Origin of the sequence: Kitasatospora brasiliensis (assembly GCF_032654805.1) — a bacterium.
GTDB classification, from domain to species: Bacteria; Actinomycetota; Actinomycetes; order Streptomycetales; family Streptomycetaceae; genus Kitasatospora; species Kitasatospora brasiliensis.
This window is the reverse complement of sequence record NZ_JAUOOW010000011.1, coordinates 115,344-173,014: the sequence shown is the minus strand read 5'-3', so window position 1 is coordinate 173,014 and position 57,671 is coordinate 115,344. Positions and strand designations below refer to the sequence as shown.

Sequence of the window (57,671 nt, the reverse complement as noted above, 5' to 3'; positions counted from 1 at the left end):
GGCTCCGGCACGGTCCCCGGCCGCCTGGCGGATCTGGCCCAGGGTGAGGAGGGCTTCGGTGTGCCCCTTGGCGACAAGCGTGCGGAGAAGCAATTCGGCATTCTCCCGCCGCCCGTGCGCCGCTCGGACACAGGCGAGCGTTATCACGGTGTCGTACGAGAGATTCGCCAGGTCCTCGGCAGCAGGCCCCCGTCCGGTGAGTTCGAGGACGCGGGTCAGACCATGAGCCGCGTACGAGTGGCCTTCGCGGAGCGCGCGCCGGTACAGGCGCTCGGCGCGTCGGAGCTCACCCTGCTTCTCCCGGATGGCAGCAAGATCGAGCAGGATCAAGGTCATGCCCAGGTTGTACGCGTGCCAGTACAGTCCTGCGGCCGCTTGATGGTTGCCCTCCGCGGCATGCATCATCCCCAGGCCCCGCAATACGCCCGCCTCGCCTAGCTCAAGGGCGATCTTGGCGTACTCCTCGCTTCCCACGTGGTCACCGTCGTCGGCCAGGATCCAGGCCAGCTCCCGAGGCGCGTTCACGTCGCCTTCGACGTGATAGGCATGCTTGAGGACGGCGATAGCCCTCGGTTTCTCGTCCGGGTTCATGTACGTCCAGGCGAGTCCGGTGAATGCCTCGGTGTTGCCCGCTTGGAAGGCGCAACTGGTCAAGGCGAGGGCCAGCCGGTGTCGGCCCTTCGCGGCCAGCCAGCGGGCCTGGTACTCGATGCTGCGGGCACCGCCTGCGGCGAGGGCCTCCTCGTAGAGGTTCTGTGCTGCCTGTTGGTCGCCTTGCTCCCAGAGCACGGATGCGAGGCCCACGGTGGCGTCCACGTCGACGCCGGAGCCTACGGCCCGCCGGTACCACGCCTCAGCCGCGTCCAGATTCCCGTTCTGTTCGAGTCGCCAGGCCAATCGGACTTGAGCTTTCGAGTGACCGGCCTCGGCGGCGAGCGCGTAGTAGGGAGTGGCGTCGAGCTTGCCGTGGTGCTGTTCGACGTGCCAGGCCAGGGAATTCAGCGCGTTCCCATCGTCGGCTTTCGCGATTGAGAGGGCGAGTGACTTGGCGTCGGAGATCCGGTCGCGGGCCGCGGCGGCGCCAGCCAGGGCCGCTCGGTCGGAGGCGGTCGCATGCCGTTCAGCGGCGCGCCAGAAGGCGTCCCCGGGGCAGTGCAGCCCTCGCGTGAGGCGCGCGTGCTGTTCGAGGAAATCGGCGAGGCGAAGCCTGAGCCCGGCGCCTTCCGTCCCGCGGATGGGTGACAAGGGGCCGCGCACGCCTCGGCATGGTTCAGAGAGGTACTGGAGCGCCTCGGCGAACCATTCCTCCGGCGCGAGATCGAGCTCGAGTTCGGTGAGGTAGTCCGTGGCTGCGTCCTCCAGGAAGCCTGCGGCCAGTTCTGGACCGTGGCCGAAGCGGCGGGCGTCCATCGCGGCCTCAAGGACGGCGCGGGCGGTGGGGGAGGCGTTGGCATACCTCTCTTGCAGGGCGGGTCCGCCCGCCAGGTACTGGGTGATGTGCCGGCCCTCGGCCGACCGCGCGGCCTGGTGTAGCCGGACGTCGCTCAGGTCAGGCACAGTGAGGAGCGTGGCCACCTCGTCCTCGGTGAAGTGAGAGGGAACGCGGATCCATCGGTTCGCGAGCAGCGCGCGACGTTCCCGATTCTCGTCAGTGGTGCCCTCGGCCTTGGTCATCGGCCGCCGGTACGTGTGCCAGGACGTGCCGAGCACGAGTACAGGTGCCCTGTCCGGATCACGGATGAGTTCGGATAGTCCGGCGGCGACGGTCTCGTCCCGGTCGGCGTCGGTAGTGAGCAGGTACCGATGGATCTCGTTCAGCCATAGGACCGTCCGGGGTCCGACCGAGCGGAGGGAACTGAGCAAGGTGTCGGGTGACGGCGGGTGCCACAGCCGCCAATCGTCAGACAGCCGTTGGACGGCCTCCCAAAGTGCGCGGGTCTTGCCGGTTGAGGAGTCACCGAGCAGGACGGCCATGCCGCTTGTACCTTGCACTGCGTGATCCACGACCGTGTCGAGCGCCTCGTCGGAAGGCCTGCGCAGGTAAGGCGGGAGAGGATCATCGGCCAACGTTTCGTCCTCGACCCGGATCGCCCGGTGCACCTCGAGGGCGAACGGGTCGGCGCGAGCGACGGAGATACCCACGGCGTCCTCAGGCTTGTCGGCCCATCCGTCGGGACTGCCGTAATGCGCGGCCAAGGCATCCGCGTCGCAGAACCGTCGGGCGACCTGGTCGCCGAAGTAGCGTGCGACGATCCACGGCAGGGGGCGCAGCAGGCGGCCTAGGTATTCGGCGTCCCAGACTTCACCGAGCAGCAGATCGGGGAACTCGGCCTGGTACGCGAGCGCGAGTTCCCGTACCTGGGTGGAGATGCCCCGGCACGAGGTGACGATGACGAATCTGGTGGCGCGGTGGGGACGGCTGCCGTGGACGAATCGGTCGAAGGTCTCTCGGGCCGAGGCGACGGAGAACTCGGTGACATGCTTGGCTTGGAAGGCTGACCAGCGGCCGTCGACGGCGCGGCCGACCACGTCGATGCCGCCCTGCGCTTGGCCCGCGGTTCCGTAGCGGGCGACCTGGGTGAGTTCCTCGGCGGCCTCGACGAGTTCGCAGACCAGTCGCTCGAAGTCGGTCCAGCTCTGGGTGCCGAAGGGGAGTAGCTGGATCTTCGGGTCGGCCACCGGAGGTTGGGCGGGTGGGGTGCGGTGGGGCATAGGTGGCACCTTCGGGCTCGGCTTGATCATGCTCGTGAGCAGGTTATGCGGTGGTACCGACAGTTCGGCCGAGTCGGTTCTGAGGCTCGGCGCCGGGACGGGGTCGGACGACAAATCAGCACCCGTCACCAGTGGTGATGCGTCCGACTGAACATTCGATGGATACACAGTCGAACGAGGGAGAGCTTGTGTACTGAGTCGATACTCGGCCTGCCCCGGGTCTTGGAAGGCCGGTACGGCGTAATACTGTGACGCGATGATCCGGCCCGTGCCGGGCGAATCGCACCTTTGGGAAGGAAGCATGACAGAGCGCGACGAACCGGTGACCATTACGCTTGCCGGGATTGCACGGCTTGCCGGTGTCGGTCGGGCCGCGGTCAGTAACTGGCGTCGCCGCAACGCAGACTTCCCTGTGCCCGTCGGCGGCACCGACGCCAGCCCCCAGTTCTCGTTGGACGACATCGAGAGCTGGCTGCGTCTGCACGGAAAGGTCGATGAATCGGCCGGCGGCTGGGGGCGCCTGTGGCCCCGGATCGAGGACCTGGGCGACCGTGATCGAATGGGGCGCGTCGTTGCGGAGACCGGCCTGCTGCTGGCGGAGGCCGCCCAGGGGAGCGGGCAGCTCGCTGCCGAGTTGACGGATGCCGAGCGGGATCTCGTGGACGAGGCGCTGCGGCTGTCGCACCGCGACGGTAGCCGGACTGGGTTTCGGGTCCTGCTTGAGCGCTGGCTGTCCGCGCATGTGCGACAGGTGACCACGACACCACCCTCGCTCGCCGACACCATGGCCGAGATCGCTGCCGAACTGCGTGGCACGGCAGAGGTCCGCCACGTGGTGGACCCGGCTTGCGGTGTCGGCAATCTGCTCGAGTCTGCCGCACGGCGATGGGGAGGAGAGGAAGGGCTTCGTCTGACGGCTGTGGACTCAGACCCAGTGTCGGCCCGGTTGACCATGGCCAGACTCGCGCTGGAGCGGCCGGAAGCCCGCAGCACCGTGCTCACGGCCGACACACTTCGGGAGGACCCCGTTTTGAACGGGCCCGCCGACGTGGTCCTGTGCAACCCGCCGGCCAACGAACGGGACTGGGGCCATGCGGAACTCGCCACCGACCGCCGGTGGCAACACGGGCAGCCGCCGCGAACCGAGTCCGAGCTGGCCTGGATCCAGCACATCCTCTCCGTGCTCGGCGAGGACGGTGTGGCGGTCGTACTGCTGCCCCCCGCAGTGGCCTCCCGCAGGGCCGGCCGTAGGATCCGGGCCGCGCTGCTGCGGTCAGGCGTGGTCCGGGGGGTGGTCGCGCTGCCCACCGGCGCCGCCCCGCCGTATGGGGTGGGCCTGCACCTCTGGCTGCTGAGTGCTCCGGGGCGACGTCCCGCGGCGGCTTCGGTGCTGTTCGTGGACGCGGCCGACTGCCGGACCACGTCATCGGGCGGGAAGGGCACGGTCATCGACTGGGACTCTGTGCGCGACCGCACGGTGTCCGCGTTGCGCGGGGCTGCCGCGGAGCGCACGGCCGCAGTGCCGGTGGTCGACCTGATCGGGGACGAGACAGACCTGGCACCGGCTCGCCATGTTCCGGCCGAGGCGGCTGCGACCGCGGTTGACCTGGGCAGAGGCTGGGCCGGTCTGGACTCGGCGCTGCTGACACTGCGGGACAGCAGCGCCGTGCTCCGCCCCTTGGGCGTGGTGGCCGGGGCGACAGAGCCGCTCGACGTGAGCATCGCTGAACTCGAACAGAGCGGGGCGGTCGCCCTGTCGACCGGCGCGGCGGTCGCCTCCGAACATCTGCGTCGCGGAATGAGGCCCGAAGGCGCGGTCGAGGTGGTGGTGGCCGTCACCTCGGCCGAGCTGCCGGGGGAGACGCAGTGGGTGGATGCCGAGTCCGCCCAACTGTGGGAGGCGGCAGGCGAAGCCGTGCTGACCGCGTTCGGGGACGTTGTGGTGGTCGGCACGGCCTTCGGTTTCGATGCTTGGGTCGAGACCGAGGCACCACGTGTCCTCGGGCAGCACCTGTACCGCGTGCGGGTCGACCAGGACGTGCTCGACCCGTTCTTCCTTGCCGCCTGTCTGAGGGTGCGTGCGAACGCCCGTCGGGCGGGGACTCACGCGTCGAGCTCGTCGCGCGTCGATGTCCGGCGACTGCGGGTGTTGCGGCTCCCCGTGGAGGAGCAGCGCCAGATGGGTGAACTGCACAGACAGCTGGTGAAGTTCGAGCAGGCTGTGGAGGTAGCAGGGCTGGTGGGACGGCAGTTGGGCAGCACCCTGGCCGCCCTGTTGGCCGGCGGAAGACTGCGTCGCATGTGAGCCCGCGGCGGGGCGGGACGCCGACATCGGCTCAGCGCCGGGGCAGTCGACGGAGCAGGTCGTCCACGGCGTCGGCCTGCCCCTGTTCCGCAAGGTAGGCACCGACTTCCTGGCACATGTCGAGCAGTCGGGGTGGTGCCGAATCACCCTTGTCGAGGAGCACATCTGCCGCCCAGGACCAGAGGCGCAAGGCCTCACCATCCTGCTGGTCTTCGACCAGGCATTCGGCAGCCCCAAGGCGTGCCTCGACGAGAAGGTCCTGCAACGGCGCTTCCGTCGGCGTGGGCTCCAGCTGTCGGACCACCTTTCGGTAGCCGGTGCCCGCGGTGATCCAGTCTCCGGTGATCCGCGCCGCGTTGGCACAGACGAGCCGCCCGGCCAGGACATCGTGGTCGGCTTCGGTCCACTTCCGGCAGGCATCGGGAAGCAGCAGGGCGAGCCGCTCGACATGGGCCCCCGGGTTGCCCTGTGTCACCTCCTCGGCCGCCCGTCCGTTGAGTTCGCGGAGAGTCGAGCGGCTCGGGCCGTCCAGGGCGGCCCGCTGCACGCGTGGTCGGGCCCGCCGGACCGGCCTGGCGGGTACCGGGCCGGGGGCCCCGCCCGCGCGGAAGGGCAGGGTGGGATCGGGTCGGCAGGACGGGTTGGGGGCGGGGTCCCCGGGGCGGGGGAGCAGGGGCGCGAACACGGCCTCGATCTCCTCAGGGGAGGGCCTGAGTGATGGGTCCTTCGACAGCATCCGGGTGACGATCCCGACCACCTCGTCGGGAAGCCCGTCGACGAACTCGGAGACGGGTGGGGCGGGTGTCTCGCAGTGGTGGCGTTCGATGATGTAGTCGACATCGCTGCCCGCGAACACCAGGCGGCCGGTGATGAGTTGGAAGACGATGCAGCCCACTCCGTACACATCGGCGGTCGGCCCAGGTTGGCGTTCGCCGAGAATGATTTCCGGCGCCTGGTAGTGGATGCTCCCCGGCGTCCGTCCTTCGGTGTGGCGGGTCGCCAGCGGGTCGACGGGCAGGGCGATGCCGAAGTCGACGAGGTGGACCGTGCCGTCGTGGCCGAGTAGGACATTGTGCGGCTTGACGTCGCGGTGCACCACCTCGCAGGAGTGCACCCGCGCGAGGACGCGCAGTAGCTGTACCGCGATGGCCGCGGTCGCGGCCACAGGTGGGCGATTGGTCTGTAGGAACTGGTTCAGGTCGGCGCCGTCGATGAACTCGGTCACGAGGTAGGGCCGGGGGCGGGTCAGTTGGTGGGTGACGAGGGCCGGCACGCCCTGACCGCCCAGCAGCTCGTACATCGTGCACTCTCGCTGGAAGCGCTTGCGTTCGCTGACGGTCGGCCTGCGGCGGGTCAGTCCGGCATCGTCCTCGTTGATCGGCGCAAGGAACTTCACGGCGACGACCTTGCCTGTGTCACGGTCGACGGCCCGGTGGACCGCACCCATGCCGCCGCGGCGGGATGGGCCGCTGATCTCGAACCTGTTGTCCAATACCCACATGCCCCGCTCGGGTGCCCCATCCCTCGGCTCCACGCCGAACCCTCCGTCTTGTCCGCCGTCGTGTCCTTGGCACGGGCTCGCGTCCGCGTCGGGAGAGAGGCTACTGGAAATTCCAGGGGGCTCCATCGCGCGACTTGACTGTGTTTACAGCTTGGCCCAGTCTTGTGGCGTCAGATCACTGGTCGTCACGAGGAGTGCGGTCGTGTCGTCTTGGGAGAATCCCCCCGGCGTCGCCGGGAATCCCGGTCTTGTCCGTCTCGGACTGCCTCTGCTCAGGGACGAACCGGAGGCCTGCCCGGCTCAACGGGCGCTGCACGCACGTGTCTTGCTGTCGGAGTCCCCGCAGCCGCCTCGTTCGGCCGACCCGTTGCCGGATTTCCCGTTCCTGCCATGGCAGATCCTGGTGGACGCTGCGGAGTTCCGCGGTGGCGTCGAGCCGGGTGCGGACACCTACGAGGGGCGGAGGCTGGCATCCTGCCTGCCGGCTCACCGGGCTTGGGCGCGGGAGGCCGCTGCCACCTATGCGGTCGCCCACGAGAACGAGCAGCGGCGGCGCGATCCGACAACCTGTCCGCGAACGGTCCCGGTCGCCTCGCGCTGGATCGCGTTCAACGGTGGCGACGGCCCCGATGCCCGGGGTGTCGACCAGTACGAGCTCACGGCGTGGGGCCGGCAGTACGCCTCCGTTGACGGCACCGTCCGAGAGCTGTGGATCCCCTCCCTCGGCACGGCCAAGTCCTTCCGACCGTTGCCCGAACTCGCCGCTGCGGCAGGGATTCTGGCCATGGGTCACCCGGCGGACACCGAGTACTATCGTGCGCGGTGGAAGCCCCACCGGCCGGTTCCCGGGCCACCGAGTCGGGTGCGGGTGCTCGACGTGGGGCTGTCCGACGGAAGTGTGCGCCTCCTGCGCGACGAGGCCACCGGTGTCACCGCAGACTGGAGCGCCGACGAGGCCAGGAGACTGTTCGGGGCGCAGGTCGGTCCGCGCATCGCCGAGGTTCTCGACGGGCGGGGGCGCCGACCGAACCAGGACTGCGCGAAGTGCAAGTTGCTGAACTCCTGCCCGACTCTGCGGCGGGTGCCCGGTCTGTTGGGCGTGGGACCGCCGGCCCGCAAGCGACGGACGGTCTCGGTCTCCGACCTCAGGGCCCACCGCGACTGCCCGGCCCGTTACTACCTCACACGGGTGCTCAAGCTCCGTTCCGGCGCCCGTGAGAGCTTGGCGATCCGGCGTGGCCGGGCCGTCGATGCCTGGCTGAACGAGCGGCACGCCGACCCGGCAAGGGTGCCCTGTCGTCGGGTACCGCTGCCGATCTCGCTGCCGGGGCTCGACGAACACGAGCTGGACACGGCCCGTGAGATGATCCGCCAGCACCGGCGTCACTGCCCGTTCGACCGGATCGGCATGAGCGAGCGGTGTGTGCCGCAGAAGCGCGTGGCGGTGTACGACACTCAGGCTGATGTCGTCGTCGTCGCGGACTGCGACCTCCTTCACACCGAACGCGGTGGTGTGGTGTTGCGTGAGACCAAGACCTCCGCGCGACGCTACCGAGGGCGCCTGACGGAGCTGGAACGTTATCCCCAACTCGCCCTCGGCGTCCTGCTGATGGAATCGGGAGCCCTCGGCGGAGACCTGCGGCGCTCGCGCATCGAGCTGGAAGTCCTACGCCCCGACGGGGCCTCCGAGGAGGAGCTCAGCCCTGCGGACCCGGGGCACGTCGCGGCGGCGCGCGCGGTGTTGCAGTCGTACACAGAAGCCTGGGCCGCGGATACCGTCTACGCGGAGGCACCGCGTCCGGGCCTCGACTGCCGGGACTGCGAGGCGGTGCGCTGGTGCGCGACCGGCAGAGCCCGCACCGAGGGGGGCGCCGATGAGTGACCGCCTCGGCCAGGGCCTGCCGGAATCCCTGTGGTCGTGGGCCGCGTACGACGGTGTGCCGTTGCTGCGGACGCTGGCCCGCGCCATGTGCGAGCTGGAACGCCAAGGGGACCTGGACCACTTCACGCTGCCTTACCCTGCGGCCGCCCAGCACGCCCTGGACCGTACGGCTGCCGTCTGCCTGTTGCGAGGCGAGCGCCCGCCGGCCTCCCTCGCGGAACTGGTGGAGCGCTGCCGCTCGATCCCGCTAGAGGACTGGCCGCTTCGGCTTCCACCGGACACGGTGGGCCCGGGGGACCACCTGCTGGACGAATGGTCGGGGCGGCCCAACGAGCTCTGTCACGAGTGGGTCGACCGCGGACCCGACCCGGCGCTGCGCCATCGCGATCGCCAGGTGATCCGTACCGCGCTGGTCCTCTGCCGACAGTACGGAGAGGAGCAAACCTACAGTGCCTTTCGCAGTCTGCTCGTGCGGCAGCCGGTCCTGACCGCTGCCGGCATGTTCGAGGTACTCGGCAACATGGTTCTGGAGCCGGTCCACGAGCTCATCCGAATGGTCTATCTACCGGCCCCGGACGCGTACGTGCGGGACGGGGCCTACCGGGCCTGCGGGCGTTGCCTCACGCTGCTGGTGCCGTTGGGGCTCGACGAGTGGTGGTGTGAGCGGGACCGCTGTCGAGGGCTGGGTGCGCCACCACCCGGACAGGAACTAGAGGTCGCCGAGGTCGGCACCATGCTCCAACTGGAGCGTTCGTTGCGGCAGTTCGTCACCGGGCCGGGCAGGGCCGAGGTCGAGCTGGATCAGGACCTGCGCGCGCTCGGGCTCGACGTCGTGCTGTGGCCCGGGTACGACGCCTACGACCTGCTGATCAACTTCCCGGACGGACACCGCTGGGCTGTGGACGTGAAGGACCGGGCCAATCCGTACCTCCTCGGCGGGGAGGCCGAGCCGGTCCCGCAGGAGCCGCCCTATGACGAGGCGTACTGGGTGGTCCCCAGACACCGGGTCGATACGCGTCCCGACTACCTCGCGGCGTTCGAGCGCGGGCGCGCGGAGAGCGCCGCCGAACTGGTGCTGCTGACGGACACGGATCTGGTCGCGCGTGCCGCGCTGCGTCTCGGAGGAACGATAGGAGCAGGCGGTGCGTGACCGGAACACTTGGCACCGGCCGGTCAGCCGGGATCTGGCACGTGTGTGGGGCGGTCTGCCGGGTGTCCCCGACGGGGTGACCCCTGCCCACGTGTGCCAGGTCGAACTTGGACTCCGAGTGTTGGAACGAGTGGCTCCTGGAGAACGCGCCGAAGGGGCCTACACCCTGTTCGGGGGCTATCCGTTCGCGCGTGCCGCCGGATTCGCCACCACGGCCGCCGACGAGGCGCTGCTGGTCACGGCCCGCTACCTGCTGTGGACGTTCCGACGCGGTCACACCTGGCGGCAGGCGCTGGAGGCGTACCGGCAGGTACCGGAGCACGTGCGTGCCTACAGTCTGCCGGAACCGGTCGACATCGGGCCACCGCGTCCGCTGCTGCCAGTCGTGGCCCCAGGCCGGATCTCCTCCTATGACGACGCCCTCGCGCGGCTGCCCGACTTCGTCCGGCGCCCGTTGACCCTCGCGTCGGCGGGGCGCAGCACGTTCCGTGAGCAGCGTCGGGCGGCCTCCGTCGAGATTCCCGAGGAGCTGGTGTTCGAACGTCCCGACGGTCACGACCTGGCCGCTGACCGGGCGGGCGGGTCGGAACCCCGGACGGTGAGCAAAGCGGAACTGCTAGAGACCGCCCGGTGGATGGACGCGACCGAGCGGGACAAGGAGTCGGCCCTGCCTGGGAACTGGGAGAGCAGGACGGACGAGCTGACGATCGCCCTCCGAGACGCGGACGGACCCGGTTTCACCGACCGTGACAAGCTTCCGCTGGACGGGTTGCTCCACATGGTCGGCATGGTGGGTGCCGGGAAGAGCACCCTGATGACGGTTGCCGCGGTCTGGGCGGCGAGGTTGCCCACGCCGCTGCGCACGACGCTCGTCGTCGGTGACGCAGCCGAACAGCTCAGACTGTGCGAGGTCTTTGCCGGCCTCGGGGTGCCGGCGGTGCCGGTGCTGGGCTCCAGCACCCGGGAGACGCACGTGCAACGGCTGCACCGACGACTCGCGTCGCGCGGCCGCGACAACCTGCTGGACCACGATGACCGGGCCTTCGACGAGCTGAGCACCGTCTGTGTGGTGAGCGGCCTGCGAGGGATCGAGAGCGAGCAGCCTCTGCGCTTCGCGGATGCCCCCTGCACCGTTCTCTTTCCCGAGCAGGCCGTCGTCGAGACGCAGCCGACCGAGGTCGACCTCCTGGCCGCGCTGCGGGAGTCGGCGCCGACGACACCCGCTCCGCGGAAGAGCGACGACGAGCCTCACGGTACACCGAACGGTTGTCCGGTATGGGCGCGTTGCCCTCGTCACGGTGCCGCGCGGGCACAGGTCGACGCACTGGTCTGGGTGGCGAACCCGGCGAGTCTGGTACAGAGCCCGGTGGCCTCCCACCTCAACGACGAGCGCCTGCGGCAGCTGGAACTGGCCTGCCGGCGCAGCGACATCATCTTCGTCGACGAAGCGGACAGCGTGCAGATGCGGTTCGACCAGATCTTCGCTCCCTCGGCGACTCTGGTGCAGCCCGACCTTGAGTCCTGGCTCGATCGGCTGCACACCCACAAGATCGAGGAGCTGTGCCGAAAGGCCCGGCTGCCCCTGACCGACCGGCAGGTCCAGCAGTGGAACACGGCCCTCGGCGGAGTCACCCTGGCCGTCGACCCGCTCTGCCGGCAGTTGATCACTGACCCCGACATCCGTGAATGGGCGGACATCGAGTACTTCAGTCCCTGGACGCTCCAACAGAAACTACTGGACGAGTGGTTCGGCGTCGGAACGGTCGATGCCCAGGAAGACGAGACTGAGCTGTACGAGGGGTACGACGATGTCGATGGCGAGGTGGGCGGGACGGGCGACTCGCCCGAGTCCGGCACGGACCCGTGTCGCACCGAATTGACCGCGTTCCTCGACACCTTCCGTGACGACCCGTTCGGCGACCGTGGACCGTACGGCACCCTCGCCGACTTCCTGATCAACACTGTCCAGGACCTCCTGCACAGTCTCTTGCCCACCCGCACGCGGGACCGGCTGCGTGTCACCGTGAGTCGGCTCCTCACGTACACACCCGAGCCCTCCTCGCCGGATGAGCGCGACGAGCGGTGGTGGGACACCACCTGCCGCCGAGTCGGCTTCATGCTGCTGCTGAGCGCCCTGCACCAGCGTCTGGACCGGCTCACCATTCAGTGGCCGCAGGTGGAGGCAGCACTCCGACTTGACGCCCAGGGCAAGGAGCTCGCCCGCCGCGCCCCGCTGGACTACGCGCCGGTCGTCCCCGAGGCCCCGATGGGCAACGTGTTGGGGTTCCAGTACCTGCCCGACGACCAGGAGCAGGACCACGACGGAAGATCGGGCGGCACACTGCGGTTCTTCCGGTGCGCCGGGGTCGGGCGTGAACTCCTCCTGCGGCTCAACGACTTCGGGGCGGACCCTGCCGTCGGCCGGGGCGGACCACATGTGGTCCTGATGTCGGGTACCAGTTGGGCCGGTGAGTCGAGCCGTGCCCACGTCCTCGCGCCGGTGGGCGCCGTTCTCAAGCCCTCCCCGAAGTCGCTGGAAGCCGTGGCGGAAAGCCGCTTCAGTACCCACTTCCTGTACGACAAGGGCAAGCCTATGAGCCTCTCCGGCACCCGGCCGAAGGACCGTCTGGCACAGGCCCGGGCCATGGCGGCAAAACTCGCCTGCCATGTTCCCGGCTTGGGCAGTCCGCTGGACCAGGAACTTGCGCGGGTACCCGACAATTTCCGCAAGCGGGCGCTGCTCCTGGTCGGCAGCTACCGGGAGGCGTACGTGGTCGCGGGCACGATCGATGCCGAGGAACGCTGGCACGGCCGGGTGCGGGTACTCCTGCCCGACGACGCCGACCTCGCCCTTGCTCTGCACGGAACCGGCCTGGTTACGGAAGGCGAGGAGTCGGCGGTGTTGCGTAGGGGGGACTTGTCACTGTTCGCCGACGACCCGGAGGCGGAGGTCCTGGTGGCACCTCTTCTGGCGGTGGAGCGCGGTCACAACATCCTCAACTCGCAGGGGAAGGCGGCCTTCGGGACCACCCTGTTCCTGGTCCGCCCGCACCCGCGCCCCGATGACCTCGCGCTGTCGATCTTCGCGATCAACGACTGGATCACCCGGTTCGCGCGAGACCTGCCGCGGCTGGACGACCGCCGCGGGCCCGCTACCTTTTCGAAGCTCGTCGCCGGGGCGTGCTCGCTGGCCGAGGCCGGACAGCTGCTGCGGCACGAAGGCCGCGAGGAATGGCGGCGACTGCTTTCCCGCCGTTACGCCTACTCCTCCCTGCCAGCCTGGGAGAAGCGTGCCTTCGTCTGGGACCAACTGGTCACCATGTGGCAGGTCATCGGACGTCTGGTGCGCGGGGGCGTTCCGGCCCGGGTGGTGTTCGTCGACGCCGCGTTCGCGCCCCGACTGGCGCGTGCTCTCTCATCGGGGAGCAGGACGGCCACCGCGCCCGCGGCGGATGGCCTGCTCAAAGCACTGGGTGCCGTCCTGGCCCCCTACCTCTCGGATCCCGCCGCCACCGACCCGGCCGACGCCGAGTTGGTCCGGCTGCTGTACCGACCGTTCTACAAAGCCCTCTGCGGTCTCTCCCACCACTGAACCACCGACCCCCGAGAGGAACCGGACCATGCCAGTCAATTACCGTACGGTGGGCACCGCCGCGTGGACGCCCCGGGATACCAACGCCTCCCACACCGTCCGCTATCGGACACTGTCCTTCCCCGAGGAATGGCGCGACGCGATCCTTGACCTGTGCAATGCAGGCCGAAGCGCCGATGCCGAACCATGGCGTACGGTACCGACCCGTCGGCTCGAACAGGTGCTCCAGGCGTATGCGCCGGACATCCTGGTCATGCCGAGGCCCTTTTACGACCGTGACCGGACTGTGAGCCCGGCCGCCCGCTGGCTTTACGGCGTCGAGGACGGACCGGACCCGTTGCCCGCTTCCGTCCTGACCACCCTGCTCGACCGCTGGTTGGGCGAACTGCGGCCGGAGCCGGAACACCGGGCGCTGCTGCGTGACGTCCGAGCCGAACTGCGCGCCCATCCGCCGACGTGGGAGCCGGCGACCCGTGAGCTGTTGTCGACCGAGGTGACGCCCGGCGGTACCGCGGCGCCCGAGGCCCACCAGTACACCCTTACCACCGACTGGCTGGCCCGGCGGATCCTGGCCCTGGGCCCCTACCCCTACGAGGGCGGACAGCTGCGGTTCCGGGCCATGCCTCGCGGCCCGCGCGACAAGGGCGCCGAACTCGTCTCCCAGCCGCTGCCCTACGAGCCCGACCCCGGCAAGGGGGTCTGGTGGTTCTCGGTGGTCCTGAACATCACCCTGCAGACCGTCCCGTTTGACCCGCTGACGAGGTTCCACCTGCACTGGTCGATCCGTCGATGGGCCACCCGGACCGCGCCGGCGACCGGCCGGCTGTGGATCCCGTCGGGCGCGAACACCACTGTCCTGCTGCGGCCTGCGGTCCCGGTGCTGCCGGGGGTGCCACTGAGCGAGCGCTTCGCGGTCGCACACCTCACTCGCGGATACGACCGTGAACGGGAGGCGTACGCCGACGGCTGGGTGAACGGCGGACCGGCACGCCTGCTGGAGGGCCTTTCGATCGGCGGACCCTTCCCTGATCCTGAACTGCTGCTGACCGACCCGGAAGGTTGGCTCACTCGCGACGCCCGAGCGGCCATCGTCTACCGCAACGGAATGGGGCGGCACGACGTCAAGGCCGGGCTCATGCCCCACCAGTGCTCCCAGCTCTCCGCGTGGGCGGCGTCCGCACTCCCCGAAGAACTGCGCGTCGTCCATGAGCTGGTCCCCACGACGCTGGCCGGACCGAAGCCGGTGAACGCCCCGCCCGCTGCCGTGCGGAAGAGGGCGAAGGAGGAGGAAGAGGCTCGTCGTTGTGCCGAGCGCAGGGCGGCGGCCGCGTTCGCCGTCGCCGCCCTCAGCGGAGTGGCGTCGGATGAACGACCAGTGCTGGAAGCCCGGCTGCTGTGGCAGTCGGCGGACCTGCGGGAAGAGGCGTTGAAGGCGTTGTGCCTGCGACTCGGCCTCAAGGGCGATGGCGGCTCGTTCAGCGAGAGGGAGTACGAGGCGGCGGGCCCGGGAAGTCCGGTGGTTCACGAGTGGGAGGCCCCGGAGCTGGTCGTGCGCGTCCGTTGCCTGCGCCCGGTCATTCGGACCGACGAGCGAAACGGCGTCTCGCTCACCGCCGGCTTGGACCTGCCGGACGGGCGACGGCTTGCCCGCGATGTGGTGGACGCGGCGATCCGGGCACGTCGCGGTCAGACCGGCGCTTGGCTGTCGGCGGACCGAACGGGGAAGGAACCCGGGCTCGCCCTGGTCGAGATCGCACGACCGGAGGACTTCGCCCGCGACCACGACCCCAAGTTCGCGCTGCGTCTCGGCTGCGCGGACGCGGGGTACGTGACCCAGTTCATCGCCTCGCCGCAGAAGGTCAAGGGCTACAACTCGGTGACCAACATGCCGCACCGCGCCCTGATGGCCTGGGACGACGGTCTGCGGCAGCTGGGCGCGCGGGTGTACCCCGAGCACGGCCTGACGGAGGGCGTACCGGCCGGGACGCGATGGGCGGCGGTGTGGATGGTGCGCAAGAACCGTTCGTCCAGGACGAAGTGGCCGGCGCATGTGCCGGTGGCGGTGCTCGTCACCCCGGAAAGCCCCGGAAGCGGACTCGCCAGGGTGCAGGGATGGGACCCCGGGGCCGACGACGGAGCCGGGGACTGGGTTCCCTACCCGACAATGCTGATCCGGCTGACCCGCCAGGCCGAGATCACCCCGGTCGTGCCCGAGCAGCGCGCCGTGGGAGGCGCCGAGGCGGCCCGGCGGCCGAGCTGGCGGGCGAACCGTGACGAGCAGCGGCGGGAGGCGGAGGAGTGGCTGCAAGGGGTGCGGGCGTCCTTGCGTCAGCAGCCGACCGTCCTGTTGGTCGACGCGGTCAACGCCCGATCGCACTGGACCTGGTGGCAGAACGTCCAGACGGAGATGGATCGCATCCGGGACGGGCATGCCCCCGCCCGCCCCCTCCACCCCGACTTGCGGTTGCTGCGCGTGCGGACGGGGCGCGGGCGCGAGACCCCGCAATGGTGGGGCGTCAACCCGGGCGACGGCCCGAACGGCATCGCTGCGCACCTGTGGCTCCCGAAATCCCCGTCCTCCGGGCGAGTCTTCTACAGCACCACGCCGAAGCCCGTCCAGTTCCAGAGTTCCGCGGTCCAAGCAGACAAGTTGGCGACCCGGCCGTTGACCCAGGGGAAGCGCAAGGGCGAGGGCACGATCGACACCGGAATCCCCGGCTGGATGCCGGCGCTGGTGGAACTCGCCGTGCTCGGTTGCCACATGGAGGACGGCGACGACCCGCAGGCGCTGGCCCTCGCGGCCCATCTGCTGCGTCAGCCGCCGGACTACCCACAGGCTCTCGCCCATCCACTGCCCCTGCACCTGGCCGGTCTGGGGCAGGAGTACGTGCTTCCGACCAAGGCCGAGGCGGGGAGTCTTCAGGAGGAAGCGGAGACCGCCCCCGACGCGCTGGACGACGGCAGGGACGGAGCCGCTGATCCGGATCCGGACCGACAGGACGCCGCGGGCCTGGAGGAGGAGCCCGAGACGGATGAACTGGGGCAGCTCGCCCTTTTCGACAGTTGATGCTCCGCTGGGCACACCAGTTCGGTAGCGAGGCTCTTTGCTCATGTGTGGTCAATCTGTGACATCACCCCGGTAACCGAAGCCCTGCGAGCCGTCAGGCTAGCTGGCTAGACTTATGCGATCTCAATGCACTTATCCGGCCGCGAAGTTAGGAATTTCACGGATGGCCACCCAGCTCTACTCCACCACCTCCTCGCCGGTCTCCCGACTGGTGCAGGACATCGAGCGTGGCGAGATCGGGCTTCCAGATTTGCAGAGGCCGTACGTTTGGTCGGCTACGGGAGCGCGCGACCTCTTCGACTCGATGTACAAGGGGTTCCCGGTCGGATACCTGCTATTCTGGGGGACGGATGTCGAACCTGGAACCAAGCAGATCGGTGCAGGCGCCAAGGAGCGTGTGCCGCGGCAGATCATCATCGACGGGCAACAGCGTCTGACGTCGTTGTATGCCGTAATGACCGGCGCCGAAGTGATGCATGAGGACTATTCGACGGGGAGGGTCCGGCTGGCATTTCGGCCCTCGGACGAGACATTCGCCGTCTCCGGGGCCGCGATCGAGAAGGATGCGGAATACCTGCCCGACATCAGCGTGCTCTGGCAGCCCGATGCGAACATTCTCAAGAAGACTGTCCGGGCCTTCCTCAACCGGCTGGCCGAGAAGCGGGAGCTTGACGAGGATGAGCGAGACCGCCTCGAATCCGCGATCGGGCAGGTCCACGGACTCAGTATGTACAGCTTCCAGATCGTTGAGCTCTCCGCAGATATTAGCCTGGAGGAGGTCTCCGAGATTTTTGTGCGGATCAACAGCAAGGGCGTGAAGCTGAAGCAGTCGGACTTCATCCTCACCTTGATGTCGGTGTCGTGGGAGGAAGGCCGCCGCGAGCTGGAGAAGTTCTGCCGGGACAGCCAGCTTCCCTCCCGCTCCGTTGCGTCTCCATTCAACTGGTTCCTGGAGCCCCAGCCGTCTGACCTGCTTCGGGTGACGACTGCTCTGGCCCTGCGGCGGGCAGTGCTCAAGCAGGTCTACATCGTGCTCAGTGGTCGTGATCCAGAGACGGGCAAGGCTTCGGCGGCCCTCAGGGAGAAGCAGTTCGCCAAGCTGCAGGAGGCGCAGCAGAGTGTCCTGGACCTGACCAACTGGCATGAGTTCCTGCAGTGCCTGGAGCGGGCGGGTTTTCGAGGGGCAAAGATGATCTCCAGCGACAATGCCATTTTGTACAGCTACGCCATGTGGCTCATCGGTCGGATCGACTACAAGGTGCCGCTGGACCGTCTGCGTGAGGCAATCGCCCGCTGGTTCTTCATGGCGCACGCGACCGGGCGCTATTCAGGTTCGTTGGAGAGCCAGGTTGAGCAGGATCTGAGTCGGTTCCGGGACATCTCCGCCGGCGACCCGGATGCGTTCATCGCGGTGCTTGACAAGATTGTTTCAGACACGCTGACCTCGGACTACTGGAGCATTACACTGCCGAATGAGCTGAACGCCTCGGCGTCGAAGTCGCCGGCCCTGCTGTCGTACATCGCTGCTCTGAACATTCTCGACGCCGACGCGCTGCTATCGCGAGGCAAGGTCCGCAGTCGGCTCGATCCGGCGGTGACAACGAAGCGTGGAATCGAGCGGCACCACCTCTTCCCGAAGGGGTATCTGCTGAACGCGCTCGGGATCAGGGACAGTCGGAAGATCAACCAGATCGCCAACATGGCAATGGTTGAATGGCATAAGAACATTGACATCTCGGATCAAGCGCCATCCGTCTACTGGCCTACTCAGGCTGCGGCCAAGCAAATCGACTCGGTAAGGCTGGCGCAACAGCAGTACTGGCACGCCTTGCCGGATGGCTGGGAGTCGATGGAGTACGACCATTTCTTGGCGGCGCGCAGGGAACTCATGGCGGGAGTGGTCCGTGATGCCTTCGCTCAGCTGGCCGACAGTAGCTACAATCCCAGCTACCCGGCACCCAGCACATGTGCCGCCTCGATGTCGCGCAGCGGAGGCTCTCGGTTCCCGCTGCACAAGCTCATCGATGCCGGTCTGCTAGAGCCGGGCGCGCTCCTCGAACCGTCCTGGTCAGGGCACTCGGTGACTGCAAGTGTCAATGGGCGTGGCCTTATTGAGGTCGATGGCGAAACATACGACACGCCATCCGGAGCGGCCAGGGCCACCGGCAAGCATACCAATGGGTGGGAGTTTTGGTCTGTTGTCACGCCGCAGGGCCCGGTATCACTCGACAAGCTGCGTTCGGAGTACACCTCTGAGACCCTCTGGTAGTCGGGGTCCCCAGGAGCTCGCGGGCTTGCCGATCGGCCCACCTTCGCCGCAACTCTCTTGGCCTCATTTGCCGATGAGCTGAGGAAGGCCTCATGGATGTCGTCGTGGATGTCCCAGCGGATCCGCAGGCGGCGGAGGCTGTGTATCCAGGCGTTCGTACGCTCGACGACCCCGCCGCACGGCTCCGAGTCCGGAGCCGTGCGGTGCCGCGCAGTTCTGCCAGTGCCTCTCAGCTGCAAGGCCGTCATCGACGCAGGTCTGTGCTTCGCCCGTACCTGTGGTCTCGTTGAAGGTCGGGTGAGGTCCGAGGTCGGCGTCAGTAGATGAGGATGTCCCAGTGGTTGCCCTCGTTGCAGTACAGGTTGCCCGATGCGGCCTTCCACTGCGGGTAGCCGTCGCCCCGGAGGCCGATGTAGGTGAAGCTGTTCTGGATGTAGCCGTCGATGCAGGAATTGCGGGCGATGTCGACCTTGTAGCCGTTGTAGTGGCTGTAGGTGCCGGAGGCGTGGCCGACCTCGGTTCCGCCCGTGATGTTGATGGCGCAGCCGCTGGCTTGCTTGAGGGTGATGATGGCGCTCACCGTGCCCGAGTTGATCTGGTCGAACGAGGTGCAGGTGGAGTTGGACCTGGTGGTGCAGCCTCCACTGGAACTCCAGGTGATGCCGGCGTTGCTGAACTGGCCGGCGGCCGTCGACTGCGACAGCTTGGTGCCGCTGGCGCCGGCTGTGGGCGCCGAGACCGCGAGGCCGGCGATGGCCAGGGCGACGACGGTGGCTGCGGTGCGTGGCTTCATCTGCATCTCCCGGTGAGGATGGCGTGCCTTTGACTCGGCCCCCGCCCTCATCGGACGAAGGGTCGTACGAGGTGCTGTGGCGCGGCGGTGCTCCGGTGCGAGGGGCGAACGGTCCCTCGTGCCATTGCCCGGGGTCCCTGGGGAACGAGGGAGGACTTCGAGCGTCGGCGTCGCACTAGGATGGCCCACCGTTGTCTATGCGAGTAGACCCAGGTTTGTGAATTTCGTGTGACGGGCGGTGGCCTTCGGTGCGTCGAAAGGTCCGCCGGGTGGGGGGTCACCTCCTCGATCGGTGGCGGGTCAGCTGATGAGCAGGTAGGCGTCCCAGGCGGCGGGGGTGTCGGGGTGGGTGTGGGCGGTGAGGTCGCGGGTGGCGGCGGCGGTCGCGAGGTGTTCGCCGAGGGCGGCGCGTAGGCGCGAGGTGGCGGCCAGCAGCTCGGCGCGACCATGGGGGTCGTGGCGGCGGGCGGGGAGGGCGAGGCGGGGCTCCCGGATTCCCGGATGTGGTACGTCATGCCGTCGATCCCGGGAATGCCGGGCAGCGCCCCGTACTCGTCTCCGACCCTCCGCCCCTCTGCCCCGGACTCTCCGACCCTCCGACCCTCCGACCCTCAGATCAGCGCAGGCCGTCCCACAGGACTCGTTCGGGCCGGGCGGGGTCCTGGTGGACGGCGGGTGCGGTGGTGTCCAGGAACATGACGGACCGGCCGGGCAGATAGGCGGGCCAGGGCGGCAGGTGGCCAGTGGTGGGGCGGCCGTGCCGGGCGAAGGACGTCCAGGCGCCGCGGATCCGCTCGGACAGCAGCGGATGGGCCGACGTGTCCATCAGCGGATCGTCGTTCCCGAAGACGGGGCCGAGTTCGGCCATGTGGCAGGCACCGAGGGCGCCGTCCAGGGCCGGGGACGGCTCGGTGAACTCGTAGAAGTAGGTGTCCGCGCCGTGCGCGGCACGGGCTTCCGCGACGCGGACCGCCGGCAGGCGGTAGCCGTGGTCGGTCATCACCGCCGAGAACAGGTCGGCGGCGCCCGCCTGCGGTCGGGCCTCGGCGTAGACGGCCCGGGCGGCCACGGGATCCAGGCCGAGCACGGTGAGGAAGCCGTGCAGGAAGCCGTCGTTGACGAGGCCGGCCATGCCGAGCGGCACCAGGAACAGGCGGAACTCCTCGGCGGTGACGCCCGTGAGCAGGTCCAGCTGCCGGCCCGCACCGGCGGCGATGGCGTCGACGGGGCGCTCGGGCAGCGTCGCCGTCCCGGCCACCGGCAGAACGGTGGTGCCGCCTCCCGCGGACTCGCCCCACTGGCCCGGTTCGGTGCTGCGGGCGATCTCCTGAGCGAGTCGGCTGTTGGCCGCGGCCAGCTCCTGCGGCGGGACGGCGGCGAGGCCCTCGACGGTGCACTCGACGCCGGCGAGTGCGGCCAGGCGCTCGGTGATGCGGCGCCCGGTCTCGGGCGAGTGGGTGTGGTGTCCGGCCCCGCTCTGGGTGATGGCCCGCCGGAACAGGCCCTCGGCCCGGGGCGTCGTCATGAGCGCGGTGATGCCGATCGCTCCGGCCGACTGCCCGAAGACGGTCACGTTGCCCGGGTCGCCACCGAACTCGGCGATGTTGTCGCGCACCCACTCCAGCGCGGCGATCTGGTCCAGCAGACCGAGGTTGGCCGTCCCGTCGGGCAGCAGGAGGAAGCCCTCCGCGCCCAGCCGGTAGTTCAGGGTGACGCAGACGACGCCGTCACGGGCGAGGACGGAGCCGTCGTAGGTGGGCAGCGAGCCGGCCCCGTTGCGGAAGGCGCCGCCGTGGATCCACACCATGACGGGCAGCCCTTCGCCGGACCGGTGCGGCGCCGACGTCCAGACATTGAGGTTGAGGCAGTCCTCGCCCTGGGGGCCGGCCTCGGTGAGCAGGCCGGCCATGGCGGGGGCGTAGCCGGGCTGCGGCGCGCTCGGGCCGTGGACGAGCGCGTCGCGCACGCCGCTCCACGGCTCGGGGGCCCGGGGCGGACGCATCCGGTTCACGCCGAACGGCGGTGCCGCGTAAGGGATGCCCAGGAAGGACGCGATGCCGTCGTGGAGGCGACCGCGGACCTGGCCGTGACGAGTGCTGACTATGACGCTGCTCATCGGGAAGTCCAGTTTCGGAAGAGCTTGGGATGTTTGGGGCGATAGGAGCCTTCCGTCCGCCCGGCGCCATCGCAACCGAATTCCCGTCGTTCGGACCGCCGGGAGGTCTCGCCAACCGGCCGCACTGTCACGGCTGTTCGCCGGCCCGCTGTTCGACTGTCGGCGATGCGGGCGCCCCGGCCCCGCCCTCGACGGCGAAGTGCTGCTGGAGCCGGGCGTGGCGGAACTGGTAGACCGCGCCGACCTTGCGCAGGACGCCCCGGCCGTGGGCGTCTTCGAGGAACGTCATCGCCGCCAGGGGGAGCCGCCCGGTCAGCGGCAGCCAGACCCGCGCGAAGACCGTCCACTGGCCCCAGGCACTCAGACTGAGCGTCGTCGCGAGCCCGACGACGAGCGGCGCGAGCATGCCGAACCTGAACCCGCCGGCGACGCCCCAGATCAGCTCGATGCCCCAGAGGGAGTTGTGGAGGGCGATGATCATGGCCTCGCCGCCGAACCCGACCAGGCACCCGAACAGCGGCGCGAACACCAACCACTGGAGGAGCAGGGTCCTGCGGTTCAGGGCCAGCAGGTCGCGGGGCTCGGGGGCGGACGCGATGGCGACGGGGACTTCGGACCAGGCCATCAGCGCCCCGACGAGCCCGGCCGGGAGGGCGAACAGGACCGCGTAGAGCACCGCGTCCCCCGGCCCGACCTCGGACCAGGCCGGGTCCTCCAAGAACAGGGCTCTGCCGAACCCCTGCAACAGACCGACCCCGGCGCCGCCCGCCACCCCCGCCACGAGCCCGATCCCGGCGCGGGCCAGGATCTCGGAGCCGGACCTGGCACCCGCTCTTCCCCTCCGTCCGACGAGGCGGATCCGCATGCGGGTCGGCTCCAGGGCCGCGCCCCGGAACACGACGCCGATCCCGTGCACGAGTGCGGTGACCAGGGCGACCGGGACGCCGTTGATCAGTCCGTCCAGGCCCATGATGGTGAGCCCGTCCACGAGCCTGGTCGCGAGATCGCGAGCGGGCCCGGGCTCGGGGTCGTAGAAGGCGGCGGCGAGCCCGTCCATGGGACCGATGAGGAGTGCGACACAGGCCCCGGCGAGGAGCCCGGTGAGGAGCATGCGCGGCACCAGCCGCATGCCGGAGCCCAGTTCCCACCAGGCGAGGTCGGTCCGGTCGTGCCGTTCCAGGTGCCGGGCGAGGAAGCCGAGCCAGCGGGACACCCGTTCGGTATCCCGGTTCCGCTCCTTCTCGGACCACGCGTCCGAAGCCTTGCGGCCGAGTTGGGGCGGCGGCAGTGGGTCGCGGGAGTAGACCGACGGGACCAGCGAGTCCAGCAGGTGGCGCTCGACCGCCTCGGGGGTGGGGAAGCGGCAGCGGTCGATGAGATCCTCGGGACGCTCGCCCGGGGCCGGGCTCCGGTAGACGGTGCGGCACAGCCACAGCATCAGCGGAACCTTCAGGGCCTCGGCGGCGGGGCAGGACGGGTCCTCGATCAGCGCGTCGGTGAGCGGACGCCAGCGGTCCTGCTTCTGAGGAGCGGCGCTCTTGAACAGGTACCGCGAGGCCGCCTCGGCGGTCAGCGGTTCGGCCTCGACCACGGCGGCCGCGCGGAGCACCTCGGTCGAGCTGATCGCCTCGGCGTAGTCCTGCGTTCGGCAGATCAGGATCAGGGAGGTTTTGTCCTCCAGACTGTTGAGCTTGTCCAGGGCCAACGGTCGCTCGGTGGCGGGCAGTTCGTCCAGGCCGTCGAGCACGGGGAGGATGCGCCTGCCCTGTCGCAGGAGTCGGATCGTCTCAAGGCTCAGATAGGGGTACTCGCGCAGCAACTGGCGCTCCAGCCAGGTGGCCAGGTGCTCCGCGCGCGGCCGCCAGGACGCGATCGACAGCAGGACGGGGACCGGTGATTCCTCCCGCATCCGCTGGAGCAGGTCGATCACCAGCAGGACGGCCAGGGTCGTCTTGCCGCTGCCGGGGCCGCCCAGCACGACAAGCCGGCCCCGCGACAGATTCAGGAACGTCTCGGCGAAGGACGTCAGGTCCGCCGTGCTTCCCTGGACGGAACCCCCTGTCAGCTCCGGGTGGTCGTCGAACTCCCCGCCGGGGCTCGCGGACCAGCGAATGGGGATCGGCCTCGACAGGTGGAGGCCGCGCAGTTCGGCCTCCTGCTGCCACTGCGCCAACACCACGCGCCCCAGCTGTTTCACCTCCGTCTCCAGGGGATCGGTGGAGGCCACGGTGATGAAGTTGTTCTGGACGCTGTGGTCGCCGATCAGGATCGGGGTCGGGCCGTAGAAGACGTACGTCGGCCGGAGGGCCGGCTCTGCATCGGTCATGACGACTAGAAGTGGTTCTCCTGGTGGCCGCCGTCGCCTTGCAGGACCGCGGTCGGCCCGTTGAAGGTGATCCCGGTCAGGGTGTTCGCGCCGGGGGCGGGACTGGCGGCGGTCTCGGCGGCCTGGACCCGCGTCACGGCCTCCAGCAGCGTCTCGGCGAACCCGGTGTCGCGTTCGACCTCGTCCTCCAGGGCCAGCAGCAGTCGCTGCCGGGTGCGCTCGGTCGGCTCCGTCCGTCCGTCTTCGGCCTCCTCGACCAGCCGCGCCAGGGCATGATCGGTGCCCAGGCGTTGCGTCACCACGTCGTGCAGGCGGTCCATCCCGGCGTCCAGCGCCCGGTCGACCTCCGCGTCCGCCCGCCCCGCCACCCGCTTCGCCTTGCGCACCGCCCACGCGAAGAGGAATCCGACCGCCAGCTCCACGCCCACCATGTTCTCTCCCTTGCCGGAGACGTTCGTCGGTGCACCGACACTAGCCTCACGGGTCCGGCCGTGTGGCGCGAAATCCCGAACCGGTTTCGGCTGAAGGGCGGCAATGTCCTTGGACTCGAAGATCAATGACGAAGCATCAGAAAGAGGAGTCCGAGGGCCTCCGGCAGTTCTTCACGACGGAAGATCTGCCGGAGGCCCCCGGCCGGTCGATCAGTGTTCGGTCGATCAGTGTTCGGTCGGATCGGTACGGCGGCGGATCATCCGCCGAAGGCGGAGAGACCCTTCGGTGAGCCGTTGCCGGTCGGGCCGTCGTATCCGGCGACGGCCTTGCACTGGTAGTCGCCGCCGCAGTCCATGGACTCGACGTTGCTGCCGCCGACCACGTCGTACAGTCCGGCGCGGGCCGATGCCGAGTACAGGGACGAGGCGTCGGCGAACCTCTCCGGATGGCCGCCCAGCGCGATGACGCCGGCGATGAACGGGGCGGAGGCGCTGGTGCCGCCGACGATGCCCCAGCCGGGGCCGCCGTCCGCGGTGACGTAGATCGCCGGGCCGGTGGCCGGGTCGGCGACGGCCGAGACGTCGGAGACCATGCGGCCGGGGCAGTGCCGGTCCTTCTGCCAGGCCGGCTTGGCGATCCAGGCCGAACAGCCGCTGCCCGCACCGCTCCAGGCCTTCTCGGCGTAGCCGCGCGCACTGGAGTCCTTGGTCAGCGAGGTACCGCCGACCGCGATCACCGACGGGTAGATCGCCGGGGCGGACGCGATGCCGTAGCCGCTGTCGCCGGAGGAGACGGTGATCGCCACGCCCGGGTGGGCGTAGTGCGACGCGAGGGTGGGGCTGTAGCCGGACTCGGTGGCGCCGTAGCTGTTCGACACCTCGGTGGCGCCGAGGCGCACCGCGGTGTCGACCGACTCGGCCAGGTCGAGGCTGCTCGCCGAGTCCGCCTCGACCAGGATGATCCTGCAGTTCGGGCAGGCCGCCGAGACCATGTCCAGGTCCAGCGCCACCTCCATGCTCCAGCCCTGGTTGGAGGGCGGCGGCGAGGCGGTCCCGGCCTGGTTCACCTTCGTGAAGCAGCCGTTGGCCGTGGTGCAGGGCGGCAGGCCGTAGGTGGAGCGGTAGACGGCGAGGTCGGCCTCGGCGGTCGGGGCGTCGCCGGCGTCGACGATGGCGACGGTCTGGTTCTCGCCGCCGGTCGCCGGCAGCTTGTAGGCGGCCCGCAGGTCCGCCGGCCCGAGGCCCCGCGGCAGCGAGGCGGCGTGGCCGGTGGCCGACGCGGCGGCCATGCCCCGGACGCCGACGCCGCCCTGCACATCGGTGCGCAGCTCGGCGAAGCAGCGGGCGTAGCCGGGCTCGGCCGTGCCGCAGACGTCGCGGACGGGTGCGGCCTGTGTCGTCGTGGCGCCGTTGGTCGCGCCGGACCCGGTGGCGTTCGCCGTTCCGGGGGTGGCCACGAGGACGGCGGTCACCGCGGCCATCGCCAGACCGGCGACCGTCCGCGAGCGGGTGCTGGATGTGAACGTCATGACTTCCTCCCCGCTAGCCGATGGCGTAGGCGTTGGTGACGGTCTGGGTGATCGAGCCGCCGATCGCGTCGGTGGCGGTGACGCGCAGCCAGGGCGTGCTGCCCTTGGCGCCGGAGTTGGCCCAGGTCGCGCGGAAGTGGTTCTGGCTCGTGCTGGTGACCTGTGCCTGGGTCCAGGTGGCGCCGCCGTCGAAGGACACCTCGACCCGGGCGGTCTTGGCCGGGGCGTTCGAGCCGCGACCGTCGTAGCCGAGGTGGTCGACGGTCAGGTTCATGCTCTGGGTGTCGGCTGTGCCGCGGCCGTGCGGGTCGGTCGGCAGGTCGTAGGTGAGGTTGAGCACCGGCAGGATCTGGCAGCCGGCGATCACGGTGTCGTCGAGGCAACTCTCGCCGTCCGGCAGCGTGTTGCCCCGTGTCGGCTTCGCCGCGGTGCGGAAGGTCAGGTCGGTGTGGGTGACGGTGGACAGTGGCGCGAGTTCCGGCGAGCGGCTGGTGTCGGCCACCACGCGGTAGGTGGCGGCGCCGGCGGGCACCTTCACGGTGATGCCGCCGTCGTCGAGGGCGGAGCTGCCCAGCTCCGTCCCGTCGCGGGAGAGCGTCATGTGGGTGGACCAGCTCTGGCCCGGGATGAAGGCGTGCGCCGGATCGCTGTCGCTGCCCGCCAGGTTGAAGGAGAAGTGCAGCTGGTCGCCCGCCTGGCAGGCGACGCAGGGCAGGACGGACTGCTTCGGGTCGACGTTGTGGTGCACACCGACCTGGGGAGCGATCGGCCCCCGCATCCAGTCGACGTCGTAGGTCTTGCCCCCGTCGTAGTGCACGGGGTCGCTGACGGCATTGAGGTCGCCGCCGAACTCACCGTTGTCCGTCAGCCAGTTGCCGCCGTCGCCGGCGCCGAGGTACTGGATCGCGTCGTCCGGTGCCGGGACCAGGAAACCGAAGCCGAGGGCTCCGGCGCCGAACACGGGGTCGATGAAGCCCTCGCCGAGCGCGTCCAGGTGGCCGTCGCTCGTGCGGTAGAGGTGGTTGCGCACCGTGGCGGTGTTGGCGTCCGTGATCCGATAGGCGCCGTCGGCGGGGATCTCGGGGGAGCCGAACGGCGCGTCGTACCAGTAGGAAGGAGAGGCGTTCTTCGGCGCGATGTTGAACCACTGGGTCAGGAACCGGGAGCGCCCGTGCGGGGCGGCGGGCGTCGGCGTCACGTAGAACGGCAGGATGTTCGGAGCGATCTGCATCGTGCCGGCGGCGACGCTCAGACCGGAGCTGTCCATGCGGCTGGCGGAGGCGCTCATGCTGAAGGTCGACGAGGGCCGTGGCGTGCTGAAGGTGAGCGGTGTGGTGCTCGCCCGCTCGTCGACGTCGAACGTCGTGGCGGCGCCGGAGGCCGGCACCGTCAGGTTGTCCATGTCGACGAGCCGGTACGCCGCCGGGTCGCCCTTGTCGTCCTGGTCGAAGAAGAGCGCGAGCACCACGTAGTGGCCGGCGGGCAGCTGGACCTTGGCGATGCCGTCGACCATCGGCAGCTGGGCGGCGAACGAACGCATGGAGTCGGTGTCGGCCACCGTCACGAAGACGTTCTGGGCCGGTCGGCCGGCCAGGTCGGTGGCGCTGACGGTCACCGGGTGCAGCGCGTACTGCGGCGTCATGACCGGTGGGGGGACGGCTCCCGGCGTGTCCAGGCTGATCGACGCGACGCCGGAGAAGAGTGGGCCGGCTCCGGTGGCGGCGGCGCGCAGCGTGTCCGAGAAGGTGGGCGTGAGATAGCCGACGCCGGTCGTTCCCTGGACCGACGTCAGGGTGAGGCCGGCGGGCGGCTGCGCCGCTCCGTCGGTGAACACCACCCGCACCGGGATCCGGCCGCCGCCGCCGGCCCGTCGCAGGGCGTCGAGATCGAAGAGGGAGAGGTCGAGACCGTGGCCGAGGTGGGGTAGCAGCGGGTACGGCACCGCGTACTGGTCCCCCGAGGGGAGGCGGAGGGTGGCGAGGGCGGGCGAGTGCTGTTCGGTGCTGTCGATCATGTAGACGGGCTTGCCGCCGGTGGTGCTGACGGTGAACCGGTCGCCGGTCGGCAGTGTCACGGCGGTGGCGGCGGGCCCGGTCGGATCCGCGGCGCCGGTAGCCGTCGTACGGACCGTGCCTGCGGCCTGGCCGGGTATGTCGGCCGATGCGGGTATGTCGGCCGCCGATGCGGGCGTGCCGACGCCGGTGACGGCGAGACCGACGGCGAGGGACAGCGCACCGAGCGCGTGACGTCGCCAACGGTGGTGCGGGCGGCGGCTCAACGTCGGCCTCCTCTCCGTGTCTCTGTACACGCGGCTGAGGCGTGCTCACTTCCCATTCGCTGACAGGTGCATGTCATCATCGACAGTGCCTCTCGATGCGCGGCAGGTGGGGGTGTCGATCAGGTGGAATCGCGATGAACCCGAGTCGGTTGACATCGCGACGTCAGGATCTTCACACCGGCATCAGGGAAGCGGGAGAGGACGGGAGCGACGTGTCTCCGTCATGACGCCGATCCGCCGCTTTGCGTACGGCCTATCGCTCGCGGCCCTCGTCGTCGGCACGGCGAGCGGCGAGCCATCCGGCCTGGAAACGGGTGGAGGCGTTCAGCGACGAGAACAGGGCCTTGGTGCGGCGGTCCAGGCTTCGCGGCGAGACCTGGAGGATCCGGCTGATGGCGGCATCGGACAGCCCGGCGGCCAGCAGCGGCACGAGCTTGTCGGCCAGCGCCTCCGGATTGCCGGGCGTCGCCCGGACCTCGCCGTGGTCCAACCCGATCGGCGTCGCCCGCTCCCACAGCGTCTCGAACAGGATCACCAAGGCGTCCAGCAGCGCCGAGGCACGGACCACCATGCTGCCGCCCACCGCCGCGCCGGGCTCGATCGGCGCCGGCAGCATGGCGATCCGCCGGTCCACGATGACCAGCTTCATCGGCAAGGACTCCAGCAACCTGGCCTGTTCGCCGCTGTCTTCGCGAAACGCCTCGGGCTGGAGCCTGGCCATGGCCTCCGGATCGTAGATGACCCGGTAGGCGACACCGCGGTCCATGCTGGCGCGCTCCATGTCCACGCTCCGCGGGCCGGGCGTGCGGACGAACGGGCCCTTGACGAAGCTCAGCAGCTCGCGCTCCGCGCTCTGCTGGAGCTGATCGACCCGTAGTGCCAAGGTCTCCGGATCGTTGATGATCTCCAGCAGATCGGGCCGGGCGCCGCCGTTGCCCTCGGACCTGATCCGCTCGGCCAGCCGCGCCGCGCCCAGTCGCGCCCGGGCCAGCCCCTCCTGCTGTTTGACCGCCAGGGCTTCGATCGCCACGTCCGGCGGCGAGGGCAGCCAGCGCAACGGCGTCCCCACCGCCCGACTGACCAGGCCCTTGCGGGCGAGCCGGGTCAGCAGATCCGCCGCGTGGCTCTCGCCGGTGTCCAGTGCCCGGGCCAGTTCACCGGTGGTCCGCCCGGGCCTGTCGACGACGGCGAAGTACGCCTCTTCCTCCGACTCGGAGACCCCTACGGCGCCCAGCCATCCCCGCTCATCGTCCGACATGCCCGACATTATGCAGAGCCACGGCGAGTCGCCGCCATGACGGGAACCCGCGGGCCGGGCGCAGGGGCCCGGCGCCCGCGGGTTCAGCCCTTGATAGCCCCGGCGGTGAGGCCGGAGGCGATCCTGCGGTGGATGACGAGGAAGAAGACCACGACGGGCAGGGCGGTCAGCGTGGCACCCGCCATGAGGCCGCCGTAGTCGGTTCCGAAGCTGGTCTGGAAGGAGACCAGCCAGATGCTGACGGTCTGTTTCTTCGGGCTCGACAGCAGGACGTAGACGAGGACGTACTCGTTCCACGCCTGGACGAGGGCGAAGACGGAGGTGGCGACGATGCCGGGGGCGAGCAGCGGGAGCACCACCCTGCGGAACGCGCCGAGGCGGCCGCAGCCGTCGATCATGGCCGCCTCTTCGAGCTCGACGGGGACGCCGGCGATGAAGCCGCGCAGCATCCAGACGGTGAAGGGCAGGGTGAACACCAGGTAGGTGAGGATCACGCCGACGAGGCTGTCGGTCATGCCGACGTCGTTCAGCAACAGGTACACGGGGATGATCAGGGCCGTCAGCGGGACCATCTGGACGATCAGGATCACCACGACGAAGGCCTTGCGGCCCACGAAGCGGAACCGGGCGAGGGCGAAGGCGGCGAGGGCGCCGACCACCAGGGACAGCAGGACGGTGCCCAGCCCGATGACCACGCTGGAGCGGACGTTGGCCCAGAACGTCTCGCTGTGCAGAGCCCGGGCGAAGTTGTCGAAGGTGGGCCGACCAGGCCAGAACTCCGGTGGCAGCCTGAGGATTTCGGTGGCCGGCCGGAACGCCGTGAGTACCATCCAGTAGACCGGGAAGCCGATCACCGCGGCGACGAGCAGCCCCAGCAGGTCGTGGCCCGGCGACCGCCGTCGTCTCATTCGATCTCTCCGGTCCTGAACATCTGACGCAGATGGACGACCGATCCGGCGAGCAGCAGCACGACGGTCACGAGCGCGATCGCGGCCCCGGCGCTGTACCGGTTCACGGCGAAGGACTCGATGAAGGAGTAGACGCCCAGCAGGTAGTACTCCCGTTCAGGCTGGCCGCCGCGCATGAGCCAGATCTGGTTGAAGACCCCGAAGTCCCAGATCGCCGACAGCGTGGTGACCATGACGAGGACCGGCCTGATCGTCGGCAGGGTGACGTGCCGCAGGACCTGGAACTGCCGGGCCCCGTCGAGGAGCGCGGACTCCTCCAGCTCGGGCGGGATCTGGGCCAGCGCGGCCCGCAGGGTGATCGCGGCGAACGGCAGCGAACCCCACACCACGACGGCGACGATGACGCTGAACCCCTGCCAGGGGTCGGTGAACCAGTTGTGGCGGGCCAGATCGACCCCCGGCAGCCGGGAGAGCAGCCAGTTCACCACGCCGTAGTCCGCGTCGAAGAGCCAGCGGAAGATCGACGCGGAGACCATGACGGGCATCGCCCAGACGGTGACCAGCACCCCGGCGATGACGGCGCGCACCCACGGCGAGACCCGGTGCATCAGCTGCGCGGTGAACAGTCCGCAGAGCACGGTGAGGGCGACGCACACGGCGGTGAAGACCACCGTGCGGGCCACCACCGTCCAGAAGAACCCGTCGCCGAGGATCCTGCGGAACTGCTCCAGCCCGGCCCACGGCGGGGACGCGCCGCTGAACAGCTGCTCGCGGGTCATGTCTTGGAAGGCGAGCACGACCATGTCCACGAGCGGGTAGCCGAGCACCAGGAGGAGCGCGAGGACGGTGGGGCCGATCAGCAGGTAGGGCAGCAACCGCGGACGGAGTCGTCGTGGCGTGCGCTGTGGCGTGTGCCGCCCGCCCCGGTCAGCGCTCATTGATCACTTCGTCGATCCGCCGGTCGGCCTCCCGGGTGGCGTCCTGTACCGACGCCTTGCCGTTGGCGATCCGTTCGAGCATCTCGGGCAGGATGTTGGACTTCTCCACCGACGTCCAGCCCGGTGCGAACGGGGTCATCCAGCCCCCGGTGGCGGCGGCCTGGGCGGCGGGGCCGTTGATGCCGCCGGCGGCGACCTCGGCCAGCTGGGTGGTGTTGTTGGGCAGGGTGTTCGCGGCGATCAGCGCCTGCTGTGACTGCCGGTCGGTGAACGACTTGATCCAGTCGGCGGCCAGTTCCTTGCGCGTCGACTTGGCCGGCACGGCCAGCGTAGAGCCGCCGAGGAACGGCGGCAGGAGCTTTCCGGACGGGCCGGGGAACGGGAAGGTGGCGAACTTCTCCTTCAACTTCGGGTCCCCGCCGGAGCGTTCGTCGGCGGCGGCGTCCGCCTCCCAGGTGTTGCCGTAGAAGACGGCCACCCGGCCCTGGCCGACGACGCCCGGCTGGTCGCTGTTGTCCTTGGCGCGGTCGCCGACGTAGTAGGTGTCGATCAGCCGCTTCCACTCGGTGAGTCCGGCGACGGACTTCGGCGAGGACAGCGAGGCCTTCCAGCGGTCGCCGTCCTTCACCGCGATCTCGCCGCCCGCGTCCTTCACGAAGGCCATGGCCGCGTACCAGTAGCGGCCGGGCAGGTACAGGGCGGAGAAGTTCGGGTCCTCGGCGCCGTAGCTCGCCTTGAGCCGGTCCAGCGCGGAGACGAGTTCCGGGTACGTCTTCGGCGTGCCCGGCACACCGGCGCGGGCGAAGTAGTCGGTGCGGTAGACCGCGACCCGGGCCCCGACGTAGTAGGGCACGCAGTAGGTCTTGCCGTCCTTGCGGCACGCGTCGGCGAGGGCCGGCAGCCAGGCGTCCGACTGGTCGAAGCCGGCCGGGTCGAGGGAGGCGAAGGCGCCGTTGACGATGTAGTTGGTGGTCTCGCTGTTGCCCATCTCCACCACGTCGGGCACGTTCTTCCCGGCGAGGACCGCGTCCAGCTTCTGGTTCTTCGTCGTCCACTGCTGGTACTGGACGTCGACCTGGACCCCGGGGTGGGCCTTGGCGAACCGGTCATTGGTGGACTTGACCAGCTCCGGCCAGCTCTCCTGGGCGTCCACCGCCAGCCACACCGTCAGCTTGCCGCCGGCGCCGGAGCCACCCCCCGAGCCGGAGCCGCATCCGGCGACGGCCAGGGCCAGGAGCAAGGTGAGCATGAGGGGTCGGCGGCGCACGCGGGTGGTCATGGGTGTCTCCAAAATCGCTGTGGGGGTAGCGATCTGATTACCCATCAATGACTTGGCGTTTGCAGAGGTCTAGACATTTGGCTGGAAGATGACGTCCGGCGGCCGCGATGGCCCGGTCGCCCCAGTCGTCAACTGGACGCTGGGGAGGGTTAGTTCAGCTCTCCAAGCCTGGCGCAGTCGCTGACCCGTCGTCCAGGGCGCGGGGCCCGGACCTCGGGTCGGCGACTGCGGAGGCGGGCGCAGCGGCCCGCGTCCACCGCGTCGACGTACCCGGCCTGGTCGAGTTCGGTCAACAGCTCGCGGTGCCGGCGGACGTCGTCGCCCTCGTCCTCCACCGGCTCGGTGACGAACCGCACCTGGGCGGCCAGGGAGCGAGCGAGGGCGCTCGCCGCCTCGGCGGTCTCGGCGGTGACGACCAGGAAGCCGGCCCGGTCTGGCGACCAGCGCACCTGCGGGAGCGCCGTGCCCACCTCGAACCGCACATGGAACTCGAAACGGCGTGCTGCGTGAGCACACCTACGAAGGCCACCTGGAGCGCATGGCACTGGCAGAACGCTGAGCCCGTCGCGGTGCGACCGCTGTGGCCACGTTGCGCCGCCGAGCGTCCCGGCGGCGCAACGTGCCACGTGGTGGACCGGCTGAGGCTTCGGCGTGCCGGACACGCCGGGCGCGTTCGGCAGAGGGTCGAACTCGGCCAGCTCGTCGGGCGCCGGCATCTCGAAGTAGCCGCGCGCCCTGTCCAGTACGGACTCGGTGATGAGGAACGTGCCGGGCGGCAGGTCCGCGTTGCGCTCGTCGAGGCGCCGACGCAGCTCGTCCATCGGTGGGTCCAGAACGCACAACACCACCGTGGTGCCCAGGGCCTGTGCCTCCCCGCGGTATCTGTCGCGCTCCTCTCGGGCGTACAGCCCCCAGTCGAGTACGACGTTGCCGCCGGTTTCCAGGAAGGGCCCGGTACCGGATGGGCCGTCCGGGCGGAGGCCGTCAGGCAACCGGCCCAGTTCCACGGGCGCCCCCCGGGCCGGGCTGGTGAGCTGTACCGGGAGTCCGCTACCCGGCCCGGCCTCCCGGATCGACCGAGGGAGCAACCCGTGCCGAACACGCCGACGCCGTACGCCGACCTGCGCGCCCTGGTGATCAACTGCACGCTCAAACGCTCCCCCGAGCGCAGCCACACCCAGGGCCTGATCGATGTCAGCACCGGCATCCTGGAGCGGCAGGGCGTCGCGGTCGAGGTCCTGCGCGCGGTGGACCTCGACATCGCGACGGGGGTGTGGCCGGACATGACGGAGCACGGCTGGGAGACCGACGAATGGCCGGTCGTCTACTCCCAGGTGATGGCGGCCGACATTCTGACGCTGGCCGGGCCGATCTGGCTGGGCGACAACTCCTCCGTGATGAAGAAGGTCATCGAGCGGCTCTATGCCTGCTCGTCCATCCTCAACTCCCATGGCCAGTACGCCTACTACGGCCGGGTCGGTGGCTGTCTGATCACCGGGAACGAGGACGGCGCCAAGCACTGCGCGATGAACGTGCTCTACAGCCTCCAGCACCTCGGGTACACCATCCCGCCGCAGGCCGACGCGGGCTGGGTGGGGGAGGCGGGTCCGGGGCCGTCGTACCTCGATCCCGGGTCGGGCGGGCCGGAGAACGACTTCACCAACCGCAACGCCACCTTCATGACCTGGAACCAGCTCCACCTGGCCCGCATCCTGAAGGACGCCGGAGGCATCCCGGCCCACGGCAACCAGCGCTCCGAGTGGGACGCCGGCTGCCGCTTCGACTTCGAGAACCCCGAGCACCGCTGAACCGGACCAGCTATACGACGGGGTCCGCCCAGCGTACGAGGCCAGTCGAGATCCGATCCAGATCGTCCCCTGCTTCGGCCCACCTCTTCGGTGGCCGCTGCGGGTGCTCCAGAGAAGCAAGGAACAGGTCGTTGATGAGTGCCTTGCGTTCCAGGTCGCGCAAGAGCGGCAGGCCGAAGATCTTGAACGTGGTGGGCAGAGGGGCCGCGAGGTAGAGATCGAGCTCGTGGACCTGTTGCCGAAGACTCTCGATATTTCGATCCGCCCCCTCGTCGAGCGCCCGGCAGTCAGCCGCGAGCTGCTCGGCGATTCTCTTGGTCGCGACGCAGATCTTGTGCGCTCGGGTCTTCGCCTTGATGCAGAAGCCCACGGAAGCACCGAACAGGCTGATCCCGATCGTGAGCCGGGCCGCTGGTGCCACGTTCGGCATGGCCCTCACCGTCAGCAGGAAGCCGGCGGTGGAGAGCACCATGCACATTGCGTGGATGAACGTCGCACGGCGTACCCGCCATGCCAGAGATGCTCGCCAGTCTGTCGTGGGCTGCATGCGAGGGGCGCCGAACCACCACAACATGGCGATGAGGCTCACCGCTCCCCCCATACCACCGGGGTTGAACTGGTGACGGCCGGACCACACCAGGCACAGGGCCCAGACCCCGGTCACGACCCAGATCAACAGCGAGCCGACCTCGAAGAACCGCTGCGCAGGACGGGAGAGCGCGGAGGGGAGCAGGCCGAGGATGTAGGCGGCGATGGGGGGCAGAACCAGGGCCGAGACCCAGATCCGCGAGGGGAACCCCAAGCCGGTGAGCAGGGCTAGCGTTGCGATGACGGTCCCGGTGAACCCTGCTGCTGCCGCCTTCCGTTGTCGGGGGTTCCACGAGGCGGTGATTGCCGTGAGCTCAGTCATTCGTGCCGCTTCCCTGGTCAGACGCCGGTGCTGTTGCCTGGTCCACCATCGACCGAATTGGCCCGAGGCGAGAGTGAAACGTAGCGAATGGCGCTGACAAGTCGGGATCAGCTGCAGCGCAACGTCCGAGTGGCCTTGGCAGGAGACGTCCCGCAGGGTGAGTGAAGCCCAATCTCGTTGACGGAAAGGGTGGTTCGCGATGCGATCAACCAGGCATCTGTGGCAGGGTCTGACGGGTGTTCTTGGACTACGCGGTTGTCTGAGACAATCCCACCTACGCACATGTGTCCGGTGAGAGCCTGCGTGAGTTGGCCGCCGGGTCGGCGTCTGGGCCGCTGTCGGCGAGGCCGACGAAGCCCAGGTCAGCGATCGCGCCGAGGCCGGCCGCACGCAGATGGGCAGTCAGTCGGTCGTGGCGGCAGGCGGTGATCTCCGAGGTGCGTCCGGGCCGGACCGCGGAGACCCACATCAGGCGGCCTTTGTCGTCGGTGAGCGCGATCACGAGCAGGCCGTGGCATTTGTGATGCACACCGCTCAATGCGCTCCGTGACTGGCTTAAATTGCGTGCAGTCCGCTCGCTGGCCCGGCGTCAGCAACAGCGAAAGCACGCGGCAACGACCGTCGGCGCTCAGGTGGATCTTGGTGGTGAAGCCTCCGTGGGAGCGACCGAGCGCCTCACCTCCCACACCACCTCCACCAAACGATCGCGCAGTCTCACCCATGGTGTTTCGCCCTGGTGTGCCATCGCCGGCGCCCCTCTTGATGTGGCGGGGGGTGGGGTCTTCCGGGCGCCGGCCGCGTGGTGGTGGGTACGGATCGAGGTGGAATCAACCGAGACGTCCCAGTCGACCCCACCCGCGGCATCAGCCTGGGCCTGCACCTGCTGGAGCAATCGCTCCCAGGTCCCATCGGCCGACCAGCGCCGATGTCGCTCGTAGACGGTTTTCCACGGACCGTAGCGTTCAGGCAGGTCACGCCAGGACGTGCCGGTCCGCAGCTTCCACACGATCCCGTTCAGCACCAGCCGGTCGTCCGACCGCGGACGACCGGCCACCCCCGAAGCCGGAAGAAACCGCGACAGCACGGCCCACTCGGCATCCGAAGGCTCATGACGACGCACCATGACCGACATGATCTCTCATCACTTGATCAGCTTTGAAGACGACCCCTAGAGATCGTCTTCAAAGGCCCTCAACAGTGCTTTTGCTGCTGCCCGTACGTGCTCATCGATTCAGCGCTTCAGCAGGTGGGAGACCGTCAGCACCCCTCGTGGTCCAGGCGCCCCGACAGCCCCACACCCCCCTTCGACCCGCCGAACAGGCGGACAGGCCGCCGCGCTTGCCGCGGGAGTGGGCGGCGGGCCTACGGTCCGACGTGGACCAGTGCCGCCCAGATCTCGGGTGCTTCCGGCCGGTCGCGGACGAGTTGTCGGACAGCCGCCCGGAGTGCGGCTGCGGCGTCGTCGGAGCTGAGCGCCAGGTCGTCGGAGGACCGTCCGGCGAGCAGGTGGTCGTAGAAGGAGACGGCCGCTTGTCGGGCGGGTCTGCTGCGCAGGTTCCAGTAGGTGGCGATCACGTGCCGGAAGCCGGCCAGCCGAAGCGCCCCGGCGAGGGTCACCGGCTCGTCGGGGTGGTCGATGGTGGCACGCTGCGTCTGGCACGCCGACAGGTAGGCGAGCTCCGCAGTGCGCAGACGCAGGGCGGCGATGTTGGTGACCTTGAGGTAGTCGCCGCCGATCGGGTCCCAGGTGTAGAGGGTTCCGTCGGGGGTGGAGGCGTCCTGACTGCCGTGACCCGCGAAGTGCAGCCAGTCGTGCGCGGGCAGCGCGGCCAGCACCGCCTCCCGGGTCGCTTCCTGCTCTCTCAATGGCGTGGCATTCGGGAACCGCGCGACGACCGCGTCGATCTCGCCGGAGACGTGTGTGAGGGGCGTCCGCCCGGCCGTGCCGGTCTCGACCCCGCCGACGCCGATTGCCAACATCCGTGGAGCGCGAGCGGGCCGGTCCGGGCCGCCCTTTCGTGCGGACAGCAGGGAACGGAGGGTCGGGACGTAGGAACAGATGGCGCGGTCCACGAGCAGGTCGGGGGGAACGGACTCGCCGTCGTACGGGTCCCTGGAAAGCAGACCGGCGGCATGGAGGGGCAAGCGGTTGAGAACGTCCGTCGGACAGAGCCACAGGCGCATCGGCCGGCGAGAGCGGCCGTCACGCGACCCGCTGCTCTCGATGCGGTCCAGCACCGGCCGGATCAGGCTCTGCCAGAGCCATCCCAGGAGATCGACCAAGTACTCCCGCAGTTCCTCGACGCCGTCGGTAGGGGAGTCCATCGCCTCCAACAGCCCGGCCAGCGCCTCCGCCCGGGCCTCGGCCTTCTCGCGGTCGAACGCGGGAAGGGGCACCACGACGACGGTCCCCTGCGTCAGGATGAGCGCGTCACAGCGCACGCCGCTGATGTTGAAGAGGACGACAGGTCCGTGATCGCCCGCGTGAACCAGCTCGTCGAACGGCGGCGGGCGTAGGAACCCGGCCATTCCCGGAAGGCGGCGGGCCTGTTCGACCAGGTCCGTCCAGCGCAGGTGGAGCTCACGCCGTCGGCCGGCGTGGGCGAAGGCGTCCCCCACGGCGAGATGCCGGTCAGAGATGGATGGGCCGTTGTCGGTCAGTTGACGGCGGACGCCCTCCAGGCCTTCGGCGAGCGCGGGATCGAGCACGCGGATGTCCTCGAGGTCCGCGTTCATGTCGAGGGCGTGTGACAGGAGTTGCGCCCGGCCCTGTTCGAGGAGCTCCACCGCGCGTTGGGGCTTCCCCAGCAGGATGGCCAACGCCGCCGTATCGCAGACGGCCTCGGACTTGCCGCCCAGCGGGCGCAGCTGGTCCTCTCTGGACAGGCCCGGCCAGGCGAGCTGCGGCAATACCTCGATCGCCGCACTCAGGCCTTCGCGGGCGCCGTCCACGTCCCGCTCCTCGGCCATCAGGTGGGCCCAGGCGAACGACGCCGCCCAGCGCTCGGCCGGTGAACCGAAGCGGTGTGTGGCGGCACGCCGATAGAGGTCCAGTGCTTCGGCTCGCATCGCCTTGCGCGCTCTGCGGGCCTTGCGAGATGAGTCAGATGCACCGGAGATCAGTGCGTCGGCGAGGAAGAGCGCCCGTTTCACCCAGCCTGGCGAGTCCTCAGCTTTTTCGAGGCCTTGCCGCAAGTGGTGGTAGGCCTCCGCCGCCGCCTCCGGCTGATTCCCGTGAACGGACCAGCCCAGAAGTGCCTCGCCGCACTGCGTGTGGTACGCGGGGCGCGTCACGTGGCCGGACGGAACGAGCGCGAGCCCCCTGCGCGCGGCTCGGCATGCGGCGGCCAGATCGTCCGTGTCCCGGCCCTCACGAAACCGGATCGCGCGGGTGAGGGGGTGCATGTCGTACGACATCCGGGCAGTCCGTCGGCAGGCCGTTGATCTGTTGTCCGAGGCGCCGACGTGGCGGCTCTCCACCCGCGGGTGGTCCCGGGTGGGGGAGTGCCTGGCGGCCCTCCAAGCCGGTGCCGAAGCGGGCGACCTGACGGCACTCAGGCGTGCGACCGGGCGGCTCTCCGACCTCGTCGACGTCTGGCGGGCCCCCCGGTCAATGGCCGAGGGGGAGAACGAGCCCATGCCGCCACAACTCCTCGAAGCCTACGGGGTGCTGATCCGGACGTTGGAGGACGCCGACGGGGGCGGGAGCTCGCAGGACGACTCGGATGAGCACTGAGGTCCGCTTCGCGCGGGAGACTCTGCAACTCCACTACTTCATGGACGTTCAGCAACTCACCGGCCCGGGCCGGACCGTGCTGGACGCCCTCTGGTCCGCGTGCGAGCGGATCGGGATGGACCGACCGGTTCCGTCGACTGGCGACACGGTCCTGCCTCACACGATCGACGCGTCCTCGAGCTTCCACCCCGTGCGCAGTCGCCGGAGCAGTGGGCCCGGCGTGTTCGAGGCCCGGGTGTACGTGCTCGGCGGGATCGCGGGCCTGGTCGTGATGCTCGCACCACCGGACGCCGGCGCCTCGCACGGCATGGCAGAGACGGCGACGATCTGGGCCGACCTGGAGCGGGCATGGGACGGTGCCTACACGCCACCGGCGCAAGGGGGCGTGAACCCGCTGATCGGCAGCGTCCGGATCTACCGCGCCCTCGCCGATGCGAGTCCCGGCGCGGCCCTCGACCTCGATGTCGTGGCCGGCCGACTCGCCGGGATCGTGCCGGATGCTGCGACGGACGGGACCGACCGGGTCTCCGAACGGTTTGTCGCTGCCGGCCGAACTCTCCATGCGGGAGGTGACGTCCCGAGGGGCCGGGGAGGAGCACGTGGATCGGACGTTCGTCACCACCGCGAGGGCCACTGAGACCGGCGAGGCGTCGCTGGACGCATGGTCCTGGTTCGACGTCCGTAGCCCGATGGCGCCGGTCACCAGATACCTGTTGCACGCCGCCGCCGTCAGGGACCAGTACGGGATCCGTCGAGCCGCGGACTCAGGCCTAACGCGGCGTAGGACCGCATTGCGGGAGGACGGGCAGCTCCTGTTTCTGGACTGTCACCGGCTGCTCTCGGCGAGCGGCTACCACAGACGTGCCGCACGGCGGGAGCTGGCCTGCTGGGAGGAACTGGCAGAGCGGGCACACCGGTTGTTGCTCGAGGACGGGATCGCCGCCGACAGGGAGCTGAAGCTGCGTACCATGGGCCGTACGATCGGGGTCCATTCCGCCGCGATGACAGCCGCGTTGAGCACGCCCGCGGACCCGAGTCCCGGCCTCCTGTTCTCGGACGCGCAGTGCGCGACGCGCCTGGCGGACGTCCTGGAGGAGGACGCCTTCTCCTTCGGTGTCGAGCGCGAGCGCGTCAAGGAAGCGGCCCGCATCGCGACCGAGTCGGCCACGCAGCGCCTTCAGAGCCATCAGCAGTACCTGTCGCTCGTGCAGACCTCCGTGATCGGGGGGTTGCTCATGGCGCTTACCGCGGTGCAGACGCTGGGGTTCAGGCTTCCGCTGGCCGAGCACGTTCAGGGGCCGTTCATCGCCCTGCTCGCCACGCTCGCGGTCTCGCTGCCCGTGGTGATCATGCGGCGTTGGAGCGGTGGGAACGGGGGACGGCCGGGAGCGGTCTTGGAGATAGCCGGTCTGACTGGGGCCGGTGCCGCAGTGGGGTGGCTGCTCGCTCGCGGCGCCGGCCACGGAGACTGGTCCACGGCGGTGACGGCGGCCTTCGCGGTCGCCGGTGCCGTCCTGCTCGGTACAGGTGGCGCGTGGCACGCGCGCCGCGCGATCCGATGAGTTCCGTCCGCCGGTGCCGTACCGAGACGAAGGGCCGCACCGCCGCGCGGTGAACGCCCTGACCGCGGCCGGCCGACCGCAACCCGATGGTCCGGCCGTCTGCGGACGGACCCCGAACCGATGTGTGGAGATCCAGGTGACGACCCTCGCCGACAACGACAGCCTCCTGCCCGGCGCTCCCCAGTTCTGGGATGTCGTAAGTGGCGTCCTCACCTCCTGGTTCGGCGTCGGCAGTGTGGCCGCCACCGTCACCGCGACCCTCATCGCGGTGCGGATGTGGTACCTGGCGGGGCGGGAGGGCTACCGGGCGGCCCGGGCCGGTGGTCGCACCGTCGTGGCCGCCGCCCGCTTCAGCGCTCGACACCTGGGCCGTATCCCGGGACACCGGAAGCTCTACGCGAGCCTGACGATCATGGCGGTCCTCGTCCTGCAGGCCCTGTGGCTCGCAGGGACGTACTTCTTCATCAGTGTGCTCGTCGCCAACGTGCGTTCCATGTTCGGCGGCGCGCCGGTCGGCGACCTGCACGATCTGCTCCGATGGGGCGGCGTCAACGGCTACTACACCGTCGGCTGTCCGCTGCTCCTGGTGGCGGCGTACGCGTTGACCGTCACCGGCAACCGGGAGATGACTTCGGTGCTCGGTGTCCTGCCCGCCGTCCTGCCGGCCCTGTCGGCGGGGCTACTCTTGTTGTTCGCCGTCCTCGCGACGCTCATCTACGGCCTACTCGCGCTCTTCGGTTCCGATGACATCTCCTGGGCCGATGTCGGCTACTTCTGGTGCGCGGTCGTCATCCTGACCCTCTACGCGCTCGCGGGCTTCGTGGCGATGGGCGCCACCGCTCTGACCGCTGCGGCGTGGCGCGCCGACGAGTCGTCCATCGCCGCCGGCAGCCCCACCGAGGCGGAGGGAAGTGCCTGAATCGTGGTCGCCGGAACTCCGGTCCGGCCACCTGAGCCCGGCTTCCGCCCCTTGCTTCAGTTGGTTGAAGGCGCATTCGACGACGTTGCGGCGCCCGATGGGTGCGGCGGTCGAAGCCGGGCGGGCGACCGCCGCGCGCGCCTGGGCCGAGGTGGTTCGGGACTTGGCCGGTGCGTTCGGCGATGGTGTGAGGAGTTGGACTTGTCCGATGTCGTGGCTGGTCAAGTAGGGTGCCAGAGTGTTCCGCCGATCTGGGCTGGGGGCAACACTCTGGCATCTGTACCTTGGCGGGCGCCGTGCTCCGGGGTGTCGGTTGCTGCTTTGACCTTGAGGCCTTTGCGCACAAGGCTGCTGAGCCGCAGCGTTCAGTGCCTCCTGGTCGGAACGCCGAGGAACAACTCCCACATCCGGGCGGCAGCCGTGGCAGTCGAGACTGAGCCCCACGACGGATGAAGCATCTTTGGACGAGTTACGTTACTGGCTGTACAGAAACCGGCCAGTCGCTGTGGGCGAGGAGTTGACTGGCTTCTGAGACCAGTGCATCGCAGGCGAGCTTCGACTGGAGACGCAGACGCTCGGCCTCGGTGAGGTTCGCGGCATCCCTGATCGCGAAGGTTGCCCGGACCGCCTGCTCGGCAGCCTCCGCTAGCTCCGGGCAAATGATCCGCAGAGTAGCGTTCGGGCCGGAGACTGCGCTGCGGGTCTGGTGAACGGCCGGGGTGTACTGTTCGTCGGCCACCGCGACGTCACCGGTTGCGGCGAGAGCTTGAGCCATCCCCTTGGCTCGTATCATCTGGGCTCGGCGGTGGTCTTCTAGGGCTGCTACGAGAGCAGCTACGCTGCTTACGACCTCACTACGTCGGTCCTTGGCATCGGCCAGAGCCTGCGCAGCGCGGGACGTGCGGCTGTTCATCCAGCCGGCGAGCAGCGTCCCGGAGAGCGTGCCGACTACCGCTACCGCGCTCGTGCCGACCGTGGTCCAGGTATTGATGTCCATCACTTTGTCCCCTCCGTTCCGTCAACAAGCCACTTCTAGCCTGCTTGCTGAGCCAGTTCGAGCCGGACTGCCCCTATGGCCCATGCACGAACCCTCCTAGCCGGCCGTCACCGGATTCGGGGTGTCCGCACCAGGCAGACTCCCCGGATGCCTCGGAGACCATGGACCCAATCCTGCCGGTGGTATCCGGCGGAACGACATCGGCCCGTCTGTTCCGGGGAAACGCATAGGTCATCCCGGGCGATAGACGCTCCCGCGCGGGTGGGTCCTGTCTCAGATGCCACGCAGTTGATGAGGGCGTCTTGATGATCGTGGCGGTTCCGCGTGGCCCGCGTTCCAGTCGCAGGTTGCTCACTACCCATCTGGTGGGGCCAGCTCACTGCCCAGTCCCCTTCCGGTGTTGCCTCTGGGGCCTGTTGGCCTCCATGGAGGCCAACAGGTTCCGTTCTCTTGCGGACGCTCTGGCGAATGTGGTGGGTAGGCCCGGCCAACGGCACCGGGTTCGGTCGGCACTGGCCTGCGCCGGCCGTCGGGTGAGCGTCTTCGGTGACGGAGCTCGTGTCCGCCAGGTCGGCCATGCCGCAAGGATTCCTTGGCCGTTGGGGCGGATGCCGATAGGTGATGGGGGAGGAGACACTGAGGCCGCTGTTGCGGTTGGTGTTGTTGACTCGGAGGCCAGGGCATCTCTGAGTGTCGGCCTCAGTCGGAGGGCCGCCCGTTCCCCGTGGGTAGCACAGTCGTGCTGATGGAAATATCGCTAACTCGTTTTGTTTGCAACGTGATTCGAACAGAAAGAGGAAACGGGAAACCCGGCTGATCCCCGCTTAAGCGGCACGATCGCATGTCAAGATTCAGCCGGAAGCGAGGAGGTCTGCTTCCAGCTCACGTCACGACGGGCGTCTATGCGGTTGGATCCGGGGAACTGGGGGTTGGCATGAGTGTGCCCATGGAGCGGTGCGGCGAGTTCGGTCCAGAACTTCGCAAACGGCGGCTCGCCGCAGGGTTGACACTCACCCGACTTGCTGAACTGCTCAGTTACAGCAAAGGCCATCTCAGCAAGATCGAACGCGGCCACAAGGCGCCGCCGCCGGAACTCGCCCGTCGATGCGACGCTCAGCTCGACGCCGGTGGCGAACTCGAGCAGTTCCTGACGGCCTCGCCCCGGGAGCCTCGCCCCGCGGGGGCCACTAGGACCGAAGCCGTAGAGAACCCGCTGTCACTGGCCGAACATGGAGGTGGCCGATCTTCCGGAAGCCTCGGGCGGCGTCGACTCCTTGCTGTCGGAGCGTCATCTCTGCTCGGCGGCGACCTTGCTGCCCCTCCGTGGCCGGCCGCATTCACAGCGACCGGCCGCGTAGGAACGGCAGTGGAATTCGCTCCGGCCGAGATCTTCCGGGATCAATTCGACCAGATGCGGCGTCTCGGCCAGACCAGTGCCCCCGGTACGCTGCTCCCCCTACTCACTGTCCAGACCCAGACTCTGGGTGACCTCGCGACCCAAGCCGACGCAGCGAACCGCAGCCGACTGCTCGTGCTCGCCGCCCGATATGCCGAGTACGCGGGCTGGATGGCCCAGGAGGCCGGCGACGACTCCTTGGCGCTCCGGTGGACCGCCCAGGCCGTCGAACTCGCGGAGGTTGGAGGCGACCGCCATCTCGCCTCGTACGTCCTGGTTCGGCGCGCGCTGATCGCCTTCTACGCAGGCGATGCGACCCAGACCGTACAGCTCGTCGGGCCGGCACAGAGCGGCAGCCTGCCGCCCAGAATTCGCGGCCTCGCAGCTCAGCGTGAGGCCCAAGGGCACGCCCTAGCCGGGGACGACTACGCCTGTCGGCGCAGCTTGGAACGCGCCCGGAACCTACTGGCCATCGCCGGTGCGGAGGCCGATGAGGGTGCACCCGTCCTCGGCACCGTCAGCCTGGCCGACCCGGCAGCCATGGTCACCGGATGGTGCCTGTACGACCTCGGCCGAGCTGACCAGGCCGCCGAGGTGCTTGACCGTGAATGCCCGAGAATTCCTGGATCCGCGGTCCGCAGTCGTGCACGATACGGCGTTCGACGTGCCCTCGCACACGCTGCCAGTGGAGAGCCGGAGCGAGCCTGCGAAATCGCTTCGGAGCTCCTTCCCTTCGTTCCGGCACTGAGGTCCGCCACCATCCAGACCGACGTCCGGCGGCTTGCCCGGGAACTGCACCGCTTCCGGGCGAACCGGAGCGTTCGGGATCTTCAGCCACTGCTTGCCACCGCGTTGCACCCCTGAACCGTGCCCGCGGTCCGCTCTCCGCCCTCACTCACCGAAGGTGTATCCCGCCATGCCCGATATCTTCGTCAACTACCGCACCAACGACGAGGACGCCACCGCCACCTTGATCGAGCGCGAGCTCTCCCAGCGCTTCGGCACGGATCGAGTGTTCCGCGCCAGCAAATCCATCAGGATTGGCCGTGCCTTCCCTCAGGAGCTGGTGACCGCTGTCCGTCGCAGCAGCGTCCTTCTCGCAGTCATCGGCCAGCGCTGGGCGAGTGCCCGGACCACGGATGGGCGACGCGCGCTAGATGATCCGGAGGACTGGACCCGCAGGGAGATTGTCGAGGCCTTCGAGAGCGGAGCTCTGGTTGTCCCGGTGCTCGTGGGGCGTGCTACGCGGCTCGACCGGCACGGTCTGCCGCCCGAGATCGCCAGGCTCGCCGACTGCCAGTACCGCCGCTTCGATCACCGCGACGCGGACTCCTGCCTCAGCCGCCTCGGTGACGACCTCGCCGAGGAGATTCCCCAACTCGCCGAAGCGGAAAGGATGATCGCTCAAGCAGATGGCGGCCTCGGTGGCACCCCATACGGGGTCGGCCGCGGCGGCGGTGTGGTCGACGCCGATAGCTATCGGCACGATCAGAGCGGTGGCATCGGAGAGGTGGGCCGCGACGTGGGAACGTTCATCAACAACGCCAGCGGGCCGGTGCACACTGGAGGCGGCACGCAGAACAACACCATCCGACACGGAGGCGTCGAGTTCCACGGCGACGGCAGCAACTACGTCGAACATGGCACTGTCAACAACCGGTTCGGCGGGCGGCGCGACCGCGAGGAACGGCGTCGGTGAGTGACACGGGGGACGCCACGTGGATCGGCCGTGCGGCGGGGCAGACTCACACTGGAAGTGGAGCCCAGAACAACTACTACTACTTCGCCTCGGAGCGACTCATTCGCGGCGGCGCCGATCCGCTGCGCATGGCGGTTGATCGTCGTCTTTGGCTGAGTCGGCGTTTCGTTCCTCCGCCCGGGTACGGGGACGCCGTCCGGAGGCTGGAGGAACCAGGTACGGCCGTTCTGCTCTCTGGCACCCCGGGCAGTGGTCGACGCACCGCCGGCGTCGTGCTGTTGCACCGCATGGGCGCCGACGGCGACCCATTCCGTGAGGTCACGCTGGATGGTGAAGGCGACGAGCCGGCGGAACTGGCGGAAGGCGAGCGTGTTCTTGTCGATCTGTCGACCGTCTCTGAACAGGAACTCGTCGACGCACAGGTCATGGTCAGGTCGTACTGGGACAAAACCGGGCGGGTCGGCGGCCGACTGGCGGTGGTCCTGTCCCGGGAACGAGAGCATCTCCTGCAGTCGGACCTACGCCAGCTCCTGGTACGGACCGGCCGCCCCAAGAGCGATGAGGTCATGGCACGGCACCTGCGCTGGGACGGCATCGAGGTGTCGCTTCCGCAACTGCGCGACTCGGCCATCGGCGAGCTCTTGGAGGGTTCGCCCATGGGGGACCTGCAGCGGCTGTCAGAGCTGGTGGTCGAGGCGCGCTCACAGGGGGAAGCCTTCGATGCCTGGGCCGTGAAGGCCGTCGCCGCACTTCGGGACCGCGGCCACGAGGTTGCCCAGCACATCGCCGGACTGCCAGATGGTCGCCAGCGGGCGCTGCTGCTCACGGCGGCGATGCTGGACGGGGCTCCGGTGGATGCGTTGTTCCGGCTCTCCACTGAGCTGCTGATGAAGCTCGGCCACCCGCCGGACGAGCGGCCTCGACTCGACCAGACCGATCTGACCGAGCGCCTGACCGAGCTGCGGGTGAAGGTGAGCCAGGGGCGGATCGGTTTCGACGCCTTGGCGTACGGACCGGCGGTTCGGTCTCATTTCTGGCTCTACTACCCGGACTTGCGATCAGCCTTCGGAGCCTGGGTGGAAGCCGTGGTCAGAGAATCGGAGTGGCTGGACCAGGTCGGGCGCCGGAAGCTGGTCAGCCGGTTCACCGAACAGGCGTTGAGGGCTGGAGACGCCTATGTCCTGACCGATCTGGTCGAGTCGTGGGCGATGGAGACCAGGTTGCTTCCCGAGGCAATGGCAGTGCTGGACCAGGGACTCAGGGATGAGCGATTGGGCGCGGCGTTCAGGGTGAAGATCTACGTCTGGTCGAGGGAGCCGCGGTTGCAGCCGAACATGGTACGAGGTCTGGCGAGGATCTGCGCAGACGTAGTGGCGGCGGATCACCCCGACCAGGCGCTTGTCCGCCTGCACCAGCTTGCGCGGAGGGAGCCTGGGGGCGCACCGCGATATGCCAGGGAGTCTTTGCTGGAGCTGGTTCGCAGAGACCAGCGGCTGTACGAGAGGCTGCTCCATCGAGTGCGCGAGGGGATGGAGCAGGGGAAGTTCAGACGCCAGGATGCCGGGATCTTCCTGGAGCTGATGGACCCACCCGCGCCGGAGGCGAGGCGCGAGGAGGTGGCTGCGGGCTGGTACGGGGTGTTCACGGTGGCGGCACCGGAGGAATGGGGGCCCAGGATCACGGCATGGCTCGCGGCGGCCCAGGGGGAGAGGGATGGGGGCGGGTGGCTGATGAGAGTCCTCATCGAGGCTGCCGACGGCAGGCTCGACGTTCTCAGCCGCTGCTACCTGCTGGCTTGTGAGTGGGAGGCCCAGTCGGACGATGAACCGGGGCCGACGAGTCGAGCCGCTGTGGCGGCGCGCTTCTGCCGAGAGATCGACCGTGCGCAGGGCATCGAGCCGTTGGACCTGGCCTCGGCCGGGACGAACGAGGGGAGAAGCGAATGAAGGGTACGGGGAAGGCGCCGCTCGTCGGTCTGGCCCTCGCAGCGGGCCTGATGACCGTGGTTCTCGGAGTCTCGGCCAGGTGGCCGGTCTGGCTCTGGGCCATGCCGGCTGTGATCGCCGTGGTGCTGGCAGCTCTGCTCGCATCGGCGCGATCTCCGGAGCCGGAGCCGGAGCCGGAACTGGAGCCGGAGCCGGAGCCAGAACCGGCGGGCTCGGATGAGCCGCGATGGGAGGAGACCCGCGTGGACGAAGTCGCGTTGCCGAGCCGCGTGCCGGACTACGATTTCTGCTTCTCGGCAGTGGTGTGGTGGCGTCCGATCCCGAACGCGACCGGACTTGTGCACGCAGACCCCGCCAGTTTGGCGATCGAGACAGTGCTGGCTCGCGCCCGCGAGTTGGCCGAGCGCGAGGTTCCCCAGCGGCTGGGCCTGCTACAGCACCGTCTGAACGGCGTGCTCGGTACACAGATCCGGGACGTGTCGGGCCTAGTGGAGGCCATGGGCGGTCAGGTCGAGCTGAGGTTGTCGGAGGATGATCGGGAGCGGTTGGGAAAACTCTCCGAGGTGCGGAAGACCGAGGAAGTCTGGGAGCACGAACGGCGGTATGAGCAGAGCAGGCGGGCCTACCTCGGCGGCGATGTCCTGAAATCGCCTGGCAGTGCAGTGGTGTGGTGGTTGGCCCGTCACGACGACAAGGTCACGGAGGCGGTCGACATGATCGGTCCACTCGCGCAGCTCTCAGCGGCAGCCAATGACGAGGCTGTGGACGAGCTGTACGCACACCTGATCGCACAGCCGATGTCGCAGACGATCCCGTCCTTGGACGAGGTGGCGCCCTTCCGGCGGGGTGAGGACGACGACGGGGTGGGCGGTGTCGAGATGGGGCCGTCCGGTCACCCAGGGCCTGCGGGTCCGACCTCCGGGCCGGTCGTGGTCGGTCCGTTGAACCAGCTGCTGGACGATATCGAGTTGAAGAAGGGCTCCCCGGCAAGGGAGGTCTATGCGCGCCGGGTGGCGGAGTTCACCGAGGCAGCGGGCCTGCCCGAAAAAGCCAGGCTGATCCGGGAAGGTCTACTGGGCGATGAGGGAGGCCGCCCCGGGCACGTGTCCGGTCACGAACAGCCGGCCGAAGAGGCGAATGACGGGCCGGGCGTGCGCTGGACAAAGGTCAACGGCGCGGTGAACGGGACATCGTCGGGAGCCAGGGGCGGAGCGCAGGACTAGCGAGATTCTGACTGTTAGGTCCTCTTTGGCGGGGGTGGCATGATGTCGCCGTGACGAGCACGGTGAATCGTGCGGTCCTCGGCTACCACCCCGATCGATCGCCTCGCATGGGAACTCGGTAGAGCTCATCGCAGAGTTCATGGCTTTGCGGCACTTTGTCCGGCCCAGGTCAAAGTGCAAGCGGTGCACGCCAGCATGGAGCGGGTGGAAGGCGGCCGCCAAGCATCACTATTCGGCCGGCAGCCGTCTACATCGGATGACTTCCTGAATCGTAGTCGCTGTTTCAGGCTTCTTCCAGAGATCTCTCCTGGTCAGATAGGGTGCCAGAGTATTCCGCCGATCCCCGCCCTGACCCACACCGGACTCCCGTTCGAGAGACCGCCGTACGCACCGTCTGACTCTGGCCAACATCGGCTGTTCACCTGCGAATGGCACTGGAGATCAGGTGTCCGGCTGGGCCCGTACCAGGACCTCGCCGGCGTCGGTCCGGAAATAGAGTACGGATCGTCCGGTGCGTCGGCGTTGGATCAACTGGGCATCGAACAGCACCTTCAGATGCCGACCTACCGAGCCCAGTCCCTGATTGGTGAGCGTCACCAATTGCGTTGTGGTCTTCGGGGTGTCGAGGAGGACGAGGACGCCCGCCCGCATAGGTCCGAGCAATCTGGCCAACGCCGTGGGTGCGGAGGTTCGGCCCGCTTCGGCCAGGACACCTGAGCACGGATAGATCACGGCATACCGGTGCTGAGAGTGGCTGCTGCCGCGGATAGGAGAAGTGTCCCAGGAGACCCAGCTCTGGCAGGGCGTTACGGGGACGAACATCAGGTTTGCCCCGGTGAGCTCCAACGGCGGGTAGTCGTGTGCAGTGATCTGCAGTCGGCTCCTGCCCAGCCAGCGCATCCCCGGGCGCATGTCGTCGAGGGCTGCGGCCCAACCACCCTGGCTCAACTGTGCTGTGCGGGCGACGATGTCAGCTTCGGCAATCCGACGGCGCTGCGGCCAGTAGGGAAGCACCGCCGTCGTCCAAGTCCATTCCAGCAAGTCGGCCGCACGTTCGGCCAGGTCGGAGCGGCGGAGCTCGGTCGGGAGTGGGCCACCGAGGGACATTGCCAGGTCGTCGAGCGCGGTCTGGGCCGGGGTTTCGCGGATGTGCGCCAGCTCCTGGGCAAACGTGGGCTCGCTGACAAGGGTGGGCGTAGGCGTGATGAAGGTGGCGTTCCACTTGGAGCCGATGGCAGCCCGCACGAGCAGCGTGGTGATCGGATCTGCGTCCAGGTGCCGCTGGTATTCGGGCAGGTGGACGTCGAGCCACGCGCGGTCGGCCGGGTTCCCACCGACACCTTGTTCCAACAGCTTCAGGCTTGCCATGGCCTCCGCCAGAGGGGAGATGACGAACCGGCTCCCCGCAAGCGTATCGGCGTTGACCTGCCACCACCCCATGGTTTCGCCTCCCTGCGAAACAGTAACACCCTGGCGTTGTGGTCACTGAGACTTCGGCCATGCGGACCTATCAAGACCTCTTCCGGACACCGGAGTTCACTCCCCTCTTCCTGGCATCCTCCGGACAGGTGGCAGCCCAGACCGTCAGCGGGCTGGCCCTGGGCACACTGATTTTCCAGGCGACCGGCTCGCCGTTGCTCTCCGCCCTCGCCATGTTCGGTCCCGCGCTTGCTCAGATGATCGGTGCGACCACGCTGCTGTCGGCGGCCGACCGCATTCCGCCGCGAGCCGCGCTGACCTGGATCGCACTGCTCTTCAGCCTTGGCACAGCTGCCCAGGCGGTCCCCGGGATACCGGTATGGGGGGCCTTCGCCATCGTCTTGGGTCTCGGTGTCGTGGCCTCCTTGGGAGGTGGCGTGCGCGCCGGACTGCTCAACGAGATCCTGGCGCGCGAGGGGTACTTGCTCGGCCGCTCGATGTTCAACATTTCCTCCGGCGTCGTTCAGATCTGCGGTTTCGCGGTCGGCGGCGTACTGGTGACCGCGCTGTCACCGCGCGGGGTACTGATCGCTGGGGCCGCGCTGTACCTCCTTGCCGCGATCGCCGCCCGGTTCGGGCTCAGCAGCCGGCGCCCACGCATCGTCGGGCGGGCATCGATCGCGGAGACCTGGCGGACCAACGCGCAGCTGTGGTCGTCGAAGCCCCGTCGGTCTGTGTATCTCGTCCTCTGGGTGCCCAACGGGCTGGTCGTCGGGTGCGAATCCCTCTATGTCCCCTACTCGACCCAGGATGCCGGGCTCCTGTTCGCATGCGGCGCCGTCGGCATGCTGGCCGGGGACATCGCGGTCGGCCGGTTCGTCCCCAAGAGGTGGCAGGTACGGCTCGGCGTCCCGCTGTGTCTGCTCCTCGCCGCTCCGTTCCTGGTTTTCGCCCTGAACCCGGCGCTGCCCGTACTGATGGCTGCGGTCACGATCGCGACGGTCGGATACTCGACCGGCCTGATCTTCCAGGACCGCCTCATGGAGCTGACCCCGGAGGAACTCAGCGGGCACGCCCTCGGTCTGCACGGTTCGGGCATGCTCACCATGCAGGGCATCGGTGCCGCTGTTGCCGGTGCCGTGGCCGAGCGCACCTCACCTGCGACCGGGATCACCCTGACCGCGGCGGCGTCCGTCGCAGTCACCCTGATGCTGATCCCCGGACTGCGCGTCCGAGGTGAAGCACGTGAAGCCATCGCCGACGATCTCGCACTCCCGGAGCCTTCGCCGGGCGCCACCGGTCCCTGACTGCGGGGCATCGCAACTGTCGTACGTGCAGTAACTGCTGACGGAGCGTCGACATCCCTGACGGGGATATGTTGATCTTGATTGCATCTTCAGCGGCCCTGCATCCGCGTGTCGCAGCCTGGTTGAGCTTCGCTTTCGAACCGCCAGGGCTGCCGACACGAGGGATGACGATGCTGAGGATGGACGCACCTTCAACAGTGCACGGTCGGGACGACGGTCTGGCGGGGTACTGCGACTCTCTCTTTGCCTCCTTGCCCCGTCTCGACCAGCGGCGATGGGCGGAGGTGTACGTGCGTGGCCTGGCCAGTGTGCCCGGAAGGAAGTCGGTGCGGCGGATGTCCGAGCACGTGCTGGGCAGGCGGGCCGACCAGGCCCTCCAGCAGTTCGTCAACCAGAGCTCCTGGGACTGGGCTCCGGTCAGGCGCCAACTCGCCGACCGGGTCACGGCCGCACTCGGCCCCCAGGCCTGGATAGTGGAGGAAGCAACTGTGCCGAAGCACGGCAGCAACTCGGTGGCCGTGGAGCGCCAGTTCTCCCACTCGGCAGGCAGGGTGATCAACTGTCAGCTTGCCCTGGTCGTGATGGCGTCCGGTACCGAGGGCTGCGCTCCGTTGAACTGGCGGCTGCTGCTGCCGCCTTCTTGGGACGGGGACACCAAACGCCGAGCCCGAGTGCGCCTGCCCGAGCACGAGAAGCACCGTTCTCGCTCGCAGTACCTCCTCGACGCGCTGGACGAGATGATGATCGACTGGAAGATGAGGCCGATGCCCGTGGTGATGGACGCGCGCCAGCACGCGTTGGTGGAGCCGCTCATCCGCGGGCTGGAGGCCCGCGGGCTGCGCTACGCCCTGCGGGCCGACCCGCGCACCCCGGTGGCGAAGTCCTCGTCGGACCTGATGCTGACGGCCGGGGAGTGCCTGGTGCGGTCGGGCGCTTCAGGCGGCCTGACGATTCCCGGTCAGGACGGCCGAGTGTCGCGACCACGCTATGTCGCGGCGCTCCTGCCGCACTCGCCTGCGTCCTCCGGGCCTTCTGCCGTCCGTCGGAGGACCAGGAAAGTGGTAGCGGAATGGACTCCCGACGCGCGAGGGCCGGAGTCGGTCTGGATCACGAACCTCGAAACGGCTCGTCCGTCCGCCCTCTTCGACCTTATCGCGCTGCGCCGCAAGGCCGGCCAGGCCCTGGAGCAGTTGAGCGAGGACTCGGGCCTGCGGCACTTCGAGGGACGGTCGTTCCAGGGGTGGCATCACCATGCCACGCTGGTCTCGGCGGCACACGCGTACGGCCTCTTGCAACGGATGGCCGGTTGATTCCGGTTCTCGCCGCAGTGGCTTCGGCGGCGTCAGTGCGCCGCCGAAAGCGCAGTGTCGTCCAGCAGGTCGAGTGACCGTACGGGGGCGTGCGACTGTGAGCGTGGAAGGTCGAGGATCGGATCTTCGGTGAGCACGGCGCGGTGCAGGGCCTCAGTCCGTACGGATGGTTCGAGGCCGAGTTCCTCGACGAGTACCTGGCGCAGGTTCCGGTACGCCTGCAGAGCCTGTGCCCGGCGGCCGGACCGGTGAAGTGCGACGATCAGTTGTGCGTGCAGGTTCTCATGGGCGGGGTACTCCTTCACCAGTCCGAGGAGTTCGCCGATGAGTTCATGGTGCATTCCGATGCGCAGCTCGGATTCAATGCGTTGCTCCAAGGTGTTGAAGCGGAGCTCGTGAAGCCGAGCCAGATGCATCGAGATCAGCGGACCGGCCTGGATGTCGACCAGGGCCGGCTCCTCCCAGGATCGCAGCGCTCCGCGCAGGAGGGCTGCGCTGCGCGCGTGGTTCTCGGCCGCGAGGTGTTGTCGCGCGGTGAATACCTGGTCCATGAACCGGAGGAGATCGAACTCGTCCCGGGCGACGACCAGTTGATACCCCTGGTGTCGCGTGTGTAGTCGCGCATCGGGCGCATCTGATTCGTTGGGAATGCTCCGCAGAGCCCGCCGAATCTGCATGATGTAGGTCTGGACCGTCGAGACTGCCCTGAGGGGCGGCCTCGACCCCCAGAGTTCATCCACGCACATTGCAGTGGAGACCACTTGATTGGCGTTCAGTGTCAGAAGGGCGAGGAGTTGGCGAGGCTTCGGTGCAGTCGGAGCGTACTGCACCCCGCTGTCGCTGCCCACGAATAATGGCCCGAGAACCTTGAAATTCATCCTGCCCCCCCGCAGATTCGACGTGCCGGCCGATATGAGCGAACTCTTTTCGGTATCCACGAAGCCAGGCTTATCGAGTATGGAGGTAATCCATCAGGGGCCTCATGCTTCCGGATCGCGTTGATCTTACACATGACAAGTGCTCTCAGGGGAGACCCGCGGAGGGAACGTACACGTTCTCTGAACAGTCAGAAGGCCTCCAGGGCCGCTGACACCGCCCGCTCGAAGTCGGTCCGGTCCCCGCTGAACACGCCCGTCTGGCGCGGAAAGTTGATGACCACGTCAGTGAAGCCGAGGTCGTGGCAGCGGCCGATCACGTCGACGAACCTCGCCGGTGAGGCGTACGGGGTCTCGACGATCCTGCTCACGTTGACCAGCTTGCCGATGTCCGACGGTTCTCGTCCCACCTCCTTGCAGGCATCCGCAAGCCGGGAGATCTGCCGTTCGAGCAGGTGCCAGCTCTCCTCCTCGCTCCGCTCGCCCGGTTGCCTGGCGTCACCGATGGTGACCCACCGGGCGGCGTAGCGGGCGGCGAGTCGCATGCCTCGCGGGCCGGCCGCCGCGATGGCGAACGGGACCCTGGGCAGCTGGACACAGCCGGGAATCATGCGGGCTTCGACGGCCTCGAAGAAGGCACCTCGGTAGTTCGTCGTCGGTTGGCGAAGGAGCAGATCCGACAGCTCGACGAACTCCTCGAAACGGTCCGCGCGCTGACCTGCGGAGAGTTCGGACAGCCCCAGCAACTGTGCGTCGTTCCCTGGTGCACCGGCTCCGATGCCGAAGGCGAAGCGGCCGTTCGAGACCTGGTCCAGCGTCATCACCTGTTTCGCCAGCACCGCCGGGTGCCGGAAGTTGGGCGACGACACCAGCGTGCCGATCTCGATCCGGCTGGTGACGCAGGCGACTGCGGTCAACGTGGTCAGTGCGTCGTACCACGGGGCATCGCTCAGGCTCCGCCAGGAGTGATGATCATAGGTCCAGGCGTGGTGGAGGCCCAGGTCCTCCAGACCGGTCCAGATCAGCCGTGTCTGTTCCCAGTCGTACTCGGGCAGGACGACGGCTCCGATACGCGGGGCGTTCGGCTCGGTCGGTGTGGTGTGGATGGGCCCGGACACTCAGATGCTCCTTGGCAGGCGCGTGCAGTCGGTGTCGACACCGCCGCAGAGATGGATGGTCTGTGCAGTGATGGAGGCGGCAGCCGCGGAAGCCAGGTAGCCGACCAGGCCGGCCACCTCCTCGGGTGCCGGGCGGCGGCCTCGGGTGGGAAGCGCCTCGGCAGGTCCGGCCGGCGCTCCCCACACCCGGGCGTAGGTCTGGTCGATCCGCTGGGCCATCGAGTCCTGGTGATGACCGGGACAGACGGCGTTGACGGTGATCCCGGAGGCGGCCATCTCCTGCCCCAGGGATCTGGTGAAGCTCATCACCCCGGTCCCTGACACCGTGAAGGGCGCTCTGCCGAGCGCGCCCTGTCTCCTGCCGGTGGAGGTGATGTTGATGATCCGTCCGTGTCCGGCCCCGACCATCCCGCCCGCGGTGAGTACCTCCCGGCTGACCCGCAGGACGCTGTGCAGATTGCTGTCGATGACATCCAGCAGGAGGTCGTCGTCCATGACGGCGACCGTGTCGTCGCAGCGGCCCGCATTGTTGACGAGCACCCGGATCGGGCCGTAGCGGTTGGCCGCGGCCTGGACGAGCCGCGTGACCTGCTCCGGGGAACGGACATCAGCCGGTATGCCGTCGGCTGTGATGTTGTGGACCCGGAGCTCGTCGAGGGCCGCGCCGATCGTGTCGGAGTTGCGGCCGCAGATGAACACCCGGTGGCCGGCTTTTCCCAGCGCCATGGCCACGGCCAGGCCGACGCTGCTCGTCGCACCGGTCACGAGCGCGTTCGGGCCGGCCGACTCCGGTCGGGGGGTGCTCATCGTTGCTGTTCCTCGTTGTCTAGGGGCTGGAAGCCGGTTCAGCTGGGCGAGCCCAAGCGCCAGGTGACGAGGTCGCGGCACAGATAGTTGGGCGGTCCCATCAGCGTGATCGCGCGGGCGTCCTGGGCGAGCCGGTTCAGCGGGTGCCCCTGCGAGAGGCCGGCGCTGCCGGCCATCTCCTGCGCTCCCCGGCAGATCGCCTCGGCCTCCTCCGAGGCGAAGACCTTGGCCGTCAGAGCGGCCGCGGTGCAGTCGGGGCTCGGCCTGGTGGCCGCCTCGACCACGCCGCGGACCGCGGCCAGGCGTGAGCCGAGCTGGAAGACATGGTGCCGATGGAGCGGACTGTCCAGGAGGGACCGGCTCCGTGCGGTCTCGAGGGCGATGTCGTACGCCCGCTCGGCGATTCCGAGGGCGACAGCGCCAAGGGTGAGTCCCAGTGTGTGTGGGTACCCGATCAGCGCGGGGGTGTCGACCGAGTGTGCCAGCATGTCGTCCGGCCCCGTCGGGTACGAGTCCAACCGGATCAGGCCGGTGGCTGAGCGCCGCATGCCCACCAGATCCAGGGTGCCGTCGATCACAAAGCCCGGCTGGGCGGCATCGACAACGAAGATGCCCTGATTGGTCTGCCCGTAGCTTCCCGAAGCCCCTTCGGCCTCGCTGGTCCGGGCGAGCACCAGGTAGAGACTGGCGACGCCCGCTCCGGTGGTGAACGATTTCGCGCCGCTGAGCCTCCAGCCACCATGGGCGCGGGCCTGCGCTGATGTCGCGATGTGCTGCTTCGCCGCGTCGGATCCGGGTTCGCTCCAGGACGAAGCGATGATCGACCCTTCGAGTGCCACGGCGGAGAGCAGCCGCTTCTTCTGCTCGGTCGTACCCCAGCCCATGATCCGGCTGACGGACGCGTAGTGCAGGAACGTGATGATCGCCACCGAGGCATCCACCCGAGCCAGTGCGGTGACCACCCTGTTCACGGCCTCCCAGGAGCCGCCGAGCCCGCCGTACTCGACCGGGATCGGCAGCCGCAGGACACCACCGGTGTGCAGACTGAGCAGGGCGTCGTCACTCGGCCGCCCGGCCCCGTCGTCCGCGGCTTCCCGCTGCAAGGTGGCCAGCATCTCTCCGAGATCGGGCAACAGCTCGTCTCGCGGGTTCACGTCTGTCGGCCAGTTCATTCTTTGCTCCCTCGTCCCTGAAGTGGTGCTGGGGTCTGCTATCGGGCCAACACGTAACCGTCGGAGGGACGGCGGTGCCGCGAGCGACGCAGATCGGTCACGGCGAAGATCCGTTGGACCCACCTGTCCTGGCCGTCGTACCGCGGCTTGAAGGAGGTCCGGCCGTGCAGGCAGATCCGGTTGTCGACGATGGCGAGGTCACCCGCCACCAGCCGGACGGTCCGGGAGACTTCGTCCAGAGCCGTGGCGAGGGAGACCAGTGCCCCTCGCGCGGCCGGGGTCAGGCCGGTGGTGGCGGCGAAGTCCACCCGCACGTCAGGGTCGGTCACGTCGCCCGTCAGGACCGCGTGGTTTGGCACGACGCCGCCGGCCGTGCCGAACGACGGGGGTGCCTGCGTGCTGAACTCCGGGCGGGAGAGCGCCTCGCGGGTCTCTGCGGACAGCAGTGGCAGGGCCTGGCGGACCGACGCCGCCCGCAAGCCGGCGATCTGCTCGTGGTCCGGCCGCAGGCAGAGGAGCAGCACGTAGTCCGGCCGGTGCGGATGAAACGCGTTCTCGTTGTGCATCATCAGATCCACGGAACCGGCGTTTCCCTGGAACTCCTCCTGCCCGGGTACCGGAACCACATCCTGGACCAGTGCACCGGACTTCTCGGCCAGGAAGGCGGTCGGGTCGCCGAGCCCGCAGGCCGTCATCAACAACAGGGCCGCAGGCGCAGTGGCGACCTGCTGAACCGAGCCGCCGACCGACGGCGTGGGCGGCAGGTGCTCGTTGTCCACCAGCAGCCCGCGGACCACCAGGGATCCCCCCGAGCCGCTGTCGCGCCGGAACTCGCGCACTCGCCGGCGGAACGCGATCGGCAGCGTCTCCCAGGCGCTCCGCGCGGCGCTCACCCAGGCATCGTCGATCCGGTCCGACACCGTCACCAGGTGCCGGGCCACTTGGTCGATCTCCGCCGCCTCCGCTGTGGAGAGCATCAGGACGGCTTCGTCCGACACAAGCTGTGCAGTGCTCGACATGGTTCCTCCCAAGATCGTGGAATTGAGGGGTCAGGCTTTCGGCTGATCGACCAGCCGCGAGATGAGCACCGACGCGATCTCGGCGGCAGGCCGGCTGTGCATCATGTCCCCGTG

The 57,671-nt window shown here is 68.9% G+C and carries 41 protein-coding genes and 1 pseudogene (2 of these 42 cut by a window edge); 17 read left to right on the top strand and 25 right to left on the bottom strand.

Annotated elements, in window-relative coordinates; all coding sequences use genetic code 11:
- Positions 1-2,742, bottom strand: the 5' portion of a protein-coding gene (locus tag QWJ13_RS33725) for a tetratricopeptide repeat protein (RefSeq protein WP_316529475.1). 96 nt of this gene lie to the left of the window's left edge; 2,742 of the gene's 2,838 nt are visible here — the first part of the coding sequence; the start codon lies at positions 2,740-2,742; its stop codon lies beyond the left edge, outside the window.
- A 271-nt stretch (positions 2,743-3,013) separates the two neighbouring features.
- Here QWJ13_RS33725 and QWJ13_RS33720 point away from each other — a divergent pair, with 271 nt between their 5' ends.
- A complete protein-coding gene (locus QWJ13_RS33720; protein WP_316529473.1) occupies positions 3,014-5,017 on the top strand; it encodes an N-6 DNA methylase in 2,004 nt (667 codons plus the stop codon).
- Between the two features lie 31 nt (positions 5,018-5,048).
- Here the strand turns inward: QWJ13_RS33720 and QWJ13_RS33715 are convergent, their stop codons facing one another.
- A complete protein-coding gene (locus QWJ13_RS33715) occupies positions 5,049-6,518 on the bottom strand; it encodes a serine/threonine-protein kinase (protein ID WP_316529472.1) in 1,470 nt (489 codons plus the stop codon).
- Positions 6,519-6,843: 325 nt separating this feature from the next.
- On the opposite strand from QWJ13_RS33715, the gene QWJ13_RS33710 reads away from it, so the two are divergent.
- The 5 genes from QWJ13_RS33710 to QWJ13_RS33690 all read left to right on the top strand — a co-directional run bounded on the left by QWJ13_RS33710 (position 6,844) and on the right by QWJ13_RS33690 (position 18,478).
- Positions 6,844-8,400 (top strand): PD-(D/E)XK nuclease family protein, encoded by a 1,557-nt coding sequence (locus tag QWJ13_RS33710; RefSeq protein WP_316529470.1) that lies wholly within the window; start codon positions 6,844-6,846, stop codon positions 8,398-8,400.
- Positions 8,393-9,550, top strand: a complete 1,158-nt coding sequence (locus QWJ13_RS33705; protein ID WP_316529469.1) for a pPIWI_RE_Y domain-containing protein — start codon at positions 8,393-8,395, stop codon at positions 9,548-9,550. Before QWJ13_RS33710 ends, QWJ13_RS33705 begins: the two co-directional genes overlap by 8 nt.
- 118 nt (positions 9,551-9,668) lie before the next feature.
- Entirely contained in the window at positions 9,669-13,142 is a 3,474-nt protein-coding gene (locus QWJ13_RS33700; protein ID WP_432277657.1) for a pPIWI_RE_Z domain-containing protein, read from the top strand.
- A 28-nt stretch (positions 13,143-13,170) separates the two neighbouring features.
- Entirely contained in the window at positions 13,171-16,209 is a 3,039-nt protein-coding gene (locus QWJ13_RS33695; protein ID WP_316529466.1) for a pPIWI_RE module domain-containing protein, read from the top strand.
- Between the two features lie 163 nt (positions 16,210-16,372).
- Entirely contained in the window at positions 16,373-18,478 is a 2,106-nt protein-coding gene (locus QWJ13_RS33690; RefSeq protein ID WP_316529465.1) for a GmrSD restriction endonuclease domain-containing protein, read from the top strand.
- A gap of 316 nt (positions 18,479-18,794) precedes the next feature.
- Here the strand turns inward: QWJ13_RS33690 and QWJ13_RS33680 are convergent, their stop codons facing one another.
- The 11 genes from QWJ13_RS33680 to QWJ13_RS33630 form a co-directional block, all read right to left on the bottom strand.
- A complete protein-coding gene (locus QWJ13_RS33680) occupies positions 18,795-19,277 on the bottom strand; it encodes a hypothetical protein (RefSeq protein WP_432277656.1) in 483 nt (160 codons plus the stop codon).
- Between the two features lie 610 nt (positions 19,278-19,887).
- Entirely contained in the window at positions 19,888-21,387 is a 1,500-nt protein-coding gene (locus tag QWJ13_RS33675; RefSeq protein WP_316529461.1) for a carboxylesterase/lipase family protein, read from the bottom strand.
- 127 nt (positions 21,388-21,514) lie between these two features.
- Complete coding sequence (locus tag QWJ13_RS33670) at positions 21,515-23,713, bottom strand: NACHT domain-containing protein (protein WP_316529459.1); 2,199 nt, start codon at positions 23,711-23,713, stop codon at positions 21,515-21,517.
- A gap of 5 nt (positions 23,714-23,718) precedes the next feature.
- Positions 23,719-24,144 (bottom strand): hypothetical protein, encoded by a 426-nt coding sequence (locus tag QWJ13_RS33665; protein ID WP_316529457.1) that lies wholly within the window; start codon positions 24,142-24,144, stop codon positions 23,719-23,721.
- A 257-nt stretch (positions 24,145-24,401) separates the two neighbouring features.
- Complete coding sequence (locus tag QWJ13_RS33660; RefSeq protein ID WP_316529455.1) at positions 24,402-25,673, bottom strand: S53 family peptidase; 1,272 nt, start codon at positions 25,671-25,673, stop codon at positions 24,402-24,404.
- Positions 25,674-25,686: 13 nt separating this feature from the next.
- Positions 25,687-27,951 (bottom strand): hypothetical protein, encoded by a 2,265-nt coding sequence (locus tag QWJ13_RS33655; protein ID WP_316529453.1) that lies wholly within the window; start codon positions 27,949-27,951, stop codon positions 25,687-25,689.
- Positions 27,952-28,204: 253 nt separating this feature from the next.
- The gene (locus tag QWJ13_RS33650) at positions 28,205-29,209 is read right to left on the bottom strand and encodes a helix-turn-helix domain-containing protein (RefSeq protein WP_316529452.1); all 1,005 of its coding nucleotides are present in this window, start codon (positions 29,207-29,209) and stop codon (positions 28,205-28,207) included.
- A gap of 83 nt (positions 29,210-29,292) precedes the next feature.
- Entirely contained in the window at positions 29,293-30,117 is an 825-nt protein-coding gene (locus QWJ13_RS33645) for a carbohydrate ABC transporter permease (RefSeq protein ID WP_316529450.1), read from the bottom strand.
- Positions 30,114-30,992, bottom strand: coding sequence for a carbohydrate ABC transporter permease (locus QWJ13_RS33640; protein WP_316529448.1), 879 nt, complete (start codon positions 30,990-30,992; stop codon positions 30,114-30,116). The genes QWJ13_RS33645 and QWJ13_RS33640 overlap by 4 nt, the downstream gene beginning before the upstream one ends.
- Positions 30,993-31,044: 52 nt before the next feature.
- Positions 31,045-32,334: an extracellular solute-binding protein gene (locus QWJ13_RS33635; protein WP_316529447.1), complete on the bottom strand. Its 1,290-nt coding sequence runs from the start codon at positions 32,332-32,334 to the stop codon at positions 31,045-31,047.
- 149 nt (positions 32,335-32,483) lie between these two features.
- Positions 32,484-33,155 carry a hypothetical protein gene (locus QWJ13_RS33630; RefSeq protein WP_316529445.1) on the bottom strand — a complete coding sequence of 224 codons (672 nt, stop codon included), beginning with the start codon at positions 33,153-33,155 and terminating at the stop codon, positions 32,484-32,486.
- A gap of 270 nt (positions 33,156-33,425) precedes the next feature.
- Between QWJ13_RS33630 and QWJ13_RS33625 the strand changes: the two genes are divergently transcribed.
- Positions 33,426-34,142, top strand: a complete 717-nt coding sequence (locus QWJ13_RS33625) for a flavodoxin family protein (RefSeq protein WP_316529444.1) — start codon at positions 33,426-33,428, stop codon at positions 34,140-34,142.
- Positions 34,143-34,152: 10 nt separating this feature from the next.
- Here the strand turns inward: QWJ13_RS33625 and QWJ13_RS33620 are convergent, their stop codons facing one another.
- From QWJ13_RS33620 to QWJ13_RS33605, 4 genes and pseudogenes are all read right to left on the bottom strand, one after another.
- Positions 34,153-35,052 (bottom strand): hypothetical protein, encoded by a 900-nt coding sequence (locus QWJ13_RS33620; RefSeq protein WP_316529443.1) that lies wholly within the window; start codon positions 35,050-35,052, stop codon positions 34,153-34,155.
- A 274-nt stretch (positions 35,053-35,326) separates the two neighbouring features.
- Complete coding sequence (locus QWJ13_RS33615; protein WP_432277655.1) at positions 35,327-35,554, bottom strand: hypothetical protein; 228 nt, start codon at positions 35,552-35,554, stop codon at positions 35,327-35,329.
- A pseudogene (locus QWJ13_RS33610) lies at positions 35,547-36,184 on the bottom strand (IS5 family transposase); the annotation flags it as partial. The pseudogene QWJ13_RS33610 and the gene QWJ13_RS33615, both read right to left, overlap by 8 nt.
- A gap of 230 nt (positions 36,185-36,414) precedes the next feature.
- Positions 36,415-38,469, bottom strand: coding sequence for a CHAT domain-containing protein (locus QWJ13_RS33605; protein WP_316529439.1), 2,055 nt, complete (start codon positions 38,467-38,469; stop codon positions 36,415-36,417).
- On the opposite strand from QWJ13_RS33605, the gene QWJ13_RS33600 reads away from it, so the two are divergent.
- The 4 genes from QWJ13_RS33600 to QWJ13_RS33585 all read left to right on the top strand — a co-directional run bounded on the left by QWJ13_RS33600 (position 38,456) and on the right by QWJ13_RS33585 (position 41,269).
- The gene (locus QWJ13_RS33600; RefSeq protein ID WP_316529437.1) at positions 38,456-38,788 is read left to right on the top strand and encodes a CATRA system-associated protein; all 333 of its coding nucleotides are present in this window, start codon (positions 38,456-38,458) and stop codon (positions 38,786-38,788) included. The genes QWJ13_RS33605 and QWJ13_RS33600 overlap by 14 nt on opposite strands.
- Positions 38,778-39,425 carry a CATRA conflict system CASPASE/TPR repeat-associated protein gene (locus QWJ13_RS33595; protein WP_316529435.1) on the top strand — a complete coding sequence of 216 codons (648 nt, stop codon included), beginning with the start codon at positions 38,778-38,780 and terminating at the stop codon, positions 39,423-39,425. Before QWJ13_RS33600 ends, QWJ13_RS33595 begins: the two co-directional genes overlap by 11 nt.
- Positions 39,349-40,350 (top strand): CATRA conflict system CASPASE/TPR repeat-associated protein, encoded by a 1,002-nt coding sequence (locus QWJ13_RS33590; RefSeq protein ID WP_316529434.1) that lies wholly within the window; start codon positions 39,349-39,351, stop codon positions 40,348-40,350. The genes QWJ13_RS33595 and QWJ13_RS33590 overlap by 77 nt, the downstream gene beginning before the upstream one ends.
- A gap of 136 nt (positions 40,351-40,486) precedes the next feature.
- Positions 40,487-41,269 (top strand): hypothetical protein, encoded by a 783-nt coding sequence (locus QWJ13_RS33585; protein WP_316529432.1) that lies wholly within the window; start codon positions 40,487-40,489, stop codon positions 41,267-41,269.
- A gap of 469 nt (positions 41,270-41,738) precedes the next feature.
- Here QWJ13_RS33585 and kilB read toward each other — a convergent pair whose 3' ends face one another.
- Positions 41,739-42,266, bottom strand: a complete 528-nt coding sequence (kilB, locus tag QWJ13_RS33580; RefSeq protein ID WP_316529431.1) for a plasmid transfer protein KilB — start codon at positions 42,264-42,266, stop codon at positions 41,739-41,741.
- A gap of 934 nt (positions 42,267-43,200) precedes the next feature.
- Between kilB and QWJ13_RS33575 the strand changes: the two genes are divergently transcribed.
- Genes QWJ13_RS33575 through QWJ13_RS33560 form a run of 4 tightly spaced genes read left to right on the top strand, consistent with a single transcriptional unit; the run spans position 43,201 to position 48,530 of the window.
- Entirely contained in the window at positions 43,201-44,526 is a 1,326-nt protein-coding gene (locus QWJ13_RS33575; protein WP_316529428.1) for a helix-turn-helix domain-containing protein, read from the top strand.
- A gap of 52 nt (positions 44,527-44,578) precedes the next feature.
- Positions 44,579-45,361, top strand: a complete 783-nt coding sequence (locus QWJ13_RS33570) for a toll/interleukin-1 receptor domain-containing protein (RefSeq protein ID WP_316529426.1) — start codon at positions 44,579-44,581, stop codon at positions 45,359-45,361.
- Complete coding sequence (locus QWJ13_RS33565; protein WP_316529424.1) at positions 45,358-47,307, top strand: hypothetical protein; 1,950 nt, start codon at positions 45,358-45,360, stop codon at positions 47,305-47,307. Before QWJ13_RS33570 ends, QWJ13_RS33565 begins: the two co-directional genes overlap by 4 nt.
- The gene (locus QWJ13_RS33560) at positions 47,304-48,530 is read left to right on the top strand and encodes a helix-turn-helix domain-containing protein (protein ID WP_316529422.1); all 1,227 of its coding nucleotides are present in this window, start codon (positions 47,304-47,306) and stop codon (positions 48,528-48,530) included. Before QWJ13_RS33565 ends, QWJ13_RS33560 begins: the two co-directional genes overlap by 4 nt.
- Before the next feature lie 441 nt (positions 48,531-48,971).
- On the opposite strand, the gene QWJ13_RS33555 is transcribed toward QWJ13_RS33560, so the two are convergent.
- Complete coding sequence (locus tag QWJ13_RS33555; protein WP_316529419.1) at positions 48,972-49,970, bottom strand: ArsR/SmtB family transcription factor; 999 nt, start codon at positions 49,968-49,970, stop codon at positions 48,972-48,974.
- A 59-nt stretch (positions 49,971-50,029) separates the two neighbouring features.
- On the opposite strand from QWJ13_RS33555, the gene QWJ13_RS33550 reads away from it, so the two are divergent.
- Together QWJ13_RS33550 and QWJ13_RS33545 are read left to right on the top strand one after the other, a co-directional pair.
- Positions 50,030-51,256, top strand: coding sequence for an MFS transporter (locus QWJ13_RS33550; protein WP_316529418.1), 1,227 nt, complete (start codon positions 50,030-50,032; stop codon positions 51,254-51,256).
- A gap of 68 nt (positions 51,257-51,324) precedes the next feature.
- On the top strand, positions 51,325-52,566 hold the full coding sequence (locus QWJ13_RS33545) for an IS701 family transposase (RefSeq protein ID WP_316529416.1): 1,242 nt from the start codon (positions 51,325-51,327) through the stop codon (positions 52,564-52,566).
- A gap of 32 nt (positions 52,567-52,598) precedes the next feature.
- Here the strand turns inward: QWJ13_RS33545 and QWJ13_RS33540 are convergent, their stop codons facing one another.
- From QWJ13_RS33540 to QWJ13_RS33515, 6 genes are all read right to left on the bottom strand, one after another.
- Entirely contained in the window at positions 52,599-53,504 is a 906-nt protein-coding gene (locus QWJ13_RS33540; RefSeq protein WP_316529413.1) for an AfsR/SARP family transcriptional regulator, read from the bottom strand.
- 128 nt (positions 53,505-53,632) lie between these two features.
- Complete coding sequence (locus QWJ13_RS33535; protein WP_316529411.1) at positions 53,633-54,559, bottom strand: LLM class flavin-dependent oxidoreductase; 927 nt, start codon at positions 54,557-54,559, stop codon at positions 53,633-53,635.
- Positions 54,560-55,366 carry an SDR family NAD(P)-dependent oxidoreductase gene (locus QWJ13_RS33530; protein ID WP_316529409.1) on the bottom strand — a complete coding sequence of 269 codons (807 nt, stop codon included), beginning with the start codon at positions 55,364-55,366 and terminating at the stop codon, positions 54,560-54,562.
- A gap of 38 nt (positions 55,367-55,404) precedes the next feature.
- Positions 55,405-56,538: an acyl-CoA dehydrogenase family protein gene (locus QWJ13_RS33525; protein ID WP_316529407.1), complete on the bottom strand. Its 1,134-nt coding sequence runs from the start codon at positions 56,536-56,538 to the stop codon at positions 55,405-55,407.
- Positions 56,539-56,576: 38 nt separating this feature from the next.
- A complete protein-coding gene (locus QWJ13_RS33520) occupies positions 56,577-57,557 on the bottom strand; it encodes a TauD/TfdA family dioxygenase (protein ID WP_316529405.1) in 981 nt (326 codons plus the stop codon).
- 30 nt (positions 57,558-57,587) lie between these two features.
- Positions 57,588-57,671, bottom strand: the end of a protein-coding gene (locus QWJ13_RS33515) for a non-ribosomal peptide synthetase (RefSeq protein WP_316529403.1). Its footprint extends 10,281 nt past the window's final position; 84 of the gene's 10,365 nt are visible here — the last part of the coding sequence; its start codon lies off the right edge, out of view; its stop codon occupies positions 57,588-57,590.

Coding starts and splice junctions, on each gene's coding strand:
- QWJ13_RS33720 (WP_316529473.1), top strand. CDS start 3,014: ATGACAGAGCGCGACGAACCGGTGACCATTACGCTTGCCGGGATTGCA.
- QWJ13_RS33715 (WP_316529472.1), bottom strand. CDS start 6,518: ATGTGGGTATTGGACAACAGGTTCGAGATCAGCGGCCCATCCCGCCGC.
- QWJ13_RS33705 (WP_316529469.1), top strand. CDS start 8,393: ATGAGTGACCGCCTCGGCCAGGGCCTGCCGGAATCCCTGTGGTCGTGG.
- QWJ13_RS33695 (WP_316529466.1), top strand. CDS start 13,171: ATGCCAGTCAATTACCGTACGGTGGGCACCGCCGCGTGGACGCCCCGG.
- QWJ13_RS33690 (WP_316529465.1), top strand. CDS start 16,373: ATGGCCACCCAGCTCTACTCCACCACCTCCTCGCCGGTCTCCCGACTG.
- QWJ13_RS33680 (WP_432277656.1), bottom strand. CDS start 19,277: ATGCAGATGAAGCCACGCACCGCAGCCACCGTCGTCGCCCTGGCCATC.
- QWJ13_RS33675 (WP_316529461.1), bottom strand. CDS start 21,387: ATGAGCAGCGTCATAGTCAGCACTCGTCACGGCCAGGTCCGCGGTCGC.
- QWJ13_RS33670 (WP_316529459.1), bottom strand. CDS start 23,713: ATGACCGATGCAGAGCCGGCCCTCCGGCCGACGTACGTCTTCTACGGC.
- QWJ13_RS33665 (WP_316529457.1), bottom strand. CDS start 24,144: ATGGTGGGCGTGGAGCTGGCGGTCGGATTCCTCTTCGCGTGGGCGGTG.
- QWJ13_RS33660 (WP_316529455.1), bottom strand. CDS start 25,673: ATGACGTTCACATCCAGCACCCGCTCGCGGACGGTCGCCGGTCTGGCG.
- QWJ13_RS33650 (WP_316529452.1), bottom strand. CDS start 29,209: ATGTCGGACGATGAGCGGGGATGGCTGGGCGCCGTAGGGGTCTCCGAG.
- QWJ13_RS33645 (WP_316529450.1), bottom strand. CDS start 30,117: ATGAGACGACGGCGGTCGCCGGGCCACGACCTGCTGGGGCTGCTCGTC.
- QWJ13_RS33635 (WP_316529447.1), bottom strand. CDS start 32,334: ATGACCACCCGCGTGCGCCGCCGACCCCTCATGCTCACCTTGCTCCTG.
- QWJ13_RS33630 (WP_316529445.1), bottom strand. CDS start 33,155: ATGGACGAGCTGCGTCGGCGCCTCGACGAGCGCAACGCGGACCTGCCG.
- QWJ13_RS33620 (WP_316529443.1), bottom strand. CDS start 35,052: ATGACTGAGCTCACGGCAATCACCGCCTCGTGGAACCCCCGACAACGG.
- QWJ13_RS33600 (WP_316529437.1), top strand. CDS start 38,456: ATGTCGTACGACATCCGGGCAGTCCGTCGGCAGGCCGTTGATCTGTTG.
- QWJ13_RS33605 (WP_316529439.1), bottom strand. CDS start 38,469: ATGTCGTACGACATGCACCCCCTCACCCGCGCGATCCGGTTTCGTGAG.
- QWJ13_RS33595 (WP_316529435.1), top strand. CDS start 38,778: ATGAGCACTGAGGTCCGCTTCGCGCGGGAGACTCTGCAACTCCACTAC.
- QWJ13_RS33590 (WP_316529434.1), top strand. CDS start 39,349: ATGCGGGAGGTGACGTCCCGAGGGGCCGGGGAGGAGCACGTGGATCGG.
- kilB (WP_316529431.1), bottom strand. CDS start 42,266: ATGGACATCAATACCTGGACCACGGTCGGCACGAGCGCGGTAGCGGTA.
- QWJ13_RS33575 (WP_316529428.1), top strand. CDS start 43,201: ATGAGTGTGCCCATGGAGCGGTGCGGCGAGTTCGGTCCAGAACTTCGC.
- QWJ13_RS33570 (WP_316529426.1), top strand. CDS start 44,579: ATGCCCGATATCTTCGTCAACTACCGCACCAACGACGAGGACGCCACC.
- QWJ13_RS33560 (WP_316529422.1), top strand. CDS start 47,304: ATGAAGGGTACGGGGAAGGCGCCGCTCGTCGGTCTGGCCCTCGCAGCG.
- QWJ13_RS33555 (WP_316529419.1), bottom strand. CDS start 49,970: ATGGGGTGGTGGCAGGTCAACGCCGATACGCTTGCGGGGAGCCGGTTC.
- QWJ13_RS33550 (WP_316529418.1), top strand. CDS start 50,030: ATGCGGACCTATCAAGACCTCTTCCGGACACCGGAGTTCACTCCCCTC.
- QWJ13_RS33545 (WP_316529416.1), top strand. CDS start 51,325: ATGTTGATCTTGATTGCATCTTCAGCGGCCCTGCATCCGCGTGTCGCA.
- QWJ13_RS33530 (WP_316529409.1), bottom strand. CDS start 55,366: ATGAGCACCCCCCGACCGGAGTCGGCCGGCCCGAACGCGCTCGTGACC.
- QWJ13_RS33525 (WP_316529407.1), bottom strand. CDS start 56,538: ATGAACTGGCCGACAGACGTGAACCCGCGAGACGAGCTGTTGCCCGAT.
- QWJ13_RS33520 (WP_316529405.1), bottom strand. CDS start 57,557: ATGTCGAGCACTGCACAGCTTGTGTCGGACGAAGCCGTCCTGATGCTC.